General features: G+C 71.2%; 45 protein-coding genes (2 of these 45 only partly in view). 19 read left to right on the top strand and 26 right to left on the bottom strand.

Annotation, left to right across the window (positions count from 1 at the left end; all coding sequences use genetic code 11):
• Positions 1-67 carry the 3' end of a heavy metal translocating P-type ATPase gene (locus tag AC1DE0_RS00740; RefSeq protein ID WP_478096085.1) on the top strand. 2,312 nt of this gene lie to the left of the window's left edge, so 67 of the gene's 2,379 nt are visible here — the last part of the coding sequence; the start codon falls outside the window, past its left edge; it ends in the stop codon at positions 65-67.
• 46 nt (positions 68-113) lie between these two features.
• Here the strand turns inward: AC1DE0_RS00740 and AC1DE0_RS00735 are convergent, their stop codons facing one another.
• Positions 114-803 (bottom strand): response regulator, encoded by a 690-nt coding sequence (locus AC1DE0_RS00735; protein ID WP_478096084.1) that lies wholly within the window; start codon positions 801-803, stop codon positions 114-116.
• The gene (locus AC1DE0_RS00730) at positions 800-2,407 is read right to left on the bottom strand and encodes an ATP-binding protein (RefSeq protein ID WP_478096083.1); all 1,608 of its coding nucleotides are present in this window, start codon (positions 2,405-2,407) and stop codon (positions 800-802) included. Before AC1DE0_RS00730 ends, AC1DE0_RS00735 begins: the two co-directional genes overlap by 4 nt.
• A gap of 174 nt (positions 2,408-2,581) precedes the next feature.
• Between AC1DE0_RS00730 and AC1DE0_RS00725 the strand changes: the two genes are divergently transcribed.
• From AC1DE0_RS00725 to AC1DE0_RS00715, 3 genes are all read left to right on the top strand, one after another.
• Entirely contained in the window at positions 2,582-3,391 is an 810-nt protein-coding gene (locus AC1DE0_RS00725; RefSeq protein ID WP_442289915.1) for an ABC transporter ATP-binding protein, read from the top strand.
• Positions 3,388-4,296, top strand: coding sequence for an ABC transporter permease (locus AC1DE0_RS00720; RefSeq protein ID WP_478096082.1), 909 nt, complete (start codon positions 3,388-3,390; stop codon positions 4,294-4,296). Before AC1DE0_RS00725 ends, AC1DE0_RS00720 begins: the two co-directional genes overlap by 4 nt.
• Before the next feature lie 72 nt (positions 4,297-4,368).
• Positions 4,369-5,427 (top strand): ABC transporter substrate-binding protein, encoded by a 1,059-nt coding sequence (locus AC1DE0_RS00715; protein WP_478096081.1) that lies wholly within the window; start codon positions 4,369-4,371, stop codon positions 5,425-5,427.
• Here AC1DE0_RS00715 and AC1DE0_RS00710 read toward each other — a convergent pair.
• From AC1DE0_RS00710 to AC1DE0_RS00655, 12 genes are all read right to left on the bottom strand, one after another.
• The gene (locus tag AC1DE0_RS00710; RefSeq protein WP_478096080.1) at positions 5,420-5,953 is read right to left on the bottom strand and encodes a hypothetical protein; all 534 of its coding nucleotides are present in this window, start codon (positions 5,951-5,953) and stop codon (positions 5,420-5,422) included. The two genes, AC1DE0_RS00715 and AC1DE0_RS00710, sit on opposite strands and share 8 nt — an antisense overlap.
• 2 nt (positions 5,954-5,955) lie before the next feature.
• Positions 5,956-6,762 carry a DUF2306 domain-containing protein gene (locus AC1DE0_RS00705; protein ID WP_478096079.1) on the bottom strand — a complete coding sequence of 269 codons (807 nt, stop codon included), beginning with the start codon at positions 6,760-6,762 and terminating at the stop codon, positions 5,956-5,958.
• Complete coding sequence (locus AC1DE0_RS00700) at positions 6,759-7,451, bottom strand: hypothetical protein (protein WP_478096078.1); 693 nt, start codon at positions 7,449-7,451, stop codon at positions 6,759-6,761. The genes AC1DE0_RS00705 and AC1DE0_RS00700 overlap by 4 nt, the downstream gene beginning before the upstream one ends.
• A 112-nt stretch (positions 7,452-7,563) precedes the next feature.
• A complete protein-coding gene (locus AC1DE0_RS00695) occupies positions 7,564-10,269 on the bottom strand; it encodes a winged helix-turn-helix domain-containing protein (protein WP_478096077.1) in 2,706 nt (901 codons plus the stop codon).
• Positions 10,270-10,306: 37 nt separating this feature from the next.
• Entirely contained in the window at positions 10,307-11,041 is a 735-nt protein-coding gene (locus AC1DE0_RS00690; RefSeq protein WP_478096076.1) for a phosphatase PAP2 family protein, read from the bottom strand.
• A gap of 281 nt (positions 11,042-11,322) precedes the next feature.
• A complete protein-coding gene (locus AC1DE0_RS00685; protein ID WP_478096075.1) occupies positions 11,323-12,195 on the bottom strand; it encodes a nucleoside hydrolase in 873 nt (290 codons plus the stop codon).
• Positions 12,196-12,211: 16 nt separating this feature from the next.
• Positions 12,212-14,914 carry a glycoside hydrolase family 78 protein gene (locus AC1DE0_RS00680; protein WP_478096074.1) on the bottom strand — a complete coding sequence of 901 codons (2,703 nt, stop codon included), beginning with the start codon at positions 14,912-14,914 and terminating at the stop codon, positions 12,212-12,214.
• On the bottom strand, positions 14,911-17,565 hold the full coding sequence (locus tag AC1DE0_RS00675) for a family 78 glycoside hydrolase catalytic domain (RefSeq protein ID WP_478096073.1): 2,655 nt from the start codon (positions 17,563-17,565) through the stop codon (positions 14,911-14,913). Before AC1DE0_RS00675 ends, AC1DE0_RS00680 begins: the two co-directional genes overlap by 4 nt.
• Before the next feature lie 25 nt (positions 17,566-17,590).
• Complete coding sequence (locus tag AC1DE0_RS00670) at positions 17,591-18,655, bottom strand: oligopeptide/dipeptide ABC transporter ATP-binding protein (RefSeq protein ID WP_478096072.1); 1,065 nt, start codon at positions 18,653-18,655, stop codon at positions 17,591-17,593.
• On the bottom strand, positions 18,652-20,703 hold the full coding sequence (locus tag AC1DE0_RS00665) for a dipeptide/oligopeptide/nickel ABC transporter permease/ATP-binding protein (protein WP_478096071.1): 2,052 nt from the start codon (positions 20,701-20,703) through the stop codon (positions 18,652-18,654). Before AC1DE0_RS00665 ends, AC1DE0_RS00670 begins: the two co-directional genes overlap by 4 nt.
• Positions 20,700-21,641 carry an ABC transporter permease gene (locus AC1DE0_RS00660; RefSeq protein ID WP_478096070.1) on the bottom strand — a complete coding sequence of 314 codons (942 nt, stop codon included), beginning with the start codon at positions 21,639-21,641 and terminating at the stop codon, positions 20,700-20,702. The genes AC1DE0_RS00665 and AC1DE0_RS00660 overlap by 4 nt, the downstream gene beginning before the upstream one ends.
• Positions 21,642-21,761: 120 nt before the next feature.
• Positions 21,762-23,312: an ABC transporter substrate-binding protein gene (locus AC1DE0_RS00655; RefSeq protein ID WP_478096069.1), complete on the bottom strand. Its 1,551-nt coding sequence runs from the start codon at positions 23,310-23,312 to the stop codon at positions 21,762-21,764.
• A 224-nt stretch (positions 23,313-23,536) separates the two neighbouring features.
• On the opposite strand from AC1DE0_RS00655, the gene AC1DE0_RS00650 reads away from it, so the two are divergent.
• From AC1DE0_RS00650 to AC1DE0_RS00595, 12 genes are all read left to right on the top strand, one after another.
• The gene (locus AC1DE0_RS00650) at positions 23,537-24,361 is read left to right on the top strand and encodes an IclR family transcriptional regulator (protein ID WP_478096068.1); all 825 of its coding nucleotides are present in this window, start codon (positions 23,537-23,539) and stop codon (positions 24,359-24,361) included.
• A gap of 158 nt (positions 24,362-24,519) precedes the next feature.
• The gene (locus tag AC1DE0_RS00645) at positions 24,520-25,482 is read left to right on the top strand and encodes an alpha/beta hydrolase (protein ID WP_478096067.1); all 963 of its coding nucleotides are present in this window, start codon (positions 24,520-24,522) and stop codon (positions 25,480-25,482) included.
• Positions 25,479-26,978 (top strand): glycoside hydrolase family 43 protein, encoded by a 1,500-nt coding sequence (locus tag AC1DE0_RS00640; RefSeq protein ID WP_478096066.1) that lies wholly within the window; start codon positions 25,479-25,481, stop codon positions 26,976-26,978. The genes AC1DE0_RS00645 and AC1DE0_RS00640 overlap by 4 nt, the downstream gene beginning before the upstream one ends.
• A 91-nt stretch (positions 26,979-27,069) precedes the next feature.
• The gene (locus AC1DE0_RS00635) at positions 27,070-27,624 is read left to right on the top strand and encodes a quercetin 2,3-dioxygenase (protein ID WP_478096065.1); all 555 of its coding nucleotides are present in this window, start codon (positions 27,070-27,072) and stop codon (positions 27,622-27,624) included.
• 10 nt (positions 27,625-27,634) lie between these two features.
• A complete protein-coding gene (locus AC1DE0_RS00630; RefSeq protein ID WP_478096064.1) occupies positions 27,635-28,573 on the top strand; it encodes an alpha/beta hydrolase fold domain-containing protein in 939 nt (312 codons plus the stop codon).
• Positions 28,570-29,421 (top strand): fumarylacetoacetate hydrolase family protein, encoded by an 852-nt coding sequence (locus AC1DE0_RS00625; protein ID WP_478096063.1) that lies wholly within the window; start codon positions 28,570-28,572, stop codon positions 29,419-29,421. Before AC1DE0_RS00630 ends, AC1DE0_RS00625 begins: the two co-directional genes overlap by 4 nt.
• Complete coding sequence (locus AC1DE0_RS00620; protein WP_478096062.1) at positions 29,418-30,671, top strand: DUF3500 domain-containing protein; 1,254 nt, start codon at positions 29,418-29,420, stop codon at positions 30,669-30,671. Before AC1DE0_RS00625 ends, AC1DE0_RS00620 begins: the two co-directional genes overlap by 4 nt.
• A 172-nt stretch (positions 30,672-30,843) precedes the next feature.
• A complete protein-coding gene (locus tag AC1DE0_RS00615) occupies positions 30,844-32,505 on the top strand; it encodes an FAD-dependent monooxygenase (protein ID WP_478096061.1) in 1,662 nt (553 codons plus the stop codon).
• Between the two features lie 29 nt (positions 32,506-32,534).
• A complete protein-coding gene (locus AC1DE0_RS00610) occupies positions 32,535-32,864 on the top strand; it encodes a DUF2218 domain-containing protein (protein WP_478096060.1) in 330 nt (109 codons plus the stop codon).
• Positions 32,861-34,117, top strand: coding sequence for a family 1 glycosylhydrolase (locus AC1DE0_RS00605; RefSeq protein ID WP_478096059.1), 1,257 nt, complete (start codon positions 32,861-32,863; stop codon positions 34,115-34,117). The genes AC1DE0_RS00610 and AC1DE0_RS00605 overlap by 4 nt, the downstream gene beginning before the upstream one ends.
• 45 nt (positions 34,118-34,162) lie before the next feature.
• The gene (locus tag AC1DE0_RS00600; protein WP_478096058.1) at positions 34,163-34,816 is read left to right on the top strand and encodes an O-methyltransferase; all 654 of its coding nucleotides are present in this window, start codon (positions 34,163-34,165) and stop codon (positions 34,814-34,816) included.
• 75 nt (positions 34,817-34,891) lie between these two features.
• Entirely contained in the window at positions 34,892-35,224 is a 333-nt protein-coding gene (locus AC1DE0_RS00595) for a YciI family protein (RefSeq protein ID WP_478096057.1), read from the top strand.
• Positions 35,225-35,822: 598 nt separating this feature from the next.
• Here the strand turns inward: AC1DE0_RS00595 and araA are convergent.
• The 8 genes from araA to AC1DE0_RS00555 form a co-directional block, all read right to left on the bottom strand.
• Complete coding sequence (araA, locus tag AC1DE0_RS00590; RefSeq protein WP_478096056.1) at positions 35,823-37,343, bottom strand: L-arabinose isomerase; 1,521 nt, start codon at positions 37,341-37,343, stop codon at positions 35,823-35,825.
• A complete protein-coding gene (locus AC1DE0_RS00585) occupies positions 37,340-38,026 on the bottom strand; it encodes an L-ribulose-5-phosphate 4-epimerase (RefSeq protein WP_478096055.1) in 687 nt (228 codons plus the stop codon). Before AC1DE0_RS00585 ends, araA begins: the two co-directional genes overlap by 4 nt.
• A complete protein-coding gene (araB, locus tag AC1DE0_RS00580) occupies positions 38,023-39,777 on the bottom strand; it encodes a ribulokinase (protein WP_478096054.1) in 1,755 nt (584 codons plus the stop codon). The genes AC1DE0_RS00585 and araB overlap by 4 nt, the downstream gene beginning before the upstream one ends.
• Positions 39,774-40,805, bottom strand: a complete 1,032-nt coding sequence (locus tag AC1DE0_RS00575; protein ID WP_478096053.1) for a LacI family DNA-binding transcriptional regulator — start codon at positions 40,803-40,805, stop codon at positions 39,774-39,776. Before AC1DE0_RS00575 ends, araB begins: the two co-directional genes overlap by 4 nt.
• On the bottom strand, positions 40,802-41,806 hold the full coding sequence (gene yjfF, locus AC1DE0_RS00570) for a galactofuranose ABC transporter, permease protein YjfF (RefSeq protein WP_478096052.1): 1,005 nt from the start codon (positions 41,804-41,806) through the stop codon (positions 40,802-40,804). Before yjfF ends, AC1DE0_RS00575 begins: the two co-directional genes overlap by 4 nt.
• Entirely contained in the window at positions 41,803-42,969 is a 1,167-nt protein-coding gene (locus AC1DE0_RS00565; RefSeq protein WP_478096051.1) for an ABC transporter permease, read from the bottom strand. The genes yjfF and AC1DE0_RS00565 overlap by 4 nt, the downstream gene beginning before the upstream one ends.
• Entirely contained in the window at positions 42,966-44,594 is a 1,629-nt protein-coding gene (locus AC1DE0_RS00560) for a sugar ABC transporter ATP-binding protein (RefSeq protein ID WP_478096050.1), read from the bottom strand. The genes AC1DE0_RS00565 and AC1DE0_RS00560 overlap by 4 nt, the downstream gene beginning before the upstream one ends.
• A 132-nt stretch (positions 44,595-44,726) precedes the next feature.
• Positions 44,727-45,716, bottom strand: a complete 990-nt coding sequence (locus AC1DE0_RS00555) for an ABC transporter substrate-binding protein (RefSeq protein WP_478096049.1) — start codon at positions 45,714-45,716, stop codon at positions 44,727-44,729.
• Between the two features lie 282 nt (positions 45,717-45,998).
• Here AC1DE0_RS00555 and AC1DE0_RS00550 point away from each other — a divergent pair, with 282 nt between their 5' ends.
• The 3 genes from AC1DE0_RS00550 (at position 45,999) to AC1DE0_RS00540 (ending at position 51,140) form a co-directional block, all read left to right on the top strand.
• A complete protein-coding gene (locus AC1DE0_RS00550) occupies positions 45,999-48,575 on the top strand; it encodes an alpha-L-arabinofuranosidase C-terminal domain-containing protein (RefSeq protein WP_478096048.1) in 2,577 nt (858 codons plus the stop codon).
• 9 nt (positions 48,576-48,584) lie between these two features.
• Positions 48,585-50,063 (top strand): family 43 glycosylhydrolase, encoded by a 1,479-nt coding sequence (locus AC1DE0_RS00545; protein ID WP_478096047.1) that lies wholly within the window; start codon positions 48,585-48,587, stop codon positions 50,061-50,063.
• Between the two features lie 81 nt (positions 50,064-50,144).
• Positions 50,145-51,140 (top strand): aldose epimerase family protein, encoded by a 996-nt coding sequence (locus AC1DE0_RS00540; RefSeq protein ID WP_478096046.1) that lies wholly within the window; start codon positions 50,145-50,147, stop codon positions 51,138-51,140.
• 93 nt (positions 51,141-51,233) lie between these two features.
• On the opposite strand, the gene AC1DE0_RS00535 is transcribed toward AC1DE0_RS00540, so the two are convergent.
• From AC1DE0_RS00535 to AC1DE0_RS00520, 4 genes are all read right to left on the bottom strand, one after another.
• Complete coding sequence (locus AC1DE0_RS00535; protein ID WP_478096045.1) at positions 51,234-55,286, bottom strand: family 43 glycosylhydrolase; 4,053 nt, start codon at positions 55,284-55,286, stop codon at positions 51,234-51,236.
• Between the two features lie 229 nt (positions 55,287-55,515).
• Entirely contained in the window at positions 55,516-56,787 is a 1,272-nt protein-coding gene (locus tag AC1DE0_RS00530) for an MFS transporter (RefSeq protein ID WP_478096044.1), read from the bottom strand.
• A complete protein-coding gene (locus AC1DE0_RS00525) occupies positions 56,784-57,563 on the bottom strand; it encodes an enoyl-CoA hydratase/isomerase family protein (RefSeq protein WP_478096043.1) in 780 nt (259 codons plus the stop codon). The genes AC1DE0_RS00530 and AC1DE0_RS00525 overlap by 4 nt, the downstream gene beginning before the upstream one ends.
• Positions 57,564-57,588: 25 nt before the next feature.
• A protein-coding gene (locus AC1DE0_RS00520) for an aldehyde dehydrogenase family protein (protein ID WP_478096042.1) crosses the window boundary here: on the bottom strand, positions 57,589-57,671 show its final stretch. The gene runs 1,381 nt beyond the window's last position; 83 of the gene's 1,464 nt are visible here — the last part of the coding sequence; its start codon lies beyond the right edge, outside the window; it ends in the stop codon at positions 57,589-57,591.

The following is a 57,671-nucleotide window of genomic DNA, read 5'->3' as shown; positions in this document are numbered from 1 at the left end:
AGCCATGGCGCTGTCATCCGTCAGCGTCATCGGCAACGCCCTGCGGCTGCGGAGCCGACGGCTGTAGCGGAAGGGTGAGAGGCGCCTGCCATCAGTCGGCGGGCGCGGGCGGGTCACCGGCGACGAGGCAGGTAGCGGTGCTCGGGCCGGCCGGTGGAGCCGTAGGACAGGTCGAGGTCGATGAGCTGCTTCCTGACCAGGGTGGCGAGATAGCGCTGGGCCGTCGGGCGGCTGGCGCCGAGGAGCTCGGCCACCTCAGCGGCGCCGATGGACTTCGGCGCCGCCGTCACGATCTCGAGGACGCGGGCCATCGTCGGCTGCAGCCCGCGGACCGTGGCGGCCGTGCGGGAGGGGGTGCTCCTCAGGCTGTACAGCGAGTCGACGACCTCCTGGTCGACGTCACGCTGGCCAACGGGTGCTCGTTGGAGCCGCTCGGTCCACGCGCGATAGGCCTCCAGCTGCTCGCGCAGGGCCGCGAAGGTGAACGGCTTGACGAGGTAGTAGAAGGCGCCGAGCTGCATGGAGGTGCGGACCGAGTCCAGGTCGCGGGCAGCGGTGACGAGCAGGAAGTCCGGAACGGCGCGGCTGGTGGCCGTGAGCCTGCGCACGAGGTCGAGGCCGGTGTAGTCGGGCAGGTACATGTCGAGCAGCAGGAGGTCGGGTGCTGCCTCACCGACGAGCCGCTCGGCCTCGGCCCCGCTGTGCGCCTCGCCGACGACCCGGAAGCCCTCGACTCTCGTGATCGCGAGGGCGTGCGCGTGAGCCACGTGGTAGTCGTCGTCGACGACGAGGACGTCGATCATGCGGCTCCCTCCCGGACCCGGATCGGCAGTGACACGTCGAAACGAGCACCGCCCGGTGACGACGCAGAGATGGTGCCACCCGACCGGGTGACGAGCCGGTGCACGAGAGCAAGCCCGACGCCGCGACGCATCACGCCGCGGGGGCTCTTGGTCGAGTAGCCGTCGACGAAGACGTCGTCGATCCGGTCGGCGGGGATGCCGGGCCCGGAGTCGACGACGGTCAGGTGCAGGGCACCCTCGCGGACGCAGAGGGTCACCGTGACCTCGCCACGGGGATGGCGCCCTGCCGTACGCGCGTCGTCGGCGACGGCATCGACCGCGTTGTCGATGAGGTTGCCCAGCACGGTCGTGACGGGCAGGCCCTCCACGTCGACCGCCTCGACACGACTCTGCGGGTCGAGGCGGACCATGACGTCGCGCTCGGCCGCCACCGTGGTCTTGGCCAGCAGGAGGGCCACGACGACGGGTGCAGCGATGCGCGAGCGGATCTCCTCGCTCACGAGCGAGGTCTCCTGCCAGAGCTGCTGGCTGTACTGCGTCGCCTCCTCGACCTCACCCATCTCGAGCAGCACCGCGAGCACGTGCAGCCGGTTGGAGAACTCGTGCTCCTGGGCGCGTAGGGCCGTGGTCAGACCCTCGACGGAGTCCAGCTGCCGCAGTAGTCCCTCCAGCTCGGTGCGGTCGCGGATCGTCACGACCCAGCCCGCGTCGCGGCCGCCGACGACGACCGGCATCCGGTTGAGCACGAGCAAGTGCTCGTCGGTGACCGCGACGAGGTCGGTGCCGTCGGCCTCCCCGGTCACGACGCGACGCAGGTGACCCGGCGGCAGGACGTCCTCCACCGCCTGTCCGAGCCGTGCGGTCTCGAGGCCGAGGAGCCGGCGCGCCTCGCTGTTCAGCACGTTGATCGCCCCGTCCGCGTCGACGCCGAGGACCCCCTCGCGGATACCGTGCAACATGGCCTCGCGCTCCTGCACGAGAGCGACGATCTCGGCCGGCTCCACGCCGAAGGTCACCCGCTTGATGGCCCGGGCGAGCAGGAGCGAGGCGAGCACGCCGAGGCCGAGGGCGAGAAGGCTGTAGAGCGCGATGTCGGCCACCTCGGCGGACACCCTCACGCCGACCTCCGACTCGAGGATGCCGACCGACACCTCACCGACCGGTCGGCCGGACGCGTCGAGGACCGGCGCCCGCGAGTTCGCCGAACGGCCCAGGCTGCCCTCGTCGATGCCGGTGTGCACGTGACCGTCGAGCGCCACGACGGGCTCCTCGACTCGCTGTCCGACCAGCGACGGGTTGGGGTGTGAGTAGCGCAGGCCGTCGCGGTCGATGATGACGACGTACGACGCCTGGGTCGCGGCGCGGATGCGCTCGGCGAGCTGGGCGAGCTCGTGCTGCGGGTCCCCGTCGCGCAACGCTGCCGCGACCTCCGGCATGCGGCCGACCGTGACCGCCACGGTGGTCGCCTGCTCGGTGGCCTGGGCGTCTGCCGCCTGCCCGGTGAGTCGGATGTAGAACCCGAACCCGACGGCCATCGTCACGACGACGATGCCGAGGACGGCGAAGAGGATGCGGGACGCCAGCGTCCGGCCGAACCTCGGCATACCCCTCCTCACGCACCTCTCCTCACACCGTCGTTGCTCCGTCCAGCATGACTGAGCAGAACGCACAAAACCACGGACAACGCGAGTATCACGATCAAGGCGCACAAGACTTCAGCGCCGGTCCCGCCCGCTCTTACGGTGACGCAACTCAACGAAGAGAAAGGGTTTCGGTCCATGGCAGCCATCGAGCTACGCAACGTCACCAAGACCTTCCCCACCAGCGGGGGCGGCACGTACACCGCCATCGAGAACCTCAGCCTCACCGTCGAAGAGGGCCAGTTCTGCGCCGTCGTCGGTCCCACCGGCTGCGGGAAGTCCACCACCCTGACGCTTGTGTCCGGGCTGGAGCGTCCCACCCGTGGCGAGGCCGTGGTCCACGGGAAGCCAGTCCAGGGCATCGACACGAGCACCGGCTTCGTCTTCCAGCAGGACGCCGTCTTCCCGTGGCGCACCGTCCTCGACAACGTCGCGGCGGGGCCCCTCTACCGCGGGCAGTCCCGCGCGGAGGCCACCGGCCTGGCGCGCGACTGGCTGCGCCGCGTCGGCCTGGCCGGCTTCGAGGACCGCTACCCGCACCAGCTGTCCGGAGGCATGCGCAAGCGCGTCGCCCTCGCCCAGACCCTCGTCAACCAGCCGCGGATCCTCCTCATGGACGAGCCGTTCAGCGCGCTCGACGTGCAGACCCGCGCCATCATGTCGACCGAGCTGCTGCAGCTGTGGGACCAGACGCGTCCGGCCGTCGTCTTCGTCACGCACGACCTCGAGGAGGCCATCGCCCTCGCCGACAAGGTCGTCGTCATCACCGCGGGCCCGGGCACCGTCAAGGCCGAGTTCGAGATCGACCTGCCCCGGCCGCGCGTCGTGCAGGAGATCCGGCTGGATCCGCGGTTCACGCGTCTCTACGGCCAGATCTGGGAGGCGCTTCGCGCCGAGGTCGAGGAGGCGTACGCGCGCACGACCCGCCTGACGGAGGTGGCCTCGTGAACGACGCCGCGATCCGCCAGGACGGGTCCCTGACCGCTCAGGCCACCGAGGTCCGTCCCGTCCCGCCGGCGGACGCCCCGGCACGCTCGACGTCGCCGCAGGCCCGAGCCCGCAACCGGCGTCTGCGCCTGGCCGGTGTGCGCCTCGGCATCGTCGTCGTCCTCGTCGCTGCCTGGCAGCTGTGCGTGCACGCCACCATCGTCGACCCGTTCTTCTGGGGCGAGCCGACCGGCGTGTGGAGCACCCTCGTCGACTGGTTCACGATCGGCACCCCGCAGGGCTCGCTCGGCACGCAGATCCTCGTCACGCTCGAGGAGGCCGTGCTCGGCTTCATCATCGGCGCCGTGCTCGGCGTCGTCTTCGGCATCGCGCTGGGCCGCATCCAGATCCTGTCGGAGATCTTCGCCCCGTTCCTCAAGGCGGCCAACTCGATCCCCCGCATCATCCTGGGCTCGATCTTCACGGTCGCGTTCGGGTTCGGCATCCAGTCGAAGGTCATCCTCGCCGTCGTCCTCGTCTTCTTCGGCGTCTTCTTCAACGCCTTCCAGGGCAGCCGCGAGGTCGACCGCAACCTCGTCGCCAACGCCCGGCTCCTGGGGGCCTCACGCTGGCGGGTCACCCGCGACGTCGTGCTCCCCTCGGCCTTCACGTGGATCCTCGCCAGCCTGCACATCAGCTTCGGCTTCGCCCTCATCGGCGCGCTCGTCGGCGAGATCCTCGGCGCCAACGAGGGACTCGGCCTGCTGATCCGCTCCTCGCAGAACAACTTCGACATGAACGGCGTCCTCGCCGGGATGGTCCTCGTCGCCACCATCGCGCTCACCGCAGAAGGGCTCATCACGCTCCTCGAACGTCGCCTCCTGCGCTGGCGGCCCCCGCAGACCCACGGAGGCGCGCACGAGTAGCTCCCGCCGCCCGCACCACGCCCGCCAACCACAACGAACCCCAGAACCACCCATGACTCAAAGGAGAGTTCCTTGAACACCAAGCGAATCGGCGCACTGGGCGCTGCCCTGCTCGCGATGTCCACGATGGCGGCCTGCGCCAACAACGCCTCCGGCGCCACCGGAGCTGCCGGCTCGGTGGACGCCAACGCCCCGACGGTCACCATCATGGTCGGCGGCATGAGCAAGCAGATCTACCTGCCGTTCATGCTCGCCAAGCAGCTCGGCTACTACGCCAAGGCCGGCGTCAACGTCAACCTCGTCGACGAGCCCGCCGGAGGCGACGCGACGCAGAACATGCTCGCCGGGCAGGTGCAGGGTGTGGGCGGCTTCTACGACCACAACATCGCCCTCCAGGCCCAGGGCAAGTCGTCCGAGGCGGTCGTGTCGATGCTGCAGATCCCCGGCGAGGTCGAGCTGTGCCGCAGCGACCTCAAGGGCACGATCAAGAGCCCGGCCGACTTCAAGGGCCAGTCGCTCGGCATCACCGACACCGGCTCCTCGACCGACTTCCTGACGCAGTACCTCAGCAAGAAGAGCGGGGTCGACCCGACGCAGGAGACCCGCCGCGGCGTCGGCGCAGGGCAGACCTTCATCGCCGCGATGAAGCAGAAGACCATCGCCTGCGGCATGACGACCGAGCCGACCGTCAGCAAGGCCCTGTCGGACGGCACGGCGTTCATCCTCCTCGACATGCGCACGGCGGCCGGCTCGAAGGCTGCGCTCGGCGGCACCTACCCGGCCACGTCGCTCTACATGCCGACCGACTGGGTGAACGGCAACAAGGCGACGGTGCAGAAGCTCGTCAACGCGTACGTCGCGACGCTGACGTGGATCCAGCAGCACAGCGGCGCCGACATCGCCGACAAGATGCCGGCCGACTACTACAAGGGCGTCGGCAAGGCCGCCTACGTCGCAGCCCTCGACAGCGAGAAGGGCATCTTCAACGCGACCGGCCTCATGCCGGCCGACGGGCCGCAGACCTGCCTCGCAGTGCTCGGTGAGTTCAACCCGAAGGTCAAGGGCAAGTCGATCGACCTGGCCAAGACGTACACGAACGAGTTCGTCCAGGCGGCAACGCCGCTCACCTGATCAGTGCCTGGGCGGGCCACGCCCGCGCACGGCAACCGTGGGGTTCGTCAGAGGCCCTCACCCCGTCTGCGGGGTGAGGGCCTCCGACGCGTGGGTGACTGGCGAGCGTCTGGCGCTCCGGGCCCGCAGCAAACGACGCCGCACCGGGCAGGGTCGAGACCACGACCATCAGGAGCAGTGCCACGTCGAGGTGGTCGGCCACCGCCGGGATGGCGGCGAACACGTAGCCGCCGCCGAACATGACGTCGGCCCGGGTCGCGGCGCCGACAACGTTGTGGGCCAGAAACCGACGACGGTTCATGCCTGCGACGCCGGCCACGGCGGCGGCGGTCACGGCTGCGAGTGACATCCAGACGGGAGCCTGGAGGGCACCCGCGGGAACGAGGACGTCGGCGGTCACCACGAGCGTGTCGGCCGGCAGGAGGAAGCCGGCGAGCAGCCCCGTCTCGGCGAAGGCCACCGCCATGATCGCCAGCAGCGCGAAGGGGCCCAGCGGTGTCAGGAGAGGGAGCAGAGCGGCCTTCACAGTCACCTTGAATGGACTGGGGGCCAAGGGCGCCGGGTCTGTTGCCCGGCGTCCGCGGTGAGGCCCTCACGACGATGATGGGTCGCGCCCCTGTCCCCCTCGTCGCTGCCGCCTGTGCCTGCAGTGTGCCTTGTCGTGAGGACGAGCACGGCCGACGAGCGACGGCTGCGACGACCGCGGCGTACGCGGTGGGGCGTGGTGCGCCGGATGGCCCACTCGGCGACCGCGAGGTTGAGCACCCAGGCCGCTCCCCGTGAGGCGTCGAGGGCGAGGACGCTGTGCCCGAGGATCGCGCCGCCGATACCCTCCGTGAACACCTGGGTTCCGGCGCCGAGAGCGATCGCGTACGTGCGGGTCATCCAGGCCCGGTGGGCGCGGACGTCGCCGCGGCGGATGAATGTCACGCCGAGGACGAGGCCGGCGACCATGGCCGGGCCGAACACCAGCCGCAGGGCGAACAGCAGGGGGCCGCTCCCGGGCTCGGGCGGGAGGACGAGCGTCATCCAGAGCGCCGACCCCGCCACGGCGGCGCCTGCAGCGACGATGACCCGGCCCGCCCGGCGGTGCCAGGACGGGTGCCGCCGGCGGACGGCGGGGACGAACTGGACGGCGCCGAGGAGTGCGTAGACGGCGGCACCGACGATGTGGACGATGACAGGCAGCGGGGAGGCGGTGAACCGCGGGTCGGAGGGGATGAGCCGAGGGCCTCCGGCGAGCTCGACGAGCCTCGCGGTGCCGGCCACGAGCGGGATGGCCGACAGGGCCACCAGTGCGACCGGGATGCGCCACCCCCGCTGCCGGGTGGTCATCGGACCGACACCGCAGGCCCGGCCTGCGCTGTGGAGGCGGCAGGGAGGGACGAGGTGGTGCTGGCGCGCTGGTCACGCCACAGGGACGCCCCAAGGACGATGAGCGCGATCCCGGTGGGGACGGCCAGAGGCCGGTTGAACGACTGCGGCAAGAAGGCGAGGGCCGCGGTGGACACGTTCCCGACGGCGAGCAGTGCGGCGCCCCAACGGTTCAGGATGCCGGCCCGGAAGGTGGCGATGCCGAACAGGAGACCCCCGAGGACGTAGGCCACGCCGGTCACGGCGAAGACCGTCGTCAGGGCCCCGATGTCGCCAGTGGCCTTGCCGTGGAAGGCGGCCTGGATGACGTCGTTGGTCCAGCCCGGGTCCGTGTGCGCCGTCGTCGGTAGGGCGAAGGCGGCCAGGAAGGTGCTGCTGAACATCAAGAGGTAGCCGACGGACAGGAAGAGGGCCCCGAGAAGGCCGACGACACCGACCTTGGCCCGCTGGCGCAGGTACATGCCGGCGATGCCCACCAGCGCGAGGGCGGACATGACGGTCTTGGCAGCGTTGCGGACGACCCAGTCGGCGGTCGTTGCGGACTCGACGGTCATCTCAGGGTGGTTGACCTGGACGGCGACGAAGATGGCTCCGGCGACGGCCGTGGCGATGCCGGCGGCCTGGCCGAGGCGGGCGGTGGTGACGTTCATGGCGGGTTCCTCCTGCTCGGTGCCCCGGCGGGCTTGCCGGGATGTCCTGACGGTAGGAACCGGCGGGGTGACGGCGAATCACCATCGGTGGTGATCCGGTGGGTGACTCGCGTCAGAGGTGGCCGAGCTCGCGAGCTCGCTCGACGGCAGCGCGGCGGGTGTTGACGTCGAGCTTGGTGAAGATGTGCCTGGTGTGGGTGTGCAGCGTGTTGACCGACACGTAGAGCTCCCGGGCGATGTCCGGACCGGTCAGCGTCGTCGCGAGCAGGCGCAGCACCTCGAGCTCCCTCTCGCTGAGCGCGTCCGCGGGGACGCCGTCGTTCGTTGCCGCGGGGGCGGCTGGGCCCGGTCGGTGGGTGGCGCGCCGGAGGGCCCGCGCGTGCTCGCCTGCCGCGGGGTGGCGCTCCGCCGCGAGGAGCAGGCGGTCGAGCGGCGGCCCCTCGTCGAGGAAGAGGCGCACGAACCCGGCTGGAACGCCGAGGCTCAGGCCGGCGGCCAGCTCGGCGATGGCAGCGGCACGCTCGCCGAGCGCATCGTGCGCGAGAGCGCGCTGCACGTGGACGTCGACGACGCCGGCTCCGCGACCGCCGGCGAGCGCCTCGCCCTCGATGGCGGTCAGGCGTGCCACCACCTCGTCGAGGTTCGAGGCCCCGGGGCGTGCGCGGTGCTCGGCGATCAGCAGGCGCACGTGGGTGAGCTGGTTGAACTCGTCGAGGTACCCACCGCTCGCCTCACGGGCGACGCGGACGGCGACGGCCCACTCCCGCGCGTCCGCCAACCGTCCCTGCGTGATGTGGATGCGTGCCCGCAGCGCCGGGAGGGGCCGGACGTCGGGAGAGAAACCCGGGGCGTACGCGTCCGAGGCCTCCCCGAGCAGGCGCAGCGCCCCGTCGGGGTCTCCCTGCGCCAGCCGCAGCCGCGCGGCAGCCACGGCCCACCGGTGACGGTTCTCCATCAGCGAGGCGGAGTCACCCAGCGCTGATGCGGCGGCCAGGTGCTCGGCGGCACGCACGAGGTCGCCCTGCTCGACGAGCACGTCGGCCAGGCCGACGTGCAGGTCCCCGAGCGAGGCGAGGGCGGCGCCGGGGTGCTCCTGCGCGGTCGCGAGTGCCTTCTCGAACAGGCGCCGGGCCTCGTCCGGGCGGCCACGTGCCGTCCACATGCTGCCCAGAGGGACGGTGCCCCCGAGCTCGTCGGCGACGTCGCCGGCGGCGCCCAGGGAGCGCAGTGCGGCTGCGAACGTGGTCACGGCTTCGTCGAGGTCACCGCGGGCCCACGCGGCCATGCCCAGGAAGCCAGCTGCCCCGCCGCGCGCCATGTGGTCGTCCGGCCCGAGCTGGGCCAGCGCCCGACGTGCGTGCCGTCGGGAGGCGTCGGTGTCGCCTCTGGCCTGAGCGGCAGAGGCGCGGAAGACCGCGATGGTGGCCGGAAGCGTACGCAGCTCCTCCCGGGTGGCGGCCGAGGCATCCTCCGCGGGCACGGGAGGGTGCGCCGACAGGGCTGCGTCGGCATGGGCGAGCCAGGTGTCGACACCGGCGAGGTTGCCCTCGACGAGACACGTCCACGCCCGGTAGGCAGCCAGGAACGCACGCGGCCGCACCGCCTCGTCGGGCAGTGCGGTCAGCCAGTCACGGATGAGGCGGTCGTGGCGGCGTTCACGCCGAAGGTCGGGCAGCGCCCACTGGACGACGTCCGCGGCATGGTCGGGGTCGTCCGAGACCAGCGCGTGTTGCACCGCCTCATGGGGACGCTCGTGGTCGGCGTACCAGCGACTGGCCGCGTGGTGGAGCAGGGCGGCGCGGTCGGGCTGCTCGGCGACCAGTCGTGAGCGGAGGACCTCGGCGAACAGGTGGTGGTAGCGGAACCATACCCGCTGGTCGTCGAGGGAGACGACGAACAGGTTGGCCCGGTCGAGCGACTCCAGCATCGTGCGGCCGTCCTGTCGGCCGGTCAGCGCGTCGGTCAGGGGTCCGGTCAGCTCCTGGAGCACGGAGGTCTCGAGGAGGAACTGTCGCACGTCGTCGGGTTGGAGACGCAGGACCTCCTCGACGAGGTAGTCGAGGATGAACCGGTTGGTTCCGGCGAAGGCCTCGACGGAACCACTGCTGTCCGGAATCCCTTGCAGCGAAAGGCCGGCAAGCTGCAGACCGACGGCCCATCCCTCGGTGCGGGCGGCCAGGGCCTCCACGTCGCGGGCGGTCAGCGACAGGCCCATCACGCCGCCGAGGAACGACGAGGTCTCCTCGGCGGTGAACCGGAGGTCGGCGGCCCGCAGCTCCAGCAGCTCGCCCCGGGCGCGCAGCCGTGGCAGCGGCAGGGGCGGGTCGGCACGGGTGGCGATGGCGATGGTGAGGCGGGGCGGTGCGTGCTCGAGCAGGAACGCCACGACGGCGTGGGCGTCCGCGGCGTCGATGACGTGGTAGTCGTCGAGGGCCAACACGGTGGCGCCCGCGTGGAGGTCCAGGTCGTTGACGACGCTGGTGAGCACGGCTTGCGCCGGCGGGGCGCCACCGTCGGCCATCAGCCGGACCGCCTCCGGGAGGTCCTCCACGGAGGCGAGCGCAGCGACGACGTGCTCGAGCAGTCGGGCCGGGTCGTTGTCGCCGTCGTCGAGCGAGACCCAGGCGACGCGTCGTCCGGTGACCGAGGCGGGGGTCAGCCACTGGGCCAACAGGGTCGTCTTGCCGAAGCCCGCCGGGGCCGAGACCAGCACGACGCGCGGCAGTGAGCCGACCGTCATCCGGTCGCTCAGGCGTGGACGCGGGACGAGGTTCGAGCGCGTGACGGGCATGTGGAGCTTCGTCCCGAGCAGGGCCACAATCCGAGCATAGGTAGTCGTCCGACGCCACGCAGCGTTATCGCCCGGAGGTCCGGGCTGAGGGCCCGTGGTCGGGCGCGAGGCCATCGGCCGGCCGCACCGGCGCGTCACCTGACATCACGTTCCAGGCGTTGAACACCGCCGTCATGGCGGCGAGCCATGCTGCACCGAGGACGAAACCGGCGACGACGTCACTGATGAAGTGCGCGGCGAGCGCCACCCGGGAGAAGCCGATGAGCAGCACCATGACGACGGCCACGGCGCACGCGATCTGTCGCCAGTAGCCCCTCAGCACGGGAAGGAACAGGAGGAGCAGCACACCGAACCCGACGACGGCAGCCTGGGAATGACCGCTCGGGAAGCTGGCGCCGGGCTCGTGGACGAACGGCTGGCTCACGACGGGCCGGGTGCGGTGCACGGCCGCCTTCACGAGGGAGTTGAGCAGCGACGAGCCCGCGATGGTGACGACGACGAACACGGCCAGACGCCAGAGGCGGCGCCACAGCAGCCAGATGACGAGGAGAACCGTGACGATCTGCCACGCCAGCGCGGACCCGATGTCGCTGGCGGTGCGCATGACGGCCACGAACACCGGGTGGGTCAGCGCGTACTCGTGAAGCCGGTCACGGGCCGCGAAGTCGGCAGCGTCCAGCGGGCCCCAGTTGTCCTCGACGAGGAGCAGCAGCATCGCGAACGGCACCACAGCCAGCAGCAGCGCGCTGGCCACGAGGACTTTCCGGGCTCCGTAGCGGGTCGTCGCACGGCTCAACATTTCTGGCATCGCATTCTGGACATCGGGCGCCTCTCCGGCCTTGGATCGAGACCTTGGAGGAAACATGCCCGCAGGGCAGTGCGGTCAAACAGCGCCTGTGGCCGGGCCACCTCACGCGGCAGGAACCAGCCCCCGCTCGCACTGCGGCGAGCGGGGGCTGGTCTTGTGCCCGCCCGAGGGCGGGCTTGGACTCAGGCACCCCTCCACGAGTACCGGTCGTCCGATGTGACGACGCCCCTTGTCAGTGCGCCGTCACTTCCTAAGACGATCGAGGCGGCGGATCATGACAGCCTTTTCATCTCGTGCAGGGACAGCTTCGCGAGCAGGTCGCCCCAGATCAGTCGGGTGTCGACCTCGGTGAGGACGCGGCGGGTGGTCTGCGTGCCGGGGACTGTTCGAACCTCCGAGCGCGAGGACTGGGTGGACAGCGCCGTGAGCAGGATCGGCGGGCTGTCACCGATCGGCCACACCTCGCCCAGCTCGATGGCGTCGGGGAGGTGCAGTGAGGTGAACCGCTCGAAGAGCCACCGACCGAGCGCACCGCTCGAGCACAGCCCGTGCTCGAGCTCCGCGACGGAGACGGCGCACTGCCGGTACGCCTCGACCGGGACCAGGGTGGTCTCCAGGTCGGGCAGGCCGAGGACGTATGCCGCAGCCTCCGCGTCGGTGTCCCGGTTGTACTCCGGCGTGGCCGGGTCGAGGGCGCCTCCCACCCAGACCAGCCTCAGCCTGTCGGCGATGGCCGGGTCCAGGCGTACCGCAGCTGCCACGTTGGTCAGCGGGCCTCCGCACACCAGGTGGAGCGGCAGGTGGTCGTCGCGGTGCGCCTCCGCGGTGATGGCGCTCACGGCGGCGGACGCCTCCCCATCGGAAGGCGTTGGGTCGAAAGGCGACTCGCACCCCGCGGCCACGATCGGCGGATCCTCGAGGCCCACCTCCTCGACGAGACGAGCGGCGAGGGCGGCCCCGTCGGCCGCCTTGCTCACCGGCGAACCGAAGTGCGGGGACAGGAACGAGCTGGTCACCGCGACGACCCGGTTCGAGGGCGACAACAGATGGTGGGCGAGGGCGAGGAGCCCGTCCGGGTCACCGGACCAGTCGTTGTCGACGATGACCCGGCAGCGGGGACGCACCGGGAGCGCGGACAGGCTCATCGGGGGACCTTCCTGCTCAGTGGATTTCGTCGGCACTGAAGAAGAGCGCCGGCTTCGGCGCCGGCACCGGCTCGTCGATGGTCGCGGTGAAGGAGTGCCGCCCGGAGCCGACCTCGACGGGCGCGCTGCCGTCGGGCAGCACGATCTGCGCCGTCGTGTTCGGCGGGACCGTGACGTCGAGCGTGAACGCCGTCCCGCCCGACAGCGTCCACGCGACGGCGGCGGTGCCGTAGGGCGTCTCGTGCGTCGCCGCGGCGGACGTCACCCCGGGCCCGGGCCGCGGTTGCACCCGCAGCCGTCGGTAGCCGGGCGCGGCCGGCGCGAGGCCCGCCACGGTGCGGTGCAGCCAGTCCGCCACCGCGCCGAATGCGTAGTGGTTGAAGGACGTCATGTCGCCGGGGTTGATCGAGCCGTCCGGGAGCATCGAGTCCCAGCGCTCCCAGATGGTCGTGGCGCCCATGGTGACCGGGTAGAGCCACGACGGGTTCTCGCGCTGCAGCAACAGCTCGTAGGCCGACGCGAGGCCACCGGCGTTCGTGAGCGCGTCGGTCACCAGCGGCGTCCCGAGGAAGCCGCTCGCGATGTGGAACCCGTCCTTGAGCACCTGTTCGGCCAGCAGGCTGCCGGCGTGCTCACGCTGCTGGGGCGTGAGCAGGTCGAACTCCAGGGCGAGCGCGTACGCGGTCTGTGACGGGAAGGCCACCCGGCCGGTGGGCGTCACGTACTCCTCCCGGAACCGGGCCGCGGCCCGCTCCGCCAGGTCGGCATACCTGGTGCCGTCCCGCCCGAGCACCTCGGCGACCTGCGCCACCGTGCGCGCAGAGCGCGCCAGGTACGCGACCGCGACGCACTGCCACGGCGTCCGGGCCGCGGCCGGGTTGTCGGGTGGGGCGGCGGTGTCCAGCCAGTCACCGAAGGAGAACCCGCCCGCCGGGAAGTCGAGGTCCGCGCCGGCCCGACGCTCGAAGACGTCGATCCAGGCGGTCATCGACGCCCACTGGTCGGCAAGCAGGCCGGCGTCGCCGGTGCGCTCGTAGAGCACCCACGGCACGACGACGGCTGCGTCGCCCCAACCGACGTCCGCCGCCAGCGGGAAGGGCAGGAGCTCGAGGAAGGGCACGAACATCGGCACGAGACCGTCGTGGTCCTCGAGCTGCTCGACAGCGAGGTCTGCCAGCCAGGACTGCAGCATCCCGGACGCGTCGAAGAGGAACGACGCCGAGGGCGCGAAGACCTGCAGGTCACCGGTCCAGCCCAGCCGCTCGTCGCGCTGCGGGCAGTCGGTGGGCAGGTCGACGAAGTTGCCGCGCATGCCCCACACGACGTTCTCGTGGAGGCGTTCGACGTCGGGGTCCGAGCAGCTGAAGGTGCCGGTGCGCCGCAGGTCCGTGTGGACGACGACGGCTTCCAGGTCATCGGCCGTGAGCTCGCCGGGCCACCCGGTCACCTCCGCGTAGCGGAAGCCGTGGAAGGTGAACCGCGGCTCCCAGCTGCGCGGACCGTTCCCGTCGAGGATCACCACGTCGGTCGCGTCCGCGGCGCGAAGCGGCCGCACCCCCAGCTCGCCGTGCTCGAGCACCTCCGCGTGCCGGACCGTGATCTCGGTGCCGGCCGGGCCGTCAGGCAGCGCGAGACGGACCCATCCGACGAGGTTCTGGCCGAAGTCCACCAGCGTCCGTCCCGAGGGCGAGGTGGAGACCTGCTGCACCGGAAGGCTTTCGACGCGTCGCACCGGCGGCCCCGTCGGCGCGACCAGGGTGGACACGTCGAGCGACCCGAGGTCGACCGGCGTCCACCCCTCGTCGTCGAAGCCCGGGGAGGACCAGCCGGTGAGGTCGCGCCGGAGGTCGACGGTCTCGCCCTTGTAGAGGTCAGCTCGGGTCTCGGCGCCCAGGGCGGACCGCCACGAGCCGTCGGTCGTGACGACCGTGCGGCTCCCGTCGGGGTGCTCCACCTCCAGCTGCGCGAAGGCCCCGGTCCGGTCGCCGTAGAGGTGGCGCCGCCCGGTGAAGCCGAGATGGCCCCGGAACCAGCCGTCGGCCAGGGTGATCCCCAATACGTGCCGGCCCGGGCCGAGCAGCGACGTGACGTCGTAGGTCTGGTAGCGGAGCCGGTGCCGGTAGCTCGTCCATCCGGGGGCCAGCACCTGGTCACCGACGACGCTGCCGTCGAGCTCCGCCTCGTAGATGCCCTGCGCGGTGGCGTACAGCCGTGCGCGGACCACGGGCTGCTGGATCTCGAACTCGCGGCGGAGCACTGCCACCGGCTCCCCCGCACTCCCCGGCTCGGGCAGCAGCGGCTGGACGAGCTGCGCCGTCCAGTCCGACGGCTCCAGCAGGCCCGCCTCCACGACGACGTCCTCGCTCCACGCCGACGGCCCCGCGGACCCCTCGGACCCCTCGGACCACACGCGTACGCGTACGGCTCGGCGCTCCCGGCTGGCCAGCGGCGGGGCACCCCAGGGCACGAGCACGGACTCCGCCGTGTCGACCCGGCCCGACGACCAGACCGCGCCGTGGGTCGGCTCGATCTCCAGCTCGTACGCGGCCTGCCGCCAGTCGGCGCTGCCGGTCTGCGACACCCAGGAGAGCCGCGGACTGCGCTCGCCGATGCCGATCGCCCGGCGGTGGTGCTCGACGGTGACGGGCTGGACGAGGAGGTCGCTGACGGTCCGCGCGCCGGCTGGGGCTGCCCCGGCAAAAGCGGTTTCGGTGGTCACTGGGAGGTCTCCTCGTCGATGGTGCAGGTGAAGGCGTGCCGACCGGGCCCTGCGGCGCGGGTCGTGCCGTCAGGCAGCACGACCTCGGCCTCGGTCCCGGCGGGGACGACGACACGCAGCTCGAAGGTGTCGCCGGACCGTCGCCAGGCCGACTCGATGTGCCCGTAGGGCGACTCGTGCGTCGCCTCGGCGCAGGTGAGGCCGCCACCCGGGCGTGGGTGCACCCGGAACCGCCGGTACGCGGGCTCGAGCAGCTCGATGCCTGCCACGTGGCGGTGCAGGAACGAGATGACCGCGCCCTTGGAGTAGTGGTTGAGCGACTCGTGGGCCACTCCGTCGGGCGAGACACCGTCCCAGCGCTCCCACACCGTGCTCGCCCCCCGGTCGACCATGACGAGCCAGCCCGGCTCGGAGTCCTGGAGGAGCAGCTCGTAGGCGACGTCGAGGTGTCCGGTCTCGGCAAGCACCGGAAGCAGGTGGGGCGTCGACAGGAAGCCGGTGCCCAGGTGGGTGTCGGCCTCGCGGATCAGCTCGACCAGACGGGCGGCGACCGGTCGGCGAGCGTCGGCCGGAACCAGGTCGAACGCGAGCGCCCGCACGTGGTTGGCCTGGGTGTCCGGGGTCAGCCGGCCGTGCGCGTCGAGGTACTCGGCCTGCCAGGCCAGGCGCACCTGCTCAGCGAGGGCCGCGTACCGCGTGGCGTCGTCCTCCTTGCCGAGCACCGCGGCGATGCGCGCCATTAGGTCGGCGCTGTGGGCGTAGTAGGCGGTGGCGACGTCGCCCTGGTCGGCGGCGACGAGCTGGTCCATGGGTGCGGGCCCGTCACCGGGTTCGAGCCACTCACCCCAGTGGAAGCCGGTGTCCCAGACGAACTGCTCGTGCGGTGCCGGCACCGGTCGACGCGCTGCACGTGACGGGTGCCGCTGCTCGCGGGCCATCCGCTCGGTGCGGTCGAGCCAGCGGACCATGGTCGGCCAGAGCTCGGCGAGCACCTGGTCGTCGCCGTAGGCGCGGTGGATCTCCCACGGCACGATGACCGCCGCGTCGCCCCAGCCGGCCGAGCCGTTGAGGAACGCGACCGGGCCCTCGCGGCCCTCGTGACCCGGGGTCGGGCTGACGTTGGCGATGGTGCCGTCGGGCCACTGCGCGACGGCAACGTCTCGCAGCCACTTGGTCGACAGCCCGGCGACGTCGTAGAGGAAGGCGGCGGTCGGCACGTAGAGCTGCCAGTCGCCCGTCCATCCGTGCCGCTCGCGGTGCGGGCAGTCGGTCGGGATGTCGCAGGCGTTCCCACGGAAGCTGCGCACCGCCGCGTCGTGGAAGGCGTCGAGCCGTTCGTCGCTGCTCGAGAAGCAGCCCGTACGCCGCATGTCGGTGTGGACGAACACGCCACGCACGTCGTCGACGGTGAGCACGTCGGGGTGTCCTTCGATGCGGACGTACTGGAAGCCGTGGGTCGTGCGGCGAGGCTCGAAGACGTCACCCGGCTGCCCGGCGGAGACCACGCGGTCGACCTGCCCGGCCGGCAGGGGGTGGGGCAGGAAGGGCAGGTCCGGCTCGAGGTTGTGCACGGTGACGTCACCGTCGCTGTCGAGCCGTTCACCGTGCGTGAGCGTGGTCGTCGTCCCGGCCGGACCGAGGTTTCGGAGCCGGACCCACCCGTTGATGTTCTGGCCGAGGTCGATGACCTGGCGGCCGTCGGGAAGCCGGTTCACCGAGACCGGCACGATCTCCTCGACAGCTCGCACCGGCGGTGCGGGTGAGTCGACCAGACCGCCGAAGCCGTGGTCGACGACGATGACGTCGCCCCACCCGTCGTCGTCGAACCGGGGCGTCGTCCAGTCACGCTGCAGCCGGTTGAGGTCCCACTGCTCGCCCGCGATGAGGTCGGCAGTGACGACATGGCCCAGTGAGCTGTGCCAGCCGTCGCCGGTGCCCAGGACGGTGACACTGCCGTCGTCGTGGGTGAGCTGCAGCTGGGCGAGGAGGGCGAGCCGGGTGCCCCACTGGTCCGCGGCGCGCGTCACACCGGTCTGCCCACGGAACCAACCGTCGGCGAGCACGACGCCGAACGCGTTGCGCCCCAACGTGATCGAGCTGGTCACGTCGTGGGTCTGCACCTGCAATCGCTCGTCGTATTGCGTGTAGCCGGGGGTCAGCTCGGCGTCGCCGACGCGTGCCCCGTTGAGGAACGCCTCGTAGAGACCTTGGGCGGTGGCGTGCAGCCGGGCTGAGGCGACCGGGCGGTCGACCTCGAACTCGAAGCGCAGCAGGGCGGCCGGTCGCTCGCCGGGCGCGCCTTCGGGCATCTGCCCCGGCTCGACCCACGACACCGCCCAGTCATCGGTCCAGAGCAGGCCGGTCTCGAACCAGGCCGCAGCCGAGGTGGCGCTCTCTCCCAGATCGGTTCGCACCGCCACCTGCCACTCGACCCGTTGGGCCGAGACGAGGGGCGGTCCGCTGTAGGTCACGAGCAGGGACCGGTCGCTCTCGACCCATCCCGAGTCCCAGCCGTTGTCAGCGGTGATGCGGTACGCGTGCTGCTGGCGGGCGCCGTCGGGCAGCCTCCACGAGAGTCGGGGCGCCGTCGTCAGGATGCCGAGTGCCGCGTCGAGGTGCTCCACGCGCAGCCCGGTGGGGACGGTGCTCACGACGTCGTCTCCAGGCTCGGGGCGGTCACGGGTGGTGCACCGGTACGCGGTCACGGAGCTGCGGGACGCGATCCGCGTGGTGACAGGCGACGGACGTCCTGTCGACCAGCCGGAGCGGGGGCCGCTCGGTCACGCAGACGTCCGTCGCCAGTGGGCAGCGCGGAGCGAATGGGCAGCCGGTCGTGGCGGGCTGCGCGGCCCCTGCCGAGCCGATGCCGAGAGCCTCGCGAGCAGTCCGCCGCGCGGCCTGCTCGGCCGGGCGTGGCACCGGCGCGGCCGCGGTCAACGCGACCGTGTACGGGTGGCGTGACCGGGAGCTGACGGTCTCGGCCGGCCCGGTCTCCATGACCTGCCCGCGGTAGAGGACGACCGACCGCTGGGCGAGGAACCGGACGACCCCCAGGTCGTGGGCGATGAACAGGAACGCCAGGCCCCGTTCGTCGCGGAGGTCGGCGAGAAGGTTGAGCACCTGGGCCTGCGTCGACAGGTCGAGGGCCGACACCGGCTCGTCGAGGACGACGACCTTGGGGTCACAGACGAGGGCCCTCGCGATGGCGATGCGCTGACGCTGGCCACCGGAGAACTGGGACGGGTAGCGGTCGACCGCGTCGCCCGGAAGCCCGACCGACTCGAGACCGGCCCGCGCCTTCCCCCAGGCCTGCTCACCCTTCACGCCCATGAGCCGGAGCGGCTCGACCAGCGTCTGACCGATGGTGCGCGCGGGGTTGAGAGAGGAGTACGGGTCCTGGAAGACGACCCGCAGGTCGGCCACGAGCCGGCTGCGCTGCTTGAGCGACATCGACGTGATGTCGTGCCCGTGCAGCCTGACGGTGCCCGCGGTCGGCGGCTGCAGGCCGAGGACCGCCTTCCCGATCGTGGACTTGCCCGAGCCCGACTCGCCCACCACGCCGAGCGTCTCGCCGGGCCGGATGTCGAAGCTCACGCCGTCGACGGCGGGGGGCAGGTCGCGTCCCCTGCGTCCCGAGCCGTAGCGGACGACCAGGTCGCGCACCTCGAGGACCGGCGCCGCCGCGTCGACGGGTTCCGCGTCGAGAGGGGTCGTCGCGGCAGCAGGATGCGTGGCGCTCATGAGGAGACCCCAGCGGTCGGTGACGTGGGAGACGTCGGCGAGGACGGTCGGGTGGTGGCGGGGGTCGTGCGCTCACCCAGCAGGGCCCCCAGGTCGAGCGCGGTCTCGGCGCTTGTGTCGTCGGGGTCCCAGGTCGCGTGGGCCCGGGACAGCTCGTCGACCCGGACGCACCGCACCAGGCCGACGTCGTGCCCGGGCAAAGCGGCGAACGACTCGGAGCACTGCGGCTGCGCGAACTGGCAGCGGCTCGCGAACCGGCACCCGGTCGGCCACGAGCCCGGTGGGGGCACGGTGCCGGGGATCGAGGCCAGCCGCAGCGGCACCGGGACGCCCTCGGGAACGTGCGGGTTGGCCCCGAGCAGGGCCATCGTGTACGGATGCGCGGCGTCGTCCAGAACGGCTGCGACAGAACCGGATTCGACGACCTCGCCGGCGTACATGACCACGACGTCATCGCAGATGTCGGCGACCACGCCGAGGTCGTGGCTGACGATGATGACGGAAAGGCCGGTGTCGCGTACGAGCGCCCGCAGCAGCGAGAGGATCTCGGCCTGCACGGTGACGTCGAGCGCCGTCGTCGGCTCGTCGGCGATGAGCAGCTTCGGCTCACCGGTCAGGGCGAGCGCGATGCAGACGCGCTGAGCCATGCCGCCGGACAGCTGGTGCGGGTAGCTCTTGAGCACGCGCTGGGCGTCGACGATGCCGACGCTGCGCAGCAGGTCGGCGGCGATCGTCTTCGCCTGGGCCCGGCCGACCCCGCGGAAGCGGCGGATCGGCTGGGTCAGCTGGTAGGCGATGGAGAACATCGGGTCGAGTGCGACCATCGGCTCCTGGGAGATCATCGCGATCTCGCGGCCCCGGACACCCTTGAACTGCTGTATGAGACCGACGAGCTCGCGGCCCTGCCACAGGATCGACCCACCAGACACCGAGACGCCGTCGGGCAGCAGGCCCAGCAGGGAGCGGGCCGTCATCGTCTTGCCGCAGCCGGACTCGCCGACGAGCCCGAGCACCCGACCCGGACGCAGCGCGAAGTCGACGCGGGTGACGAGCTGCGGACCGTCGTCCACGGCGATCGACAGCTCGCGCACCTCCAGGACGGCGTCGGGGTCCGCAGCAGGCCACGTCGACGACGAGACGACGCGCGTCCTGCGCCGCGGGACGATCTTCTCCGCGGTGGCCTTGCCGGCGATCGCGTCGGCCAGCTCGTTGACCGCGACGACCGTCAGCGCGAGCACGAGGCCGGTGGGCACCATCAGCCACGGGGCGTCGTAGATGTGCTGTGACGCCGTCTGGATCATGACGCCCCAGCTCGGCTCGGGCTCGGCCGGTCCGAAGCCCAGGAAGGCCAGGCCGGACTGGATGAGCAGGGCGATGCCGAACAGCTGCGCCGCCTGCACGGCGATGACGGTGGCCATGCCGGGGAGGACGTGCCGCAGGTTGACCGCCAGCGAGCCGAGGCCGTTGACGCGGGCCGCGTCGACGTAGAGCCGCTGGCGCACCGACTGGGCGACGCCGAGCATGATCCGGTACACGACGGCCGAGATCATCACGCCGAGGATCGCCATGACGAGGTAGATCTTGATGCCGACGACGCCGATGACGGCGAGCAGCAGGATCGTCGACGGCAGGGCCATGACGATCTCGGTCAGCCGGCTCGTCACCTGCTCGGTGCGCCGGCCGCGCTGCGCCGCCATCAGGGCGAGCGGGATGCCGATGCCGAAGGCGACCAGCACCGTGAGCGTGGAGACGAGCAGCGGCTCGGCTCCGGCGGTGAAGATGCGGCTGAGGATGTCGCGGCCGTTGGGGTCGGTGCCGAGCCAGTGGGCCGCGGACGGGCCCTCGAGCCGGTGGGCGAGGTCCTGCGCGTCGATCTCGTAGGGCCGCCACAGCGTCGCAGTGAAGGAGGCGACGACGACGAAGACGAGCCAGGCGACGCCGAACAGGGCTCCCGGCCGCCGCAGCACCATGGTGCGCGCCGGGCGCAGTGTCGCGGGGACGGGTTCGGTGGCGACCTCGTCGGCCGCGTCGAGGGGCAGGACGCTCATGAGGTGCGCACCTTCGGGTCCAGGGCCGCGACGACGAGCTCGAGGAGCAGGTTCGTCACGACGACGACGATCGTGGCGATGACGACCACGCCGACGAGTGCCGGGAGGTCGTGGGAGCTGGAGGCCGCCTGGCTGGCCTGGCCGAGGCCGGGCAGGGCGAAGAGGTTCTCGATGATCACCGAGCCGCCGAACAGGGCGATGAACTGGATGCCGAGCACCGAGACGACGGGCACGCTCGCGTAGCGCAGGGCGTGGACGTAGCGGATGCGCCACTCGGGCGTGCCCACGGCCCGGAGGGTGCGGACGTGCTCCTGCCGCAGCGCCTCACGCATCCCGGCGCCGGCCGTGCGGGCGATGATCGCCGCCCCGCCGACGGTGAGCGTGAGCACGGGCAGGGCCAGGCTCGTCAGCCAGCCGACCGGGTCGTCGCCGAAGCGCGTGTAGCCGGTCGCGGGGAGCCAGCCGAGCTGGAGCGAGAGCACGTAGACGAGCAGGATGCCGACCCAGAACGCCGGCAGCGAGAGCGCCACCCCGCTGCTCGAGGTGATCAGTCGACCGAAGCGGCCGCCGCGAACAGCGGCCGTGACCCCGAGCACGACCCCGACGACGCCCGAGAGCAGGGTGGCGAACAGGGCGATCGAGGCCGTGACGGGCAGCCGGGCGGCGAGGTCGGCGCCGATGTCCTTGCTGTCGATCAGTGACGTGCCGAAGTCGAGCCTGAGCAGGTTCGCGAGGTAGTCGACGAACTGCCGCCACAGGGGCAGGTCCCAGCCGAGCTCGTGGTTGTACTGCGCGATCTGGGCGGCCGTGCCGGAAGGTCCGGCCTTGATGGCGCCGGGGCTGCCGGGAGTGGCGTGCACCAGCAGGAAGCTGATGAGGACGGCGGCCAGCACCGTCAGGACGGCCAGCGCCAGCCGCCGGGAGACAAAGGCGAACATCTCGAGTTCCTCGTCTGGGTTGTCGATGGGCCGGGAGGGCCGGATGGCCGAGGGCAGGGCCCGGTGGCCGTGGGCCGGTGGCTGCGACGGTGCCGCAGCCACCGGCCGGTCGGAGAGCGGTCAGCTCGACGCCGTGATGCTGTGCAGCACGAGGTAGTTGTTCGTGCCCGCCCAGCTGGGTGCGGCGACCTTGGCGGCGTTGTAGCCGGCATACGTGAAGTCCTCGTACACCGGGATGTACCAGCCGCTGTTGGTGATGGCGGCGTTGAGGTCCTTCAGGGCCGCGTCCTGCGCGGTGCCGGTGGCCCCCAGGGCCTTGCCGAGGGCCCCCTGGATGGCGGGGTCGGTGGCCTTCTGAAGGTTGGCGAAGCCGCCGACCACGACGCCGGCCACGAAGCCGGCGGGGTTGCTGCCGACGCTGAAGGGGCCGAAGCCGAGCGGCTGGGTGACGGCCGCTGTGAAGATCTGGTCGGTGGACGTCGCGCTGACGAACTTCAGCGTGACGCCGATCTTCTTCCACTGGTTCTGGATGGCGAGCTCGTCAGCGGTTGGCTGGCCGCCGATCGTGAGGTCGATGGCGAGGTTCGGGTAGCCCGCAGTCGCCAGCAGCTGCTTGGCCTTCTCCGGCTGGTACGCGTACGTGGTGTTGAGCGCCTCGGCGAAGCCGGGCGAGCCCGACGGGAAGAGCTGCGCCGTCGCCTTCGAGGCGGGGTGCAGGTCCTTGACGATCGCTGCGCGGTCGGTGCCGTAGCTCAGTGCGAGGCGGACGTTGGGGTCCTTGAAGGCCGGGTTGGTCTTGCCGAGCTTGTCGAAGACGGGGAAGCCGACGATGACGCCGCCCACCTTGGTGGTCTTCTGCTTGGAGTCGACGAGGGCCACGGTGGTCTGGTCGAGCTGCCACGCGACGTCGGCCTGTCCGGAGACGACGGCGTTGGCGAGCGCCTGCGGGTCGGTGATGACCTTGAAGACGATGGTGTCGTAGGACCAGTCCTTGGCGCTCCACGCCTTGCTGTTCTTGACGACCTGGTAGCTGCTGCCCTTGGTGGTCCTGCCGGTGTCGAGGGTGTACGGCCCGGAGCCGTCGGGCGCCGTGGCCAGCGACTCGCGCTTGTCGACCGCGTTGGCGCCCACGATGATGCCGCTCGTGTCGGCGAGCGCGCTCTCGCCGCTCGCCTGCGGCTGCGCCCAGGTGATGACGACGGTCTTCGGGTCCGGCGCCGCGACGTCCTTGATCTCCTGTGTGCCGCCCTTGCCGAGGGTGCCGTTGATGAGCAGCTTCGAGTTGCTGCGCTGGTCGAGGTTCTTCTTCACCAGGGTCGAGTCGAGCTTCGAGCCGTCGGAGAAGGTCACACCGTCCTTCAGCGTCAGGGTGAGCTGGGTGTTGCCGGCGTTGTTCTTGAACGCGGTGACCAGGCTGGGCTTGACCTTGCCGTCCGTGTCGGTGACGAACAGCGCGTCGTACATCGAGGAGAAGAAGGTGAACTGGCCCTGCGCGTAGAGCTGCGGGTCGTAGCCGCTGGGGGCCGCATCGGAGTTGAGGGCGACGGTCACGGTCTTGGCGGGGCTCGCGCTGCCGCCCCCACCGCCGTTGCCGGCGCCGCAGGCCGCGAGCGAGACCACGGCGACACCCGCGGTCAGCGCCAGGGCGGGTCGGGTGATGAGTCGGTTCATGGTTCGGCTCCTTTGCCGGAGATCTCGGAGATCGGGATGGACGGGCCACACGTCGGCCCGGGCACGAAGCGGTGGGCGCCGTGGGCTCCCTGGCGGGCTCCGACCACGATGCGATGCCGTCCCGCTCCGGCGTCATGCCCTTGCCGTTCAATGGAAGACAAGGTGGTCCTGCCCGGTGCAGAATGCGGATCGATGGAAAACTCCTGCGGCCCCTGCGCCCACCCGTGACGGAGGCGACCGGCGAGCCCGGCCGGGTCCGAGGCCGGCGACCGCCCCACGGCGACCCCGTCGTCGACCGGGCCTTCGCGCTGCTGGCCGCCTTCGACGCCGGCCACCGGTCGCTCAGCCTCGGCGAGCTGAGCCGCCGCAGCGGCATCCCGACCAGCTCCACGCTGCGGCTGGCCGGGCGGCTGATCGCCTGGGGAGCCCTGGAACGCGGCGACGACGGCAGGTTCACGATCGGTGTGCGCTTGTGGGAGGTGGCCTCGCTCGCGCCGCGCGGTCAGGGCCTCAAGCAGGTGGCCCTTCCGTTCATGGGCGACCTCGAGGAGGTCACGCGTCAGCACGTCCTGCTCGCGGTCCGCGAGGGCAGCGAGGCGCTGCTGGTCGAGCGCCTGTCGGCACACCAGGCCATGGACGTCCTCTACCGGGTCGGCGGTCGCCTGCCCCTGCACTCGACCGGGGTGGGTCTCGTGCTGCTCGCGTTCGCGGAGTCCGAGTTCCAGGCCTCCGTGCTCGACCAACCGCTCGTGCACCTGCCCGAGCGGGTCCCGGTCTCGCCCGCGGCGCTGCGGCGCACGCTCGCCGACATCCGCCGCGAGGGGCTGGCCACCGTCCGACGGCGGGCGCCACAGCCGCTGGTGAGCGTGGCCGCCCCGATCTTCGGCGCCGACGACAAGATCAGTGCCGCCCTCTCCGTCGTGGTGCCGCAGGAGAACGCCGAGCCACGGCTCCTCGGCCCGGCCGTCCGCACCGCTGCGCGGTCCATCTCGCGAGGACTCGGCGCGGGCCGGTCCATCGGCAACCTCGAGGCCACCGCCTCTTCCTGACCCCCGGGCCCTCCGGACCCGGCACACGGCCTGTCCTTCGGCCGGTGTGCCGCTCAATGGCATCGGCGGTGGGAGCACGGGCGGCCGTTGGGCACGCTCGTCCTGCACCGCGGCAGGCGTCCAGCCCGTCGCGGCAGACACTCGACCAAGGAGCGCCCGTGCCGGTCCACCCCGTCGTCTCGTCCAGGTTCCACCTGCTGGAGGGCATCGAGTCCTTCGAGAAGGGGATGGCCGACCCGAGCCTGCGCGCGCGGCTCGACGAGTTCATGTCGATCACCGACGCCCCGGCTCCCCCGACGGTCGAGGTGCGGGAGGACGCGGCACCCGGGCCGCACGGACCCGTGCCGGTCAGGATCTACACCCCGGCCGGCGACGCGATCGGGCGGCCCTGCCTGGTCTGGCTGCACGGGGGCGCGTTCCGGATGGGCGACCTCGACATGCCGGAGGCCGACTGGACCGCCCGCCAGGTCTGCGAGCGTGCAGGCGCCGTCGTCGTCAGCGTCGACTACCGCCTCTGCGTCGGCGGCGTCACCTTCCCCGTGCCCCACGACGACGTCGTCGCTGCCGTCCGGTGGGTGCGGGACTGCACCGGCACCCTCGGCGTCGACGCCGACCGGATCTCGCTGGGCGGCGCGAGCGCGGGCGGCAACCTCGCCACCGGCGCCGCCCTGCGCCTGCGGGACGAGGACGGCTGGCTGCCGGCCGCCCTGCTGCTCGCGTACACGACGTTCCATGCCGTCGTGCCGGCGCCGTCGGCCCGGCTGGCACCACTGCTTGCCGAGATCCCGCGCCTGCTCCGCTTCCTCCCCGAGGACCGCCAGGGCATCACCGAGAACTACCTCGGCGGGCCTGCCAGCCTCGCCGACGGCTACGCGATGCCGGCCAACGCGGTCCTCGACGGGCTCTGTCCCGTCGTGCTGCTCAACTCGGAGTACGACGACCTGCGCCCCTCCGCGGAGGCGTTCGCGGGCCTGCTGGCAAGGGCCGGCGTGGACGTGCGGCAGGTGGTTGTGCCGGGGATGTTGCACGGCTTCCTCAACCTGCACACGGGGATCCACCAGGTCGACCGGGCGCTGGGTCTCATGGCCGAGGTCGTGTGCGGCGGCAACGGCCTGACATGACCGTGTCGCCCGCGGCCAACCCGCTGCTGCCCGGCTTCAACCCCGACCCGAGCATCGTCCTCGTCGACGGCGTCTACTACCTCGTCACGTCGACGTTCGAGTACCTGCCCGGCCTGCCCGTCCACCGCAGCACCGACCTCGTGCACTGGGAGCACATCGGCAACGTCGCGACCCGCCCGCGGCAGCTCGACCTGGGCGCCGTGCCGACACCGGGCGGCGCCTGGGCACCCACGATCCGCCACCGCGACGGCGTCTTCTACGTCATCGTCACGGTGATGCTGGGCGGCCGCGGCTGCGTCGTCTTCACCGCCACCGACCCCGCCGGCCCGTGGGACGACGGCACCCCGATCCCCGCCGTCACCGGCATCGACCCCGACCTGGCGTGGGACGACGACGGCACCGCTCTTGTCACGTTCGCCGGCTTCCCACACCCCATCCGGCAGGTGCGGGTCGACCTCTCCACCGGCCGCGCCCTCGAGGAGGTGCGCACGCTGTGGGAGGGCACCGGCCGCTACGCGCCGGAGGGCCCGCACCTCTACCGCCGCGGCGAGCACTGGTACCTGCTCGTCGCCGAGGGCGGCACCGACCGCGGCCACGCGGTGAGCGTGGCGCGGGGGCCCTCGCCGACCGGCCCGTGGGAGGCCGACCCCGACAACCCGGTCGTCACCGCGACCGGCACGGAGAACCCGGTGCAGAACCTGGGCCACGCCGACCTCGTGGAGACACCGGACGGCGGCACGGCGATGGTGCTGCTGGGAGTGCGTCCGGTCGGCTTCGGCCTCGCCTTCTCGCCGCTCGGGCGGGAGACGTTCCTCGCCCCGGTCCGGTGGGTCGACGGCTGGCCGCGGGCCGACCTCGTCACGCCGAGGCCGACGCCGGACGAGGACGTCGCGTTCGACCTCACCGACCCCGACCTGCTCAACGACCCGGGCTGGCTGTCCGTGCGCCGCCCACCGTCCGAGGTGGCCACAATCGGCGACGACGGGCTGGTGCTCACCGGCGACGGGCGAGACTTGGGCGACGCCGTCCCGTGCTTCCTCGGACGCCGGCAGCGGCACCTGTCGGCGACGGTCTCGGTCCGGGTCGACGCCTCGGCAGGCCGTGGCGGGTTGGCTGCCCGGCACGACGAGACCCACTGGTTCGCCGTGGAGGCCCGTGTCGACGATGGGGCGACGACGGTCACCGCACGCGCGGCACTGGCCGGACTCGAGCGGACCTGGTCCGTCGAGCTCGCGCCGGGCGAGGTGGAGCTGCAGATGGACCTGGTCCGGCCGCCCGGCGGGTTCGTGCCGGGCGCCGCCGGTGGAGGCACCGTCCGGCTCGGCGCCGCCAGCGACGGCCGGCACGTCCAGCTCGCCGAGTTCGACGGCCGCTACTGGTCCTTCGAGGTCGCGCAGTCCTTCACCGGCCGCGTTCTCGGCCTCTATTCTGCCGAGGGGCGGGTGGCCTTCTCCGAGCTGCGCTACCGCGGCACCGACGCCCTCCCGGAGGGATAGGCGTGCCAACCAATGGCAGCGCGCTGGGCTGCGGAGGCCGCGGTCACGGATGCTCAGGGCTGTCGATGCCAAACCGACCCAGGAGAGCCGCATGAGCTTCGAGTACCTGATCGACCCGTCCAAGGGCCCGCAGTGGAAGGGCGTCCTGCCCGGCGAGCCCAAGCCGTACGTGCTGCGCAAGGGCGAGGGCGAGCACTCGATGCTGTTCGCCGACCTGTTCACCGTGCTGCTGTCGGGTGACGAGACCGAGGGCCAGTTCGGCATCATCACGGCCGACTCGCCCGCCGGTGACATCATCCCGACGCACTCGCACAACGAGACGCACGAGACGTTCTACGTGCTCGACGGCAAGGTGCGGCTCTTCTACCAGGACGCCGAGGGCGAAAAGCACTCCGAGCTGCTCACCCCCGGCGACTTCGGCTTCGTGCCGGCCGGCTTCGCGCACGCGTACAAGATCGAGGAGGCCGCCCGGATGATGGGCACCCTGTCGGGCGGGTTCGAGCGGTTCTTCCAGCACATGGGCACCGAGACCGACCACGCCACCACGGACCAGCCGCCGTTCATCCCGGACTTCCCGCGGATGGGCGCAGCCGCACAGGAGCACAACATGCAGTTCCTGCAGGGCTTCGAGTGGCCCGACGCCTGACCTCCGCGCCATGACGACTCCCCCACTCCCACCTCCCGCGCACGAGGGGCCGCTGCCCCCAGCCCGCACGGTCGTCGGTGGCATCACCGTGCTGGCCGGCGTGCCGTATGCCGCGCTCCCGGGCAGCCGACCGCTCGAGCTCGACCTCTTCCTCCCCGCTGACACCGCCGACACCGACGCGCCGGTTCCGGTCGTCGTCTTCCTGCACGGCGGCGGGTGGCGCCTCGGCAGTCGCCACTCGGCCGGCCCCGCGTATGCGGCATCCAGCCCTTTCGAGCACGTCGCGCAGGCGGGCGTCGCCGTCGCGAGCATCGACTACCGGCTGTCCGGTGAGGCGGTCTGGCCCGCCCAGCTCCACGACGCGAAGGCCGCCGTGCGGTGGCTGCGCTCCCGGTCGGGCGAGCTGGGCATCGATCCCGCGCGGATCGCGGCGTGGGGCGAGTCGGCCGGCGGCCACCTCGCCGAGCTGCTCGGCCTGACTGCGGGCACCGCGGGCACCGCAGCGCTCGAGGGCGACGTCGGCGTCACCGGACCCTCCGGCGCCGTGTCGGCGGTCGTCTCCTGGTACGGCCCCAGCGACGTCGCGGCCGTCGCCACCGACACCGGTGCCGACCCCCTCGACCCGGCCTCCCGTGAGGCGCTGCTGCTGGGCGCCCCGCCGCAGACCGTGCCCGACACCGCTTCTGCGGCGAGCCCGATCTCGCACGTCTCGGCCGACGCGCCACCCTTCCTGCTGCTGCACGGCAGCGCCGACCGGCTCGTGCCGTGCGTGCAGAGCCAGCGGATGCATGCCGCCCTCCAGGCTGCCGGTGTGGACGTGGAGCTGGACGTGCTCGAGGGGGCAGACCACATGTGGCGGGGCTCCCCCGAGGCTCCACGGCTGGCGCTCGAGCGCACCACCGACTACCTGCGACGGCACCTGGCCGTCGCGACGGAGGACGACAGATGAGGATCGCAGGCATTCGCAGGGACGGCGTCGTCCACGTGGCGGCGTTGTCGCCGGACGGCACGCAGCTGACCGTGCTCGCCGGACTGGACGAGTTCTGGGCGGACCCCTCGGGGCACCTGTCCTCGGACCCGGTGGGCGAGACCCTGCCCGCGGCCGGCGTGGAGCTCGTGCCGCCCGTCCTGCCGGGCGCCCGGGTGATCTGCATCGGCCTGAACTACCTCAAGCACGTCGCCGAGGGCTCGTTCGCGAGCGAGGGCGTGCCGCCCCACCCGACCCTCTTCGCCCGGTGGACGCAGTCGCTGACCGTCGACGGCGCGGAGGTGCCCGTCCCCTCGAACGAGGACGGCCTCGACTGGGAGGGCGAGGTGATGGCCTACGTCGGCAGCACGCTCGTGGACGCGACCCCCGAGGAGGCGCTCGCGGCCGTCGTCGGCTACTCGACGTTCAACGACCTCACGTCGCGGCGGGCGCAGAAGCTCACGTCCCAGTGGATCCTCGGCAAGAACGGGGACGCCTCCGGGCCGCTGGGGCCGCTGGTTCCGGCGGCCGAGGTCGGTGACCTGCGTGACGGGCTGCTGGTGGAGACACGCGTCAACGGCGAGGTCGTCCAGAGCGGGCGCACCGACGAGATGGTCTACACCGTCGGCGACACGCTGTCGCTCATCTCGCACACCCTCACCCTGCGTTCCGGTGACCTGCTCGCCACGGGCACGCCGTCGGGCGTGGGCTACTCCCGCACTCCCCCGTGGCTGCTGCAGCCCGGTGACAAGGTCGAGGTCGAGGTCGAGCGCCTCGGCGTCCTGACGAACCATGTCGTCGACAACTCCGCCCGCGAGGCACGTCGGTGAGCGGCGAGTTCCGCCAATACCTCTTCGCGCACGACCACCCGCGGGTGGCCGAGGTACGCGGGTTGGACCCGTACGCGTACCGCGACCTCGCGGCGACGCCGGGCACCTTCACAGGCGGTCTCGTCGAGGGCTGGAAGCCCTTGTACCAGAATGACTTCCGCGGGGTCACTGAGAGCGGCGTGCTACGCAAGGACCTCTACGTGCTCACCCCCGCCGCGGCGGGCGAGGAGGCGCCGGTGGCCGAGATGGTCGCGGCGGCGGACGACCTGCTGGCCGCACTGGACGACGGTGGGCGGGAGCGCATCTCCTTCGCGGTCGACGCCGTCGAGTGGCAGACCTGGGCCAACCCGGAGTTCATGCAGTTCGACACCGGCCTTCGGCTGGACCTCCAGCCGGCGGACGTACGGGAGAAGGCGCTTGCGCTGGTGCGCGCGTCGCTCTCGCCCGAGGGTTACGAGCTGACCCACGCGATGATGCGGATCAACGGCTTCCTCGGTGAGGTGGTCGACCTGCCGACGGTGCTCAACGAGTTCAGCTACAACATCGCCCTCTACGGCCGGCCTGACCTGCACGCGCCGTGGGGCTGGCAGCTGTTCGGCCACCACTGCGCGGTCAACTGCCTCGTCGTCGAGGGCCGGATGCTGCTGTCGCCGGTGTTCCTCGGCGCGGAGCCCGACGAGATCGACGCGGGTCCGCACGCCGGGCTGCGTGACGTCTTCGCCGACCGGATCGACCTCGGGCTCGCTCTGATGGCCGCGCTGGACGACGACCAGCGCCGGGTCGCCGTGGCGTACGACCTCATGGTCGACCCGGCGATGCCGGAGGGTCGCGTGCACCCCGGCGACGAGCGGCACCTCGCCGGAGCGTTCCAGGACAACCGCGTCATCCCGTTCGAAGGTGTCCGCGTCACCGAGCTGGCCGCCGAGGCCCAGCACCTGGCCCGGCAGATCGCCGAGTCGTTCGTGCGGCTGCTGCCCGAGGGCCCGCGGGGCGCCCGGATGCGCGAGATCGAGGCGCACCTGGACGAGACCTGGTTCTCGTGGATCGGTGGCAGCGCCCCCGGCGACGTCTTCTACTACCGCCTGCAGTCCCCGGTGCTCGTCGCCGAGCTCGACCACCACTGCGGGGTCTTCCTCGACTACGACACCCCGCAGCCGTTCCACATCCACACCGTGATGCGCACACCGCACGGCAACGACTACGGCCGCGCCTGGGTGAGGCAGTGGCAGGCACGGCACGCCGCCGACTGAGCCGGCCGGTGTCTCGCTCGCACTGCCGCTCAATGGAATCGGCCTACGTCGACCCGTGGCGGACCCCGGATGCTGGACGAGAGCCGGACGGAGCCCGCACCTCGCGGAGCGCACGCGCAACGCCCCTCGGCGACCGCCGTCCCGACGGACGAGCACCTCGACAGGAGAACCGATGACAACCGTGCCCGACAGCGTCCCGGTGCTGGTCGTCGGCGGTGGCCCCAGCGGGCTGGCCGTGGCGATCGAGCTCGGCCGACGCGGCATCGAGGTGCTCGTCGTCGAGCCGCGCTCGGTGCTGGACCCGCTCCGCCCCCGGGCGAAGACCACCAGCGTCCGGACGATGGAGCACCTGCGCCGCTGGGGCATCGCCGACCGGCTGCGCGACGCCGCCCCCATCCCGGTGGGCTACGCCCAGGATGTGGTCTTCGTGACGGGACTGTTCGGTCACGAGATCACCCGCTTCGAGAACGCCTTCGGGCTCTGGGCGACGCCGCCCGACCTTGCAGCGGAGCCCGGCCAGCAGGCGCCGCAGCCGGTCGTCGAGGCGGTGCTCCGCGACGCCTGCGCCGAGCTGCCCACGGTCACGCTCCTCACCGGCTGGCTGGCCACGTCGGTCGCCGACGGCCCGGACGAAGCGCGCGCGGTGCTGCAGGACTCCCAGGGCCGTACGCGTGAGGTCAGGGCCGACTACCTGCTCGGTTGCGACGGCAGCAGTGGCGTCAGCCGGACGGCCATCGGAATGCGCTACCGAGGGTCGTCGGGCACGGTGCCGAACCTGTCCATCACGTTCCGGAGCCGCGCCCTCGAAGAACGTGACCTGTGCGCGCACGGCATCCACTACTGGGTCATCGGGGCGCGGCACGGCGGCCTGATGGGTCGCCTCGACCTCGACGGCACGTGGTGGGCCATCGTGCAGGGCATCGACGAGGACGTCGCGGACGTCGACGCGGTGGCCCTCGTCCGGTCGCTGGCCGGCGACGACATCGACGTCGACGTGCTCGCGACCGACCCGTGGTCGGCCCGGATGCTGCTCGTCGACCGCTACCGGGGCCGGCGCGTCTTCCTGGTCGGCGACGCGGCCCACCTCAACCCGCCGTGGGGCGGCCACGGCTTCAACACGTGCGTCGGCGACGCGGTCAACCTCGGCTGGAAGCTGGCCGCCGTGCTGCAGGGCTGGGCCCCCGAGGCACTCCTCGACAGCTACGAGGCCGAACGGCGCCCCGTGGCGGAGCGCACGATCGCGGCCGCCGGCGAGCAGGAGTCGTTCCTGGCGCCATCCTTCGCCGCTGCCGACCTGGACGCCGATGGCATCGCCGGCGAGGCGCTGCGGACCGACGTCGCCCGCGCCCTGCAGGCCAAGGACCCCGAGTTCCACAGCCTGGGTCTGGTCCTCGGCTACGACTACCCGTCATCCCCGGTCGTGGTGTCCGACGAGCCTTGCCCGACAGGGCAGCCCGTGAACACGTTCGAGCCGTCAGCCCACCCGGGCGCCCGCCTCCCGCACGCGTGGCTCCCCGACGGCCGAGCGATCTACGACCTGCTCGGCGAGGACTTCACGCTGGTGCGGCTCGCGCGCGACGCCGGCACCCACCCGCTGCGCGAGTCCGCCGAGCGGCTCGGCATACCGCTGCGGGTCCTCGACCTCGCGCACCTGCCGCGGCTGCGCACCCTCTACGGCGCCGACCTCGTGCTCGTCCGTCCGGACCAGCACGTCGCGTGGCGCGACGACGAGGTCACCGACCCGTTCGACCTCCTGCGGCAAGTCGTCGGCGCCGAAGACAGCCCGACCACCGACACCTCCCCGACATCCCCGCTCGACGAGCTCACCCACTGACCACCACCACCGCTCAAGGAGATCCATCAATGCAGACACGCCACGGGACGATGGCCACGGAGCGCCCCGAGCGCTACGCCAAGCAGCTCGCGGACCACTGGGCGCGCAAGGGCAGCGCGGGCGACGAGGACGGTGCGACCGTGATCCGCTTCGACACCGGGCAGGTCGTGCGGATGCGGCCCGAGAGCGGCCAGCTGCGCGTCGAGGCGTCGGTGCCCGAGGACGGCGACCCGGACCGGTTCGCCCAGGTCGTGAAGGACCACCTCGAACGCTTCGGCCAGCGCGAGGAGCTCGACGTCGTCTGGGAACCCGCGGAAACAAGCGATGCCGCCACAGCGCCGACGGTGCCGGTGACGTGAACGGCCGCGACGGCATACGCCCGATCCCGCGGGGATTCCTGCTCGGTGTGGCCACCGCGGGTCACCAGGGCGAGGGGCAGAACACCAACAGCGACACGTGGTTCCTCGAGCACACGACGCCGTCGGTCTTCCGCGAGCCGTCGGGGCGCGCCTGCAACGGCTACGAGCTGTGGCGCGAGGACATCGACCTCGTGAAGGGAATGGGGCTGGACGCATACCGCTTCTCGGTCGAGTGGGCGCGTGTCGAGCCGGAGGAGGGCACCCTCGACGAGGCCGCCCTCGACCACTACGAGGCGATGGTCGACCGTTGCGTCGAGCTCGGCCTCGCTCCCGTCGTCACGTTCAACCACTTCACCTCGCCGCACTGGTTCGCCGCCGAGGGCGGCTGGCTGGGGCCGCGCGCCGCCGAGCTGTTCGCCCGCTACTGCGGGTGGGTGACCGACCGCTTCGGTGACCGCATCGCGTATGCCGTCACGCTCAACGAGCCGAACCTGCCGCGCCTGCTGTCGTGGCTCGACCTGCCCGACTTCGTGCGCGACCTCGAGCGCGCCACCCTCGAGGCGGCGTCCGCCGCAGCCGGGGTCGAGCGCTACCGCGCCGGCAACGTCATGGTCCCCGAGGAGATGGACGCGATCGGCGACGGCATGACGGCCGGGCACCGTGCCGCTCGCGCCGCGATCAAGAGCCGTCGGCCCGAGCTGCCCGTGGGCTTCTCGCTGGCCGTCGTCGACGACCGCGTCGTCGGCGACGAACCCTCGTTCCGTGACCGCAAGCGGGCTGAGGTCTACGAGCGCTGGCTCGAGCTGGCCCGCGAGGACGACTTCCTCGGCATCCAGAACTACGAGAGCCGTTGGTACGACGGCGAGGGCGAGGTCGCCCCCACGGCGGGCACCGCGGTCAACGGCATGGGATCGGCGATCGAGCCGACGTCCCTCGCCGGGGCGGTGCGCTACGCCCACGCCGAGACCGGCGTGCCGATCCTCGTCACGGAGCACGGGATGCAGACGGCCGACGACAGCGAGCGAGCCGGCTTCATCGAGCCGTCCCTGGCGGCGCTGCTCGCAGCGGCAGACGACGGCGTGCCCGTGCTCGGCTACCTGCACTGGACGCTCATGGACAACTTCGAGTGGATCTTCGGCTACGGCGCCCAGCTCGGCCTGCACGAGGTCGACCGCGAGACCTTCGTGCGCACGCCGAAGCCGAGCGCTGGGGCGTACGCAGACATCGCCCGGGCACGGCGCGTGCGGGTCTGACCAAGATCCACGGACGACGGCGGGAGTGTGGCGTAGCGTCCGAGGATGCGCAGCTTCGCGATCACGGACTCGATCCGTTCCTACGCCGTCGCTCACGGATCGTGGCGCCCGGAGCCCGTGATCCGTGGGCTCCAGGCAGAGACAGCCCGGCTCGGGGACGTGGCTGGCATGCAGATCGGCGACGACCAGGGCCAGCTCCTCACCATGCTCACCCGACTGGTCGGCGCCCGTCGGGCCGTGGAGGTGGGCACGTTCACCGGCTACTCGAGCATGTGCATCGCCCGGGGACTGGCCGACGGAGGTTCACTCCTGTGTTGCGACGTGAGTGAGGAGTGGACCGCGATCGGCACCCGCGCCTGGGCCGCCGCGGGTCTGGCAGACCGCATCGAGCTGCGCATCGCCCCGGCGCTGGACACGCTGCGGTCGCTGCCCGAGACCGCAGACATCGACCTGGTCTTCATCGACGCCGACAAGCCCGGGTATGCCGCCTACTGGGAAGAGCTCGTGCCGCGGGTGCGACCCGGAGGCCTCCTGCTCGCGGACAACGTGCTCTGGAGCGGCCGTATCGCCGACCCGGAGGCCACCGACGAGAACACCACCGCGTTGCGCGCGTTCAACGACATGGTCGCCTCCGACGAGCGCGTCGAGACCGTGGTCCTGACCGCCTTCGACGGACTGACCATCGCCCGGCGACGCTGATCGGCAGTGGGGCGGCCATCGATGAGTGGAGGGCATGATGTCGGCGACGAGTGAACGCTTCAGCGAGTTGACGCCGTGAAGTTCCTGGTGATGTTGGCGCAGGAGGACCATTTCGACCGATGGGACGCCGCGAGCGAGGCGGAGCAGGAGGACTTCTTCGAAGGACATGCCGCGTTCCTGGCGGCGGTGCGCGCTCAGGGCGCAGTCCTCGCCGTCGAGCCCCTGCAACGCCCCGACCAGGCCGTCACGCTCCGTTCGGGCGTCGCCAGCGATGGCCCCTTCGTCGAGACGACGGAACTGATCAACGGCATCTACATCATCGAGATGCCCTCCCGGCACGACGCCGTGGAGGCCGCTCGCAACATCCGGATGCCCACCGTCGAAGTGCGCCCCCTCCTTGAGGTGTGAGGTCCCGAAAAGGCCGGAGACGAGGAAGTCGTCGCGGTCGGCGTTCAGCGGCTTGGCATGGTCGCGAAGTGCGTCCACGTGCGGTGCAGCCATTCGGCGAGCTCGTCGCGTGACCACGCGAGCGTCGTGGTCATGAGCAGGTAGGTGTCGGCGGACGCCAGCAGGCCGGTGGTATCCGCGACCCAGGCGACGTCGACCCCTCATGACCCACGAGCCGCACGGCGTCGACCAGACCGGCCGCCCCGGCTACGGACGACTGGCCCCAGGCGCTCGATTCACGGGGCTGAGCACATCACACCGCGACCGTGACCTCGCCAGGCCCGGTCTGCTCGACTACACGACCTACCCGACCATCTCCGTCACCGCCGGACCCACACCTACGAGAGACCACGGCTGGGACCTGGCCGCCACCATCTCAGCCGGCGGCACTGACTGCGCCCTGGACCTGCGGGCCGTCGCCGTCGACAGCAGCACAGAAGGGGTACGGGTCCACGTGACCGGCCGCCTCGACAGAAACGGCCTTCGCATTGGGTGGAATCCGGTGGCGCGGGCGGTACGCGAGTCGACGCCCGCACCACCGGGGTCTGATGGGGTCGCGTCAGAGGCGCGCGGCCAGGCGGTGGTAGGCCGAGCTCCACCGCAGCTCCTGGCGCAGGCTCTGCGTGGTCGTGCCGGCGTCGATGACGACGAGCTCGGTGGAGATCATCTCCGCGAGGTCGCGGAACTCCTCCGTGCCGACCGCGGTGGACAGCACCGTGTGGTGCGGACCCCCGGCGAGCAGCCACGACTCTGCTGACGTCGACAGGCTCGGGCGCGGCTCCCAGACCGCGCACGCGACGGGTAGGCGCGGCAGCTCCTCGTCGGGCTCGACGACGTCGATCTCGTTGAGGGTCAAGCGGAACCGGCCACCGAGGTCGCTCATGCCGACGACCACACCGGGACCGGGCGCCGCCGTGAACCGCAGCCGCACCGGGTCCTCACGGCCCCCGATGCCGAGCGGGTGGATCTCCAGCGACGGCTGGCGGGAGGTGATCGTCGGGCAGACCTCGAGCATGTGCGCGCCGAGGATCTTCTCCTCCCCCGGCACCAGGTGGTACGTGTAGTCCTCCATGAACGACGTGCCGCCGGGCAGACCCTGGGCCATCGCCTTGGTGGTGCGCAGGAGAACGGAGGTCTTCCAGTCGCCTTCGCCGCCGAAGCCGTAGCCGTCGGCCATCAGCCGCTGCACCGCCAGGCCGGGCAGCTGCCGCAGCCCACCGAGGTCCTCGAAGTTCGTCGTGAAGGCCGTGAAACCGCCGTCGGTCAGGAAGGTCCGCAGCCCCGCCTCGATCCGCGCACCGTAGCGCAGGCTGTCGTGGCGGTCGCCGCCACGACGCAGCTCGGGCACGACGGCGTACGCCTGCTCGTACTCCGCGACGAGCGTGTCGATGTCGGCGTCGGGGACGGCGTCGACGACCTGCACGAGCTCGTTCACGCCGTAGGTGTTGACCGAGACCCCGAACCGCAGCTGCGCCTCGACCTTGTCGCCCTCGGTGACCGCGACGTCGCGCATGTTGTCCCCGAACCGGGCCAGCCGCATCGACCGCAGCTCGGCCACGCCCGCAGCAGCCCGCCCCCACGCGCCGATCCGCTCGAGCACGGCCGGGTTGCTCACGTGCCCGGCGATGACCTTGCGCGCGACCCCGAGGCGGGCACTGACGAAGCCGAACTCACGGTCGCCGTGGGCGGCCTGGTTGAGGTTCATGAAGTCCATGTCGATGGTCGACCACGGCAGCTGGGCGCCGGCCTGCGTGTGCAGGTGCAGCATCGGCTTGCGCAGCGCGTCGAGGCCGGTGATCCACATCTTCGCGGGCGAGAAGGTGTGCATCCAGGTGACGACACCGATGCAGTCCGGGGCCGCGTTGGCCTCGAGGATCGCGGCGTGGATCGCGGCGCCGTCGGCCAGGATCGGCTTCCACACCACCTGGGCCGGCAGCACGCCGCTCGCGTCGATCTCCTTGGCGATGGCCTGACTCTGCTCGGCGACCTGGCGCAGCGTCTCCTCCCCGTAGAGGTGCTGGCTGCCGGTGAGGAACCACACCTCTCGCTGGTGGGTGCTGGCGGAGTGCGTGCTCGTCATGGGGTGTCCTTCTGTCCGTAGACGTTCTGGTAGCGGTCGAACAGCGAGTCGACGTCGGTCGGGTCGATGCGGAGGGGCTCGCCGAGCTGGCGGGCGATGTGCATGGTGCGGGCGACGTCCTCGCACATCACGGCCGCCTTGACGGCCGAGCGGGCGTCCTTGCCGATGGTGAACACCCCGTGCTGCTTCATCAGCACCGCGGCCGACTTGCTGGCCGTGAGCGTCTCGACGATGCCCCGGCCGATCGAGTCGTCGCCGATCAGCGCGAAGGGCCCGACCGGGATCTCCCCGCCGAACTCGTCAGCCTGCATCGTGAGCGAGCACGGGATCGCCTCGCCACGGCTGGCCCAGGCGGTCGCGTACGTCGAGTGCGTGTGCACGACCCCGCCGACGTGCGGCATCTGCCGGTAGACGTAGGCCTGCGCGTCGGTGTCGGAGGACGGCGCGTGCTCGCCTTCGAGCACCTGGCCGTGCAGGTCGCAGAGCACCATGTTCTCCGGCGTCAGGTCGTCGTAGGAGACGCCGGACGGCTTGATCACCATGAGGTCTCGCCCGGGCACCCGCGCCGACACGTTGCCGGCGGTCCAGATGACGAGCTGGTAGCGGGTCAGCTCGGCATGCAGGGCGCACACCTCGCGCCTGATCGAGGTGATGGTTGCGTTCACATCGGTGAGCACGCTCACGCCGCCTCACCTCCTGCGCGGACCTCCTGGGCAGGAGCAGGGAGCGCGTCCGCCTCGATCGCGTGCTTGTCGGCGATCGCCTTGCGGCGCAAGGCCTTCAGCCGCTTCATCACGTCGTTGCCGCCGCGACCGAAGTGGTCGTGGAGCCGCACGTACTCCTTGAACAGCGGGTCGTATGCCGTCGCGCCGGCCTCGTCGGGCACGAACGCCGCGCGCTCGACGCGGCCCATGCGCGCCGCCGCCGTGGCGACGTCGGGGTAGGCGCCCGCCGCGACCGCCGCGTGGATCGCCGAGCCGAGGGCCGGGCCCTGCTCCGATCCGATGACCGAGAGCGGCAGACGGGTCACGTCGGCGTAGATCTGCATCAGGAGCCGGTTCTTCGTGAGCCCGCCGGCGATGACGAGCTCGGTGACCGGGACCCCGCTGTCGCGGAACGTCTCGAGGATGACGCGCGTGCCGAACGCCGTTGACTCCAGCAGGGCGCGGTAGACGTCCTCGGGCCGGCTGGCGAGCGTCTGCCCGATGACGAGGCCCGACAGCTCGTGGTCGACCAGGACGGAGCGGTTGCCCGAGTGCCAGTCGAGGGCGACGAGCCCGTGCTCGCCCACCGCCTGCGCGGACGCCTTCTCGGTGAGCAGCTCGTGCACGGAGATGCCGCGGGTGGCCGCCTCGTCGGCATAGTCGCCCGGGACTGCGGTGCGGGTGAACCACCCGAAGATGTCGCCCACGCCGGACTGGCCGGCCTCGTAGCCGTAGAGGCCGTCGACGATGCCGCCGTCGACGACACCGCACATGCCCGGCACCTCGCGAAGCACGTCGCTGCTCATGACGTGGCACGTCGAGGTGCCCATGATGGCGACCATCTGGCCGGGCGCCGTGGCCTGCGCGGCCGGGGCCGTCACGTGGGCGTCGACGTTGCCGACCGCGACYGCGATCCCTTCGGGCAGCCCCGTCCAGCCGGCCGCCTCAGCCGTGAGCCGCCCTGCGACAGCACCGAGCTCACCGATCTGCTGGTCGAGCTTGTCGTCGACGAAGGAGGCGAAGCCCGGGTTGAGCGCGGCCAGGAAGTCGCGCGAGGGATAGGCGCCGTCCTGGCGGATGCCCTTGTAGCCGGCCGTGCACGCGTTGCGGACGTAGCTGCCGCACAGCTGCCACACGATCCAGTCGGCGGCCTCCACCCAACGCTCCGTGGCGGCATACACCTCGGGGTCCTCCTCGAGCACCTGCAGCGCCTTGGCGAACTCCCACTCCGAGCTGATCAGGCCGCCGTAGCGCGGCAGCCACGCCTCACTGCGAGCCGCGGCCAGCTCGTTGATCCGGTCGGCCTGGCCCTGCGCGGCGTGGTGTCGCCACAGCTTCACCCAGGCGTGCGGCCGGTCGGACCACTGCGGCAGCTCACACAGCGGCACACCGTCGCCCGTCGTCGGCAGCACCGTGCAGGCCGTGAAGTCGGTGGCGATGCCGACCACGTCGGTCGCGTCGATGCCCGCCTTTTTGACGGCGGCCGGCACGGCGTTGCGCAGCACGTCGCGGTAGTCCTCGGGCACCTGCAACGCCCACTCCGGCGGCAGCACCCGACCGTCGGGCGCGCCGGGCACCCGGTCGGTGACCACGCCGTGCGCGTACTCGTGGACGGCGTGGCCGAGCTCGGCGCCGTCGGACACCCGGACGACGAGGGCTCTCCCCGAGAGAGTCCCGTAGTCGACGCCGACGACATACGTCGGCCGGTCCCCGGTGGTGGTCTCTGTCATGTCGTGCTGCTCCTGGTCCGGCCCGGCGGCGCGGTGCTCGCGCGGACGATGAGTTCGGGGTCGATGAGGCTGGGCACCTGGTCGGTCTCGCCCGAGATGGCTGCCGTGAGCATCCCGATCGCCTCGCGGCCGATGGCCGCGAAGTCCTGGCGGACCGTCGTCAGCGGTGGGATGAGGTAGGCCGCCTCGGGAACGTCGTCGAAGCCGACCACGCTCACGTCACCGGGCACGGAAAGCCCGACCTCGTGCAGCGCCCGCAGCACGCCGATCGCCATCTGGTCGTTGGCGGCGAACACCGCTGTGACGTCAGGGTTCTCGGCGAGGCGGAGCCCGGCAAGGTAGCCGCTCTCGGCCGACCAGTCGCCTGCAATCGGCTCCATCGGCCGGTGGCCGCCCGCGACCATCTCGGATCGCCAGCCCTCGGCGCGGGCCCGGGCCTCGGCCCAGTCGAGCGGTCCTGTCACATGGGCGATCTCGACGTGACCGAGGTCGATGAGGTGCCGGGTGGCCAGTCGGGCCCCCGCGACGTTGTCGACGCCGACGGTGCGGCGTGCCCGCGTGAGGTCGCCCTCGACGATGACGAACGGAAGCCTGGCGCTGCGCGAGCGGGCGACCTCGAGCGCCTCGTCGTGGCCGGCGATGACGACGATGCCCTCGACGGCGAGCCGGTCGAGGTGGTCGACGGCGGCGTCGAAGCCCTCACGGGTCATCTCCGCCAGCGACACCGACGAGGCGAAGAACCCGGCCTCGCGGGCCGCCGTGTTCACCGTGCGGTGCACGCTGGTCGGGCCGAACAGCGTCGACGCGGTGGTGATGATGCCGATCGTCGCCGACCGTCCGCTGACGAGCGCGCGAGCCGCGGTGTTGGGACGGTAGCCGAGCCGCTCGATGGCCTGGAGCACGCGGTCGCGCGTCTCTGGCCGGATGCTCGAGGCCCCGTTGATGACGCGCGAGACCGTCTGGTGCGAGACGCCGGCCAGCCGGGCCACGTCCTGCATGACGGGCGCGCGTGACACGGTGTCGCTCACGGCGTCCTCTTCATGAAGAGCCGCTGCATCACGATGAAGAGCAGGAGCAGGGTTCCGATCGCGATCTTTGTCCACCATGAGCTCAGCGTGCCTTGGAACGAGATCAGCGTCTGGATGACACCCAGGACGAGCACGCCGAGAAGCGAGCCGAGCACGAAGCCGACCCCGCCGGAGAGCAACGTCCCGCCGATGACGACCGACGCGATGGCGTCGAGCTCCATGCCGACGGCGTGCAGGCCGTAGCCCGAGAGCATGTAGACCGAGAAGAGCAGTCCGGCCACAGCCGCGCAGAGCCCGCTGATGGCGTATGCCGCCACCTTGACGCGCGCGACCGGCAGCCCCATCAGGGTGGCTGAGCTCTCGCTGCCGCCGATCGCGTAGAGGGTGCGCCCGAAGCGCGTGCGGTGCAGCACCCACGCCGCGGCGGCCACGACGACGAGGGCGATGACCACGCTCCACGTGATGACGACCCCACCGGGCAGCTCGATCGTCCCGGTCGCGAGGGCCCGGAAGAACGGGTCCTTGATCGAGATCGACTCGACGCCGATGACGAAACAGAGGCCTCGTGCCAGGAACATGCCCGCGAGCGTCACGATGAACGGCTGCAGCTCGAAGTGGTGGATGACCAGGCCCATCAGGACGCCGAGTCCGGTGCCGATCGCGAGAACGAGCAGGATGACAAGCGGCGCCGGGAAGCCGGCCTTGAGGGTCGCGGCGGCGACCATCGTCGACAGGGCCACGACGGCGCCCACCGACAGGTCGATGCCGCCGGTGAGGATGACGAAGGTCATCCCGCCGGCCAGGACGATGAGGAACGAGTTGTCGATGAAGAGGTTCGCGAAGACCTGACCCGAGGTGAAGCCCTCGTAGCGCACGGAGCCGACGCCGAAGAGGAGCACGAACAGCACGAACGTCGCGACGACGGGCAGCACCCGCCCGGGGATGCCTGGCACCTTCGAGAGCCCGGGGACGGTGCGCCGAGCCGGAGTGGTGGTGCTCATGAGTGGGTCACCTTCTGCTTCGTGCCGGACGCCTCGACGGCGGCGGGAACGGACGGGCGCTCGCCGGAGACGGCCACCGGGTCGGTTTGCGCTGCAGGCGGTTCGGGCTCAGGCGAGGGCGGGGGCAACGGCTTGCGCCGCGCGAAGCGGGCGCGCACCTTGGGCGCCTGGAGCAGGCAGACCGCGATGACGACGAGGGCCTTGAAGACGAGGGTGACCTCGGGCGCGATGCCCATCGAGTAGACCGTCGTCGTGAGGGTCTGGATGATGAGCGCGCCGACGAGCGTGCCCGACAGGGAGTACTTGCCGCCGGCGAGGGACGAGCCACCGATGACGACCGCGAGGATCGCGTCCATCTCGATCCAGAGACCCGCGTTGTTCGCGTCGGCGGCACTGACGTTGGAGCTGATCATCAGGCCGGCGACCCCGGCGCAGAGGGCGGCGAAGACGTAGACCGTCCAGACGATCGTGCGCGACCGGATGCCGGCGAGGCGGCTCGCCTCGGGGTTGATGCCGACCGACTCGATGAGCAGCCCGAGTGCGGTGCGACGCGTCACGACCGCGACGACGGCGAGCACGGCGAGCGCGATGAGGATCGAGATCGGGAAGAGCAGGAAGCCGGCGCCGATCTCGCCGAAGAAGTTGTTGCGGACGGTGATGATCTGTCCGTCCGTGACGAGCATCGCGATGCCACGGCCGGCCGTCATCAGGACGAGTGTCGCGATGATCGGTTGGATGCCGAGGAGCGAGACGAGGAACCCGTTCCACAGGCCGAGCACGACGCAGAGCGCGAGGGCCAGGCCGATGCCGGTGATCGCCGCGGCGGGGCTCGTCGGGTCGGGCGAGCCGACGATGGTCGTGCAGGCGACGGCGCCGGCGATCGCAGCCACCGCCCCGACGGAGAGATCGATGCCTCGGGTCGCGATGACGAGCGTCATGCCGAGGGCGATGAGCAGCGTCGGCGCGCCGTTCTTGAGGATGTCGACGAGGCTTCCGTAGAGGTGACCGTCCTGGAGACGGACCGAGAGGAAGCCGGCGTTGCGCGCCGCGTTCGCCGCGATGAGCGCGACCAGGGCGATGAGGGGCCACAGCAGGCGGCTGCCCCGAACCTGCTCGAGGACGCTCGGTCCGACGGCGTTCCGCGAGGCCTGGACCCTGCTCATGAGGCCACCCGCTCGGTGAGGGTCGCGTCGTCGACCGAAGGCTCGGGCGTCGCGATGAGGTGCATGATGTCGTCGACCGAGGCCGACCCGTCGAGCTCGGCGACCTTGGCGCGGTCCTTGAGCACGACCACTCGGTGCGCGAGACGGGCCACCTCCTCGAGCTCGGCCGAGATGTAGACGACGGCCATGCCGTCGGCTGCGAGCTCGGCGACGAGCTTCTGGATCTGCGCCTTGGCGCCGATGTCGATGCCACGGGTCGGCTCGTCGAGGATGAGCAGCCTGGGCTGCGTGACGAGCCAACGGGCGAGCAGCACCTTCTGCTGGTTGCCGCCCGACAGCTTGCCCACGAGCGCGTCAGGGTTGGCCGGACGGATGTCGAGAGCGGTCATCCACTTCTCGACGAGCTCGTCCTTCGTGCGCCTCGGGATGGGGCGCGCCCATCCGCGGGCCGCCTGCATGGCGAGGACGAGGTTGTCGCGGATGCTGAGGTCGGCGAGGATCCCCTCCCCCTTGCGGTCCTCGCTGCAGAACGCGATTCCGGCGGCGATGGCCGAGCGCGGCGTCCGCAGGCTGACGGGGCGCCCGTCCACGCGGAGCTCGCCAGAGTCGGCGCGGTCGGCGCCGAAGAGCAGGCGGGCGAGCTCGGTGCGTCCACTGCCCAGCAGGCCTGCGAGGCCGACGACCTCGCCGGCCCCGATGCGTAGGTCGAAGGGGGCGATCGAGCCGCGACGGCCCAGGCCGGTCGCCTCGAGCAACGGCGTCGAGCCGGACCCGGTGGGTTCAGCGGCATCGGCGGCGAGCCGCTCGACCTCCTCGAGCACTCCGAGCTCGCGGCCGATCATGGCCGAGACGAGCTGGATCCGGCTGAGGTCCGCGGTCAGGTGCTCGCCCACGAGGCGGCCGTTGCGCAGGACCGTCATCCGATCGGCGATCTCGTAGACCTGTTCGAGGAAGTGCGAGACGAAGAGGATCGCGACACCCTCGTCGCGCAGGTGGCGCATGATCCGGAAGAGCTCGGCGACCTCGTCCTGGTCGAGGCTCGAGGTCGGCTCGTCGAGGATGAGCACCTGGGCGTCGACGGCGACCGCGCGGGCGATCGCGACGAGCTGTTGGATGGCGATCGGGTGCTCGTCGAGGATCGAGCTCGGGTCGATGGTCAACCCCATCCGGCCCAGCAGCTCGGCGGCCCTGGCTCGGGTCGCGGCGCCGTCGATGGAGCCGAAGCGGCGCGGCTCGCGGCCGAGCAGGATGTTCTCGGCGACGGACAGGTTGGGGCAGAGGTTCACCTCCTGGTACACCGTGCTGACGCCGGCCGTCTGCGCGTCGGCGGGGCCGGAGAAGGCGACCCGGTCACCCCGCAGCTCGGTCGCGCCGGCGGTGGCGGTGTAGACCCCGGTCAGCACCTTGATCAGGGTCGACTTGCCGGCGCCGTTCTCGCCCATCAGGGCGTGCACCTCGCCGGGGAAGAGGCGGAAGTCGACGTCCTGAAGGGCCTTCACCCCAGGGAACTCCATCGAGATCCCGCGCATGCTCACCACGGGGGTGAGCGCGGGGGCTGCCCCTGGGTCACCGCTGCTGCCGGTCCCGCCCGGGCGGGCGGTCCTCCTGCTCGGCATGTCGGTCATGACGTCCTGTCCTTCGCTTCCGGGTGTGAGGTGGACGGCCCCCGCCACCACACCCGGAGGGTGGCGGGAGCCGTCGTTCTGGTGAGGGGCGCGGTCCGGCGTGTGGTCCGCGGGCCCTCGGGCGGGCAGGGCTCAGTACTTGCGCTGGGGCAGAGCCGCCTTGGCCTGCTCCTGCGTGAAGGTCGTCTCCTGCGTGACGACCCGCTCGGGCACGGACTCGCCGGCCACGACCTTCTTCGCGAGGTCCATCAGCTGGTCGCCGAGGAGCGGGCTGCACTCGACGATGTAGTTGATCTTGCCCTCGGACAGCGCCGTCATACCGTCCTTGACGGCGTCGACGGTGATGATCTTGATGTCCTTGCCCGGCACCTTGCCGGCGGCCTCGATGGCCTCGATCGCGCCCAGGCCCATGTCGTCGTTGTGCGCGTAGACGACGTCGATCTTCGGGTTGGACTTGAGGAAGGCCTCCATGACCTGCTTGCCACCGGAGCGGGTGAAGTCACCGGTCTGCGAGGCGATGACCTTGATCTGCGGGGCGGCCTTGATCGCGTCGGCGAAGCCCTTCTGCCGGTCGATGGCCGGTGCGGCACCGGTCGTGCCCTGCAGCTCGACGACGTTGACCTCGGACTTGCCCTGACTGTCCTTGACGAGCCACTCGCCCGCCTTCTTGCCCTCGGTGACGAAGTCGGAGCCGAGGAAGGTCTTGTAGAGCGTCTTGTCCTCCGAGTCGACCGCGCGGTCGGTGAGGATGACGGGGATGTTGGCCCGCTTCGCCTCGAGCAGGACGGTGTCCCAACCGGTCTCGACGACGGGGCTGAAGGCGATGACGTCGACCTTCTGCTGGATGTAGGAGCGGATCGCCTTGATCTGGTTCTCCTGCTTCTGCTGGGCGTCGGAGAACTTCAGCTCGACGCCGGCCGTCTTGGCCGACTCCTGCACGCTCTTGGTGTTCGCGGTGCGCCAGCCGCTCTCGGCGCCGACCTGGGAGAACCCCATGACGATCGAGCCGTTGCCCGCGGCGCCACCTGAGGAGCCGGCTGCGGCCCCGCTGCTGCTCCCACAGGCGGCGAGGGCCGCGACGGCGAGGGCACTGACGGCCACCGGAAGGATCTTCTTCAGCACTGGACTTCCTCCAATTTCTGGACGCCGTCGTTGGCGCCGTGATGCGGCCGACCTCCTCGTCCGCCGTGGCCGTCGGGCCACTTGAAGCAAGAGTGTGAGCGTTAACATCGCACCCCGTCAACCCCCAGTCCCAGATTTTTCGCACCACTTGACGGGGCGGCGCAGGCTGCTATGTTAGCGCTCACTTTCGTGAGCGGGGCTGCTCCGGACCGGTGCTGCCCCGTGCGCGGAGGACACCCGGACGCACGGCCCCCACCCCCTTTCCACGAAAGGCCCCACCCCATGGCACACGCACGTGTCGTGGCGGGTCTGGCGACTGGCGTCCTCGGCGTCGGACTGCTCGCCGGACTCCCGTCGGCCCAAGCTGCCGACGCGACCGCCACTCCCACCGCCACCAGCTCCGCCACCACCGCCCCGCTCGACTACTCGATCACCGTCCACCCCGCATCGACCGGACCCGCCATCGACGACTCGATGTACGGCGTCTTCTACGAGGACATCAACCGAGCCGCAGACGGCGGCCTCTACGCAGAGCTCGTCCAGAACCGTTCGTTCGAGTACTCCCCGGCCGACAACCGCAGCTACTCCGGACTGACGTCGTGGTCGACCTCGGCGACGGCCGGCGGGGCCGGGAGCGCGACCACCGTCGACGACGCTGCACGCCTGAACGAGCGCAACCGCACCTACCTGCGCCTCGACCTGACCAACCCGACCGGCGCTACCTTCGGCGTCAGCAACGCCGGCTACAACACCGGCGTGCGGCTCGAGGCCGGCAAGACCTACGACTTCAGCGTGTGGGCCCGCACCGATGCCGCCCCCGGCACGCCACTCACGGTCACGCTCCGGGACGCCGCTCGCACGACGGCATACGCGGCTCCGGTGCGCATCGACGTCAAGGGCGACGCCTGGACGAAGTACACCGGCAGCTTCGTCGCCACCGCCTCCACGACGGCCGGGCGCTTGGCCGTCGAGGCCGGCGGCACCGGCACGCTGCGCCTCGACATGGTCTCACTCTTCCCCCGCGACACGTACAAGGGCCGGCCCAACGGCCTGCGCAAGGACCTCGCCGACAAGATCGCCGCGCTGCACCCGGGCTTCGTCCGCTTCCCGGGAGGCTGCCTCGTCAACACCGGCAGCATGTACGCGTACGACGCCGCCAGCAGCTACCCGCGGGCCCGCAGCTACCAGTGGAAGGACACCGTCGGGCCGGTCGAGCAGCGCGCGACCAACTCGAACTTCTGGGGCTACAACCAGTCCTACGGGCTCGGCTACTACGAGTACTTCCAGTTCAGCGAGGACATCGGCGCCCAGCCGGTGCCCGTGCTGCCGGCCCTCGTCACCGGCTGCGGCCAGAACCGCGCCACCGTCGACGACACGCTGCTCCAGCGACACATCCAGGACGCCCTCGACCTCATCGAGTTCGCCAACGGTCCGGTGACGAGCGAGTGGGGCGCCAAGCGCGCGGCCATGGGCCACCCCGCGCCCTTCGGGCTCAAGCGGGTCGCGGTCGGCAACGAGGAAAACCTCCCGGACCAGTACTTCGCCAACTTCACGAAGTTCGAGTCCGCCATCAAGGCCAAGCACCCCGAGATCACGGTGATCTCGAACTCCGGGCCCGACGACACCGGCTCCACCTTCGACCGGCTGTGGGACCTCAACAAGGCCAACAAGACGGCCATGCTCGACGAGCACTACTACAACAGCCCGGACTGGTTCCTCCAGAACAACAAGCGCTACGACGCCTACGACCGTCAGGGTCCGAAGGTCTTCCTCGGCGAGTACGCCTCGCTCGACAACAAGCTGCGCAACTCGCTCGCCGAGGCCGCGTACATGACGGGCCTCGAGCGCAACGCCGACGTCGTCAAGATGGCGTCGTACGCGCCGCTGCTCGCCAACATCGACTACGTGCAGTGGAAGCCCGACATGATCTGGTTCGACAACGCCGGCTCGTGGGGCTCGACGAGCTACGAGGTGCAGAAGCTCTTCATGAACAACGTCGGCGACGAGGTCGTCCCGAGCACCGCGAGCGGCTCTGTCGCACAGGCGAAGCCGATCACCGGCGCGATCGGGCTCTCGACGTGGGCGACCGCCGCGAAGTACGACGACGTCACCGTGACCGGCGCCGACGGCGCGCAGCTGTTCAAGGACGACTTCAGTGGCGACGCCTCGAAGTGGACCCCGCTCGCGAACCGGGGGACGTGGACCGTCCAGGACGGCGCGTACCTCCAGTCCGACACGGGTGCGCAGGACACGCTGGTGCGCGCCGGCGACGTGACCTGGCACGACTACGACCTCAACCTCAAGGCCACGAAGACGGCCGGGGCAGAGGGCTTCCTCGTCGGCTTCGGCGTCAAGGACACGGGCAACTACTACTGGTGGAACCTCGGCGGCTGGAACAACACGCAGGGCGCGGTCGAGAAGGCCGTGGGCGGGGCGAAGCAGACGTTGCTCGCCAAGCCGAACACCATCCAGACCGGCCACACCTACGACATCACCGTGAAGGTGCGCGGTGGCCAGGTCGAGCTCTACCTCGACGGCGCGCTCTGGGGCAGCTTCCGTGACGATGCCGTCACCGAGCCGTTCGCCCAGGTCGTGACCCGCGACGTGGCCCGCAAGCAGCTCATCGTCAAGGTCGTCAACGCCCAGGACGCCCCGGCCCGCACCACCATCGACCTCGGGACGGCGCGCGTCACCAGCAAGGCCGAGATGACCGTCATCTCGGGTGACCCCGAGGCCCAGAACACCCGCACCGCACAGCCGATCGCGCCCGTCACCTCGACGGTCAAGGGCATCGCCTCGACCTTCACCCGCACCTTCGAACCGAACTCGGTGACCTTCCTCCGAGTCCAGATGAAGTAGGAGACCGCCATGTCACACGCACTCTCCCGACGCACCCTTCTGGGTGGCGGCCTCGGCGGGTTCGTCCTCGCCGCGAGCGGCCTCGCGATCCCCGGCCTCACCGGCCGGGCGATCGCGGCCCCCGCCGCGCGCACCGACGCCGAGGTCTACGGCGCTCCCACCGCGAGCCCGCTGGTCTGGCAGCGGGCCGACCCCTTCGTCACGCTGCCGGTCAACGGCACGTATTACTTCACCGGCTCCGTGCCGGAGTACGACCGCATCATCGTCCGCGGGGCCGGCACGATCGCGGGCCTCGGTTCCGCGGCCGAGTCGGTCGTGTGGCGACGCCCCACATCCGGGCAGATGGGCGGCCACATCTGGGCGCCTGAGCTCCATCGCATGGACGGCCGCTGGTACATCTACTTCGCCGCCGGCGACGCGGGCAACGTCTTCAACATCCGCATGTACGTCATGGAGTCGGCCCTCGCGGACCCGCGGGAGCCCTCGGGCTGGGGCGCGCCGCGACAGATCGTCACGCCGTGGCCCTCGTTTGCGCTCGACTCCACCACGTTCGAGCACCTCGGTCGCCGCTACCTCGTGTGGGCCCAGAGCGAGCCCGAGATCGCCGTCAACACGAGCCTCTACATCGCCGAGATGGCATCGCCGTTCGCGCTGGCGACCGCGCCGGTGCGCATCGCGACGCCGACGCGCTCGTGGGAGGTGCAGGGCTTCAAGGTCAACGAGGGTCCGGCGGTGCTGGTGCGGAACGGAAGGGTCTTCATCACCTTCTCCGCGAGTGCCACGGACTCCCGCTACTGCATGGGTCTGCTCACGGCCGATGCTCGCGCCGACCTGCTCGACTCGCGGTCGTGGAGCAAGGGGGTCGACCCCGTCTTCACGACGAACGAGCAGACGAGGCAGTACGGCCCCGGTCACAACAGCTTCACCGTGGCCGAGGACGGCGTCACGGACGTCATGGTCTACCACGCCCGTGACTACCGCGACATCGTCGGCGACCCGCTCTACGACCCGAACCGCCACGCCCGGGCCCAGCGGCTGTACTGGCACCCGGACGGCACGCCGCTCTTCGGCGTGCCGGTCGGTGCCGGCGGGCCGATCGTGCGGCTCTCCCCCGCCGACTCGGCGTCGTCGTTCGTCCGGCACTTCGCCTACGAGCTGCGCGTCGATGCCGCCGTGCGCGAACTGGCCGACAGCCAGTTCCGTTTCGTCGCAGGGCGATCCGGTGGTGAAACGGTGTCGCTGCAGTCCGTCAACTTCCCCGACAGGTACGTGCGCGTGACCGCCACGGGCGTGCGCATCGACCCGGTCGAGGACGGCAGCAGCACGTATGCCGCCGAGGCGAGCTTCCGGCGCCTCCCGGGTCTCGCGACCCCGAAGGGCGTGTCCCTCCAGTCGGTCTCGGCGCCGGGGTCCTACCTTCGGCACGACAAGGGCCGCCTCGTCGTGGGCCCGGCCTCGGGCTCGAAGTCGACCTTCCTGCTCAGCTGACCCGCCGAGGGGCCGGCTCGCGACGTCGCGGGCCGGCCCCTCGCCGTTCCCCGTTCCCGCACCAGCGACACCAGGAGAGCCATGACCACCCCCACCTCGATCGAGCTCACGGCCGACGGCATCACCCTCGAGGTGGTCACCGCGGGAGCCGCCGTGCGCCGGGTCGTTCTGACCGACGACGACGGACCGGTCGACGTGGTCCTGGGGTTCGGCGACCCCGCCGCCTACGGCACGGGCCGCGACTACCTCGGCGCGACGATCGGCCGCTACGGCAACCGGATCCGCGGGGGTCGGTTCACGCTGGACGGGGTCGCCCACCAGCTCGCGACCAACGAGAACGGCAACACCCTGCACGGCGGGACCGAGGGGTTCGACCAGCGGCAGTGGACCGTCCTCGAGCAGTACGCCGGGCACGTGGTCCTGGCCCTGCACAGCGCCGACGGCGACCAGGGCTTCCCCGGCGCCCTCGACGTCACCGTGACCATCTCCGTCACGCCGGCGAGCGTGCGCATCGACTACCGCGCCACGACGGACCGCGACACCGTGGTCAGCCTGACCAACCACGCCTACGTCAACCTCGACGGCGAGGGCAGCGGGACGATCGACGACCACGAGCTCACGGTCCCTGCCGACGCCTTCACCGTCGTCGACGCGGCCCTGCTGCCCACGGGTGAGCTGCGTGACGTGACCGGCACGCCGTTCGACCTCCGCGTCCCCCGTCGACTCGGCGACGTACTCGCCTCGGACGACGAGCAGCTGCGGCACGGCGGCGGCATCGACCACAACTTCGCGGTCCGCGGCTCCGGCCTGCGCGAGGTGGCCACCCTGCGCGGCACCTCCGGGCGCACCCTCGTCGTCGAGAGCGACCAGCCGGGCCTGCAGGTGTACACCGGGACGCACTTCGACGGCACGATCATGGGGCCGGGTCGGACGGCATACGCCTCCCGGGCGGGAATCGCCCTCGAGACGCAGGGGTTTCCCGACGCGCCCAACCACGAGGGCTTCCCCTCGGCGGTGCTGCGGGCGGGCCACACGTACGCGACCACGACGATCTGGCGCTTCGCCCGCGGCGTCTGAAGAGCGGCTGCCGTCGGGCGGGGAAGGTGCGCTGGAGGCGCCTCCCCCGCCCGGCGGCATACGTGCTCGGTGCTGGATCGCAGGGCTGTGCGCTCAGCGCAGGGGCTCGACGCTTCCCAGCGTGGGGACGACGGGGGCGATGGTGCCGTCCGGGTTGTAGCGAAGCCGGTCGATCGTCACCTCGCGGTGCGTGCCGTCACCGCCCGGGATGGCGAAGCGGTGGTAAACGACGTACCAGTCGTCGGTTCCGGGCACCTGGATCACCGAGTGGTGGCCCGTGCCGAGGATGCCGAGCGACGGGTCCTTCGACAGGATGACCCCGCGGTTGACGAGCCCGGCTCCGAGCGGTGAGGTCATCGTCGCGTAGCCCACGCGGTAGTTCTCGCTGCGCGTGTCGTCGATCGACCACGACAGGTAGTAGGTGCCGGCCCGCTTGTGCAGGAACAGCCCTTCGCGGAAGTCCGTGAGGCCGGTGAGCCGGACGATCTTTGCCGGGTCGTACGACGTCATGTCGGCGTTCAGCGGCACGACGTACGCGTTGCCGTTGCCCCAGTAGAGGTAGGACTGGCCGTCGTCGTCGGTGAAGACAGCCGGGTCGATGGCCTGGCCGCCGTTCGGGTTGGCGGCCACGAGCGGCGTGCCGATGGCGTCGCGGAACGGGCCTGCCGGCGAGTCCGCCACGGCCACGCCGATCTTCGCGTCGGCGCAGAAGTACAGGTAGTACTTGCCGTTCTTCTCGATGGCCGCAGGAGCCCACGCGCGTCCGTCGGCCCACGTCACGTCCGGGCCGAGGTCGAGGATGACCGGGTGCTCGGCCCAGTGCACGAGGTCGGTGCTCGACCACGTCTTGAAGGTCGTGCCGGACCAGCCGTCGAAGCCGTCCGTCGTCGCGTAGATCCAGTAGGTGTCGCCGAACCGGACGATGTCGGGGTCGGCGTTGTAGCCGGGCAGGACCGGGCTGTTCATGACGACCGCCTTCACCGTCCACGCACGGCTCGAGCCGTCGGCTCCCGTGACGGTGTACGTCACCGGTGACGAGAAGTCCTGCGTCGACCCGTTGCCCGGCGTCACCCGCGCGTCGCCCGGCAGGCCGAGCTCGGGAGCGAGGTGCGTGACGTCCGTGCCGGGCATCACCGGCAGGGTGACCGTCGCGACGTCGCCGTCGATGATCGCCGGCACCTTGAGCGCGTCGAGCTTCACCGAGCCGATCGCCGTCTCGTTGCCCGGGAGGGCCAGCACCTCCTTGGCGGCCAGACCCCGGTTCCACAGGGTGAACGAACGGACCTTGCCCTTGAGGTAGCGGTCGCCGTTGTACAGCGAGCGGCCCACGTAGTTCGCCGTCGTCGTGCCGTCCCCGAGCTGGCCCGGTGTCACGGTGACGCCGGTCTTGCGAGCGACCTCGATGCCGTTGTCGTAGAGCACGGCAGTGCCACCCGAGAGCGTGTAGGTCAGGGTGTGCCACGAGCCGCGGGAGACGTCCCGACCCGACGCGGCGTTCTGCTCCGTCGAGTAGTCACCTCGGGCGATGGCGGTGCGGTAGGCGTTTCCGGTCGCGAAGAGGTAGCCGGTGCCGGCCCCGTTGAAGGTGTTGCCGAGGCCCCAGAGGAAGTACGGCGTCGGCTGGTTCGGGTCGATCCAGACCTGGGTCGACACGGTCACGGCGTCGAGTCCGGCGAGGAGGTTGTCGGGCAGGTCGACGTAGCCGTCCACTCCGCCGAGCTCGACGGCGTCGGCAGTCCGGGTGGCTCCGCCCTTGATGGTCGCCGCGGGCTGGTTGCCCGACGCGTCGGCGACGGCGGTCCCGGCGCCCCCATTGGCCGTGCCGAAGCGGTAGTCAGCGACGACTCCCTTCTTCGTCGAGGGCCGCGCCGTGGGGCCGGCCTTGAGGCGCTCGAGCTCCGCCTTCGTCACCGGGAGCACCGTGCCGTGCCGCGGACGGCCGGGCAGCTGGTAGTTCGTCGACATCGTGAACTGGCCCGAGTCGAGGTCGGTCGTCTCGAACGGCACGTAGCCGCGGCCGCCGAACTCGTCGACGAAGACGTACCACTTGTCCTCGGTGTTGGACTTGAACACCGTCGGGCCCTCGCCCTGGTTGATGCCCGGGCTCGTCGGGGTGGCCTTGCCGATGCAGTCCTTGACGAACGACCAGTCGGTCGACCGGAGCGAGGTCGACTTCTGCTCGAGGATGAACTTGCTGCACGGGGTGGACGACGTGTTGTTCCGCTCGTCCTTGGTGAAGCGGTAGAAGGTGTCGCCGTGCTTGACGACCGTGGAGTCGATGACGGAGTAGCCGGGGTCGACCCACACCTTCGGCTCGCTGAACGTCCTGAAGTCGCGGGTCTTCGCATACATCATGCGGTTGTACGTGCTGCCCGTGTGCTGCGGGTCGTTCGCCGCGTAGAGCTTGGAGGCCCAGAACACGACGTACGCGCCGATCGAGTCGTCGTAGTACGCCTCGGGTGCCCAGGTGTTGCCGGCCTCCTTCGGTGAGACGACGACGTGCCGCTGCTGGCTCCAGTTGACGAGGTCGGTCGACTCCCACACCTCGATGGCGCGGCTGCCCGTGCGCTGGCTGCGGTCCCAGTCGCCGTTGCCGTAGATCTTGAGGTCGGTGGCGATGAGGTAGAACTTGTCGCCTTCCGGGCTGCGCATGATGAACGGGTCACGCACGCCCTGCTCGCCCTCGGTCGAGGTCAGGACCGGACGGCCGCCGTTCAGCTCGTCCCAGTGGAGCGGGTCGTTGCCGCGGCTGCCTGCCATGTAGATCTGCTCCCCATCCGCAGAGCCCTCCCCGGTGAAGTACGCGAACGCGTAGCCCTCGAGGGCTTCCTGCTTGGGCTTTGCGAGGACCGTCAGGGTGACGTTGCGGGTGCCGGACGTGGCCCCGAGCGTGGCGCGGACGACGAGACGGCCCTTGGCGTCCTTGCTGCCGTATGCCGGTCGGCTCACCTCACCGGTCGCCGTCACGACCTGCGGGTCCTTCGTCGACCACGACAGCGTGACACCGCGCGCCCCCGAGGTCGGGAGGGTGACGTTGCCGCGCGTTGCGCTGGCCTCCGGGATGCTCACCGCTGCAAGGGCATTCGCGACCTTCTGCCCGTCGGTGATGTCCTGCAGCACGGTCACGGTGAACTGCTTCGTCGCGGAAGCGGCGGCATACGACACCGTTGCCGTGAGGGTCACCGTCGCGTTGCCGGTACCCGGTGCGGGGCTCGTGACGGTTCCGTCGGTCGCGACGACGGACTCGTCGCTGGACGTCCAGGTCACGGTGGAGCCGCCGGCTCCCTTGGTCGCGAGCGAGAGGTCGTCAGTGACGGCGGAGGTGTCACCGAGGCCGAGCGCAGCGGTGTCGGACGTGACCCGCAGGGCAGCGGTCTGTGCGCCGAGCTGCTTCGCCTCGTCCGCCGTCACGGCCCGGTCGTAGACGCGGAAGTCGCGGACCTCGCCCTTGAGGTACTTGTCGGCGGTGTAGACCGAGCGGCCGAGATAGTTGGCCGTCGTCGTGCCGCCGCCGATGGAGCCGGGGGTGATGGTGATGCCGGTCTTGCGACCGACCTCGACACCGTCCTCGTAGAGGATGCCGGTGCCGCCGGACAGCGTGTAGGTCAGGGTGCGCCACTGCCCGCGGTCGACGTGGCCGGCGGCCGTGGCGGTCTGCTCGGTCGACCAGTTGCCGCTCGCGATCGAGGTGCGGTACGCGTTGCCGGTCGTGAAGAGGTAGCCGTTGCCGGCGCCGCTCGTCGTGTTGCCGAGGCCCCAGATGAAGTACGGGGTGGCCTGGCTCGCGTCGATGCGCACCTGGGTGGAGACCGTGATGTCGGTCAGGCCCCGCATGAGGTCGTTGGGCAGGCGCAGGTGTCCGTTGGTGCCGCCGAGGCGCAGGCCCTCCGCCCCGGTCCAGGTCGTGTCCCCGCTCACCGTTGCCGTGCGACCGTGCCCCGACGCGTCGGCAACGGCCGTGCCCGTGGTCTGGTCGAGCGTGTAGCGCGTGACAAGACCGTCGTCGAGCGACGCCGCGGCGGACGGCTGGGCGGTGAGGGTGAGGGCGCTGAGTGCGGTGGTGAGCGCCACGCCCAGGGCCGTGATTCGCGCCAGAGATCGCCTCGTGGTGCGCGTTCGGGCGCGGGGCGCCGGCGTTTCGGACATGCCTGTGACTTCCTTGTCGGGCGCGCGGCAGGGCAGCCGCGAGCGAGGGCAGAGCGTCCGGGTGTCATCACGAGTGCACCGACGCGTGATCCGCCAGCCGCGATGTGAGCGTTGACATATGGAGCGGCGGCGACCCTGTCAACCGACGAACCATAGGCCGAACCGTGCTGCCCTTCGGCGGGAAGCCCTGGGCGTCGTGTCCGGTCGTGAGGGGCCCGGCCGTCCGGCGTCAGCCGTCGTGGGGGTCGTCCAGACGCTGCATCCGCAACGGCCCGCGCCACGATGACAGCACCAGTGCGAGCGCCAGCAGCACCAGCCCGGCGCCGAGCACCGTGGCTCGTGGGCCGAAGGCGTCGGCGAGAACACCTTGAGCAAGGCCCCCCACCGGGAAGCACCCCGTGTAGGCCATGATGCGCACCGCCAGCACCCGGCCGCGGAGCCGGTCGGCCACGATGATCTGCACCGCCGTGTTGGTTGCCGAGATGGTGAGCAGCAGCGCCCAGCCGACCACGAGCAGAGCTGCCGCCGCCCAGCCGGGCGACGGGGACAGGGCGAACCCGGCGAGCCCCACGGCTTGCCCGACCAGCCCGACCCGCGTGAGCATCGACCGGGGAAGGATGTGGCTCCAGCCGGCCAGCACCGGCGCGGCGAGAAGTGCTCCGAGGCCGAGGGCGGCATTGAGCAGGCCCAAGGTCCAGGGCCCGACGTGAAAGACGCTGCCGGCGAAGACGACGGTGAACTGGAAGATCGGGTTGACGAGCAGACCTACCGCGACCGCGACGAGCAGGCCCATCTGGATGCCGGGCTGACCGCGGATGTAGCCGACGGCCGTCGCGAACTGACGCCAGACGGGTGCGGGATCCGTCGTCCGAGGGCGGTTGCGCACCCTGAGCGCCGCGAGCGCGACCAGCACTGCGACGAACGACAGGGCGTTGAGCAGCAGAGCCCATCCCGGCCCGATGGTCGCAAGGATCAGTCCGGCGACGGCCGGTCCGAGCGACCGGGCCGCGTTGAACTGCAGGGAGTTCAGAGCGACGGCGGAGTCGAGGTCGGAACGCGGCACGAGGTCGTTGACGAACGACTGCCAGCTCGGCATGTTGATGCCCTGGAAGATCCCGGCCACCCCGACGAGCGCCATGATGGCCAGCGGCTCACGCACGCCCGCGGTCCAGACGAGCCACAGGAGCAGGGCGCTGAGGGCCATCCCGGACTGCGTGACGAGCAGGACGCGTCGCCGGTCGTGTCGGTCGGCGATCACACCGCCCCACGGCCCGAGGGCGATGTTCGGCAGGAACTGGAAGACACTCACGAGCCCGACCCACAAAGCGCTGTGGGTCACCTCGTAGACGACGAAGGGGACGGTCAGGTTGGAGAGCCACCCGCCCGTGTTGGAGGTGATCGCGCCCACCCAGAAGACGGCGTAGTCGCGGTGGCGGAAGGCGCGCAGCGAGTGGCGCAGTCCTCGAGGCGGCAGCCCCGCTCGCTGCTCCAGCTCCGTCACCGGCCCTGCCACCGTGGCTCTCGCCTCTCGAGGAACGCCCGCGCGCCCTCCTTCTGGTCCTCGGACAGGTAGACGTCCGGCCCCGGATCCAGCCGGATCGCGGCGTGCGGCGACATGCCTGCAGTCTTGCGATACGTCAGCTTGAGGCGCTGCAATGACAACGGCGCCGAGGCGACGATGTCGTCCAGCAGCGCCGTGGCCGCCGCCTGCAGCTGGTCTTCAGGCACCAGCCGGTTGAGCAGTCCCCACCGTTCGAGCTCGACGGCCCCGATCCTGCGACCGGTGTAGAGCCACTCCATCGCGATGCCGGGAGGAACCGTGACAGGCAGCAGGACCGAGGCGAAGTGCGCTCCCCGGGCCCGCTTCGCCTCGGGTACACCGAAGACAGCGCCCTCCGCGGCGACCCGCATGTCGCACGAGAGCGCCAGCTCGAATCCACCGGCCATCGCGGCCCCGTTGACGATCGCGAGCGTCGGTTTGCGCGAGTCGATCATCACCTCCATCAGGCTGCGACGGTTGTTGTGGAGCGGGCCGTAGAAGGGCTTGCCCGCGGCGGCCAGGTCGCGGGCGTCCTTGAGGTCGGCCCCTGAGCAGAACGCCGACCCTGCCCCCGTGATCGCGATGACGTAGACGTCGGGGGTGTGGTCGGCCTCGATGATCGCGTCGACGAGCCGGTCGTTGAGATCGCGGTTGAGGGCGTTGCGCACCTCGGGCCGGTTGAGGGTGAGGTGACGCACGTGGTCGCGGTCCTCGACGAGCAGGATGTCGTCGCTCATGGGTCGTCCTTTCGGTCGAGCAGGTTCAGGCGGGGTAGTGCGGCGCCTCGCGCCGCATGGTGACCCACTGCAGCTCGCTGAAGGCCTCCAGGTTGGACTGCGCGCCGC

It is taken from the genome of Terrabacter sp. 05T424 (assembly GCF_056396225.1).
Note: the sequence above shows the minus strand (reverse complement) of the source record. Positions and strands in the feature narration are given on the sequence as shown.

Excerpts from the sequence above, each read along its gene's own strand:
- AC1DE0_RS00615 (WP_478096061.1), top strand. The coding sequence starts at position 30,844 with ATGACAACCGTGCCCGACAGCGTCCCGGTGCTGGTCGTCGGCGGTGGC.
- AC1DE0_RS00630 (WP_478096064.1), top strand. The coding sequence starts at position 27,635 with ATGACGACTCCCCCACTCCCACCTCCCGCGCACGAGGGGCCGCTGCCC.
- AC1DE0_RS00660 (WP_478096070.1), bottom strand. The coding sequence starts at position 21,641 with ATGTTCGCCTTTGTCTCCCGGCGGCTGGCGCTGGCCGTCCTGACGGTG.
- AC1DE0_RS00635 (WP_478096065.1), top strand. The coding sequence starts at position 27,070 with ATGAGCTTCGAGTACCTGATCGACCCGTCCAAGGGCCCGCAGTGGAAG.
- AC1DE0_RS00550 (WP_478096048.1), top strand. The coding sequence starts at position 45,999 with ATGGCACACGCACGTGTCGTGGCGGGTCTGGCGACTGGCGTCCTCGGC.
- AC1DE0_RS00560 (WP_478096050.1), bottom strand. The coding sequence starts at position 44,594 with ATGACCGACATGCCGAGCAGGAGGACCGCCCGCCCGGGCGGGACCGGC.
- AC1DE0_RS00730 (WP_478096083.1), bottom strand. The coding sequence starts at position 2,407 with ATGCCGAGGTTCGGCCGGACGCTGGCGTCCCGCATCCTCTTCGCCGTC.
- AC1DE0_RS00685 (WP_478096075.1), bottom strand. The coding sequence starts at position 12,195 with ATGAGCCTGTCCGCGCTCCCGGTGCGTCCCCGCTGCCGGGTCATCGTC.
- AC1DE0_RS00665 (WP_478096071.1), bottom strand. The coding sequence starts at position 20,703 with ATGAGCGTCCTGCCCCTCGACGCGGCCGACGAGGTCGCCACCGAACCC.
- AC1DE0_RS00655 (WP_478096069.1), bottom strand. The coding sequence starts at position 23,312 with ATGAACCGACTCATCACCCGACCCGCCCTGGCGCTGACCGCGGGTGTC.
- AC1DE0_RS00625 (WP_478096063.1), top strand. The coding sequence starts at position 28,570 with ATGAGGATCGCAGGCATTCGCAGGGACGGCGTCGTCCACGTGGCGGCG.
- AC1DE0_RS00545 (WP_478096047.1), top strand. The coding sequence starts at position 48,585 with ATGTCACACGCACTCTCCCGACGCACCCTTCTGGGTGGCGGCCTCGGC.
- AC1DE0_RS00705 (WP_478096079.1), bottom strand. The coding sequence starts at position 6,762 with ATGACCACCCGGCAGCGGGGGTGGCGCATCCCGGTCGCACTGGTGGCC.
- AC1DE0_RS00525 (WP_478096043.1), bottom strand. The coding sequence starts at position 57,563 with ATGAGCGACGACATCCTGCTCGTCGAGGACCGCGACCACGTGCGTCAC.
- araA (WP_478096056.1), bottom strand. The coding sequence starts at position 37,343 with ATGACGAGCACGCACTCCGCCAGCACCCACCAGCGAGAGGTGTGGTTC.
- AC1DE0_RS00640 (WP_478096066.1), top strand. The coding sequence starts at position 25,479 with ATGACCGTGTCGCCCGCGGCCAACCCGCTGCTGCCCGGCTTCAACCCC.
- AC1DE0_RS00725 (WP_442289915.1), top strand. The coding sequence starts at position 2,582 with ATGGCAGCCATCGAGCTACGCAACGTCACCAAGACCTTCCCCACCAGC.
- AC1DE0_RS00610 (WP_478096060.1), top strand. The coding sequence starts at position 32,535 with ATGCAGACACGCCACGGGACGATGGCCACGGAGCGCCCCGAGCGCTAC.
- AC1DE0_RS00700 (WP_478096078.1), bottom strand. The coding sequence starts at position 7,451 with ATGAACGTCACCACCGCCCGCCTCGGCCAGGCCGCCGGCATCGCCACG.
- AC1DE0_RS00600 (WP_478096058.1), top strand. The coding sequence starts at position 34,163 with ATGCGCAGCTTCGCGATCACGGACTCGATCCGTTCCTACGCCGTCGCT.
- AC1DE0_RS00735 (WP_478096084.1), bottom strand. The coding sequence starts at position 803 with ATGATCGACGTCCTCGTCGTCGACGACGACTACCACGTGGCTCACGCG.
- AC1DE0_RS00565 (WP_478096051.1), bottom strand. The coding sequence starts at position 42,969 with ATGAGCAGGGTCCAGGCCTCGCGGAACGCCGTCGGACCGAGCGTCCTC.
- AC1DE0_RS00670 (WP_478096072.1), bottom strand. The coding sequence starts at position 18,655 with ATGAGCGCCACGCATCCTGCTGCCGCGACGACCCCTCTCGACGCGGAA.
- AC1DE0_RS00540 (WP_478096046.1), top strand. The coding sequence starts at position 50,145 with ATGACCACCCCCACCTCGATCGAGCTCACGGCCGACGGCATCACCCTC.
- AC1DE0_RS00535 (WP_478096045.1), bottom strand. The coding sequence starts at position 55,286 with ATGTCCGAAACGCCGGCGCCCCGCGCCCGAACGCGCACCACGAGGCGA.
- yjfF (WP_478096052.1), bottom strand. The coding sequence starts at position 41,806 with ATGAGCACCACCACTCCGGCTCGGCGCACCGTCCCCGGGCTCTCGAAG.
- AC1DE0_RS00690 (WP_478096076.1), bottom strand. The coding sequence starts at position 11,041 with ATGTTGAGCCGTGCGACGACCCGCTACGGAGCCCGGAAAGTCCTCGTG.